The sequence below is a fragment of the Halomonas sp. E14 genome (assembly GCF_052568415.1).
In genome coordinates, this window is sequence record NZ_CP199423.1 from 2,019,429 (window position 1) to 2,076,069 (window position 56,641).

General features: G+C 64.9%; 51 protein-coding genes and 4 tRNA genes (2 of these 55 only partly in view). 28 read left to right on the forward strand and 27 right to left on the reverse strand.

All coding sequences use genetic code 11. The features are described 5' to 3' along the window. The 5 genes from ACT7B3_RS09475 to osmF form a co-directional block, all read right to left on the reverse strand. Positions 1–185 carry the 5' end (the start) of a thiamine pyrophosphate-dependent dehydrogenase E1 component subunit alpha gene (locus ACT7B3_RS09475; protein ID WP_445157752.1) on the reverse strand. It extends 1,042 nt beyond the left edge of the window, so 185 of the gene's 1,227 nt are visible here — the first part of the coding sequence; the start codon lies at positions 183–185; its stop codon lies off the left edge, out of view. A 236-nt stretch (positions 186–421) separates the two neighbouring features. Beyond that, positions 422–1,186, reverse strand: coding sequence for an ABC transporter permease (locus ACT7B3_RS09480; protein WP_444677651.1), 765 nt, complete (start codon positions 1,184–1,186; stop codon positions 422–424). Continuing rightward, positions 1,183–2,124 carry an ABC transporter ATP-binding protein gene (locus ACT7B3_RS09485; RefSeq protein WP_445157753.1) on the reverse strand — a complete coding sequence of 314 codons (942 nt, stop codon included), beginning with the start codon at positions 2,122–2,124 and terminating at the stop codon, positions 1,183–1,185. The genes ACT7B3_RS09480 and ACT7B3_RS09485 overlap by 4 nt, the downstream gene beginning before the upstream one ends. Beyond that, positions 2,121–3,287: an ABC transporter permease gene (locus ACT7B3_RS09490; protein ID WP_445157754.1), complete on the reverse strand. Its 1,167-nt coding sequence runs from the start codon at positions 3,285–3,287 to the stop codon at positions 2,121–2,123. The genes ACT7B3_RS09485 and ACT7B3_RS09490 overlap by 4 nt, the downstream gene beginning before the upstream one ends. A gap of 3 nt (positions 3,288–3,290) precedes the next feature. Continuing rightward, a complete protein-coding gene (gene osmF, locus ACT7B3_RS09495; protein ID WP_445157755.1) occupies positions 3,291–4,202 on the reverse strand; it encodes a glycine betaine ABC transporter substrate-binding protein OsmF in 912 nt (303 codons plus the stop codon). A gap of 84 nt (positions 4,203–4,286) precedes the next feature. On the opposite strand from osmF, the gene ACT7B3_RS09500 reads away from it, so the two are divergent. Next, on the forward strand, positions 4,287–5,273 hold the full coding sequence (locus ACT7B3_RS09500; protein WP_445157756.1) for a DUF1853 family protein: 987 nt from the start codon (positions 4,287–4,289) through the stop codon (positions 5,271–5,273). An 88-nt stretch (positions 5,274–5,361) separates the two neighbouring features. Here ACT7B3_RS09500 and cysS read toward each other — a convergent pair whose 3' ends face one another. Both cysS and ACT7B3_RS09510 read right to left on the reverse strand, forming a co-directional pair. Next, on the reverse strand, positions 5,362–6,753 hold the full coding sequence (gene cysS / locus ACT7B3_RS09505) for a cysteine--tRNA ligase (RefSeq protein WP_445157757.1): 1,392 nt from the start codon (positions 6,751–6,753) through the stop codon (positions 5,362–5,364). Position 6,754: 1 nt separating this feature from the next. Beyond that, positions 6,755–8,464 (reverse strand): glutamine--tRNA ligase/YqeY domain fusion protein, encoded by a 1,710-nt coding sequence (locus ACT7B3_RS09510; RefSeq protein ID WP_445157758.1) that lies wholly within the window; start codon positions 8,462–8,464, stop codon positions 6,755–6,757. Positions 8,465–8,638: 174 nt separating this feature from the next. Between ACT7B3_RS09510 and ACT7B3_RS09515 the strand changes: the two genes are divergently transcribed. Beyond that, the gene (locus ACT7B3_RS09515) at positions 8,639–9,145 is read left to right on the forward strand and encodes a peptidylprolyl isomerase (RefSeq protein WP_445157759.1); all 507 of its coding nucleotides are present in this window, start codon (positions 8,639–8,641) and stop codon (positions 9,143–9,145) included. 72 nt (positions 9,146–9,217) lie between these two features. Beyond that, positions 9,218–9,979 carry a UDP-2,3-diacylglucosamine diphosphatase gene (locus ACT7B3_RS09520; protein WP_445157760.1) on the forward strand — a complete coding sequence of 254 codons (762 nt, stop codon included), beginning with the start codon at positions 9,218–9,220 and terminating at the stop codon, positions 9,977–9,979. Positions 9,980–10,041: 62 nt separating this feature from the next. Here ACT7B3_RS09520 and ACT7B3_RS09525 read toward each other — a convergent pair whose 3' ends face one another. The 11 genes from ACT7B3_RS09525 to ACT7B3_RS09575 form a co-directional block, all read right to left on the reverse strand. Continuing rightward, positions 10,042–11,085 (reverse strand): CobW family GTP-binding protein, encoded by a 1,044-nt coding sequence (locus ACT7B3_RS09525; RefSeq protein ID WP_445157761.1) that lies wholly within the window; start codon positions 11,083–11,085, stop codon positions 10,042–10,044. Between the two features lie 192 nt (positions 11,086–11,277). Beyond that, positions 11,278–13,092, reverse strand: a complete 1,815-nt coding sequence (locus ACT7B3_RS09530) for a SurA N-terminal domain-containing protein (protein WP_445157762.1) — start codon at positions 13,090–13,092, stop codon at positions 11,278–11,280. 200 nt (positions 13,093–13,292) lie between these two features. Continuing rightward, on the reverse strand, positions 13,293–13,565 hold the full coding sequence (locus ACT7B3_RS09535; RefSeq protein ID WP_444677643.1) for an HU family DNA-binding protein: 273 nt from the start codon (positions 13,563–13,565) through the stop codon (positions 13,293–13,295). Between the two features lie 176 nt (positions 13,566–13,741). After that, positions 13,742–16,147, reverse strand: coding sequence for an endopeptidase La (lon, locus tag ACT7B3_RS09540; protein WP_445157763.1), 2,406 nt, complete (start codon positions 16,145–16,147; stop codon positions 13,742–13,744). A 142-nt stretch (positions 16,148–16,289) separates the two neighbouring features. Further along, positions 16,290–17,567, reverse strand: a complete 1,278-nt coding sequence (gene clpX / locus ACT7B3_RS09545) for an ATP-dependent Clp protease ATP-binding subunit ClpX (protein ID WP_444677642.1) — start codon at positions 17,565–17,567, stop codon at positions 16,290–16,292. Positions 17,568–17,643: 76 nt separating this feature from the next. Continuing rightward, positions 17,644–18,264, reverse strand: a complete 621-nt coding sequence (gene clpP, locus ACT7B3_RS09550) for an ATP-dependent Clp endopeptidase proteolytic subunit ClpP (RefSeq protein WP_444677641.1) — start codon at positions 18,262–18,264, stop codon at positions 17,644–17,646. 87 nt (positions 18,265–18,351) lie between these two features. Next, positions 18,352–19,719, reverse strand: a complete 1,368-nt coding sequence (gene tig, locus ACT7B3_RS09555; protein ID WP_444677640.1) for a trigger factor — start codon at positions 19,717–19,719, stop codon at positions 18,352–18,354. A gap of 291 nt (positions 19,720–20,010) precedes the next feature. Further along, positions 20,011–20,085: transfer RNA gene (locus ACT7B3_RS09560), tRNA-His, on the reverse strand. Between the two features lie 23 nt (positions 20,086–20,108). Continuing rightward, positions 20,109–20,183, reverse strand: a tRNA-His gene (locus ACT7B3_RS09565). Positions 20,184–20,299: 116 nt separating this feature from the next. Next, positions 20,300–20,376, reverse strand: a tRNA-Arg gene (locus tag ACT7B3_RS09570). A gap of 67 nt (positions 20,377–20,443) precedes the next feature. Continuing rightward, positions 20,444–20,520, reverse strand: a tRNA-Pro gene (locus ACT7B3_RS09575). Positions 20,521–20,721: 201 nt separating this feature from the next. On the opposite strand from ACT7B3_RS09575, the gene folD reads away from it, so the two are divergent. Together folD and mtnN are read left to right on the forward strand one after the other, a co-directional pair. Beyond that, positions 20,722–21,600 carry a bifunctional methylenetetrahydrofolate dehydrogenase/methenyltetrahydrofolate cyclohydrolase FolD gene (gene folD / locus ACT7B3_RS09580; RefSeq protein ID WP_444677639.1) on the forward strand — a complete coding sequence of 293 codons (879 nt, stop codon included), beginning with the start codon at positions 20,722–20,724 and terminating at the stop codon, positions 21,598–21,600. A gap of 133 nt (positions 21,601–21,733) precedes the next feature. Next, entirely contained in the window at positions 21,734–22,480 is a 747-nt protein-coding gene (gene mtnN / locus ACT7B3_RS09585; protein WP_445157764.1) for a 5'-methylthioadenosine/S-adenosylhomocysteine nucleosidase, read from the forward strand. A gap of 58 nt (positions 22,481–22,538) precedes the next feature. On the opposite strand, the gene pyrC is transcribed toward mtnN, so the two are convergent. Next, a complete protein-coding gene (gene pyrC, locus ACT7B3_RS09590) occupies positions 22,539–23,576 on the reverse strand; it encodes a dihydroorotase (protein WP_445157765.1) in 1,038 nt (345 codons plus the stop codon). A gap of 137 nt (positions 23,577–23,713) precedes the next feature. Here pyrC and ACT7B3_RS09595 point away from each other — a divergent pair, with 137 nt between their 5' ends. Then, positions 23,714–24,127, forward strand: a complete 414-nt coding sequence (locus ACT7B3_RS09595) for a hypothetical protein (RefSeq protein ID WP_444677637.1) — start codon at positions 23,714–23,716, stop codon at positions 24,125–24,127. A gap of 28 nt (positions 24,128–24,155) precedes the next feature. On the opposite strand, the gene ACT7B3_RS09600 is transcribed toward ACT7B3_RS09595, so the two are convergent. Next, on the reverse strand, positions 24,156–25,400 hold the full coding sequence (locus ACT7B3_RS09600) for an NAD(P)/FAD-dependent oxidoreductase (RefSeq protein WP_445157766.1): 1,245 nt from the start codon (positions 25,398–25,400) through the stop codon (positions 24,156–24,158). Between the two features lie 115 nt (positions 25,401–25,515). Beyond that, a complete protein-coding gene (locus ACT7B3_RS09605) occupies positions 25,516–25,995 on the reverse strand; it encodes a tellurite resistance TerB family protein (RefSeq protein ID WP_445157767.1) in 480 nt (159 codons plus the stop codon). 246 nt (positions 25,996–26,241) lie between these two features. Here ACT7B3_RS09605 and ACT7B3_RS09610 point away from each other — a divergent pair, with 246 nt between their 5' ends. The 6 genes from ACT7B3_RS09610 (at position 26,242) to ACT7B3_RS09635 (ending at position 31,398) form a co-directional block, all read left to right on the forward strand. Beyond that, positions 26,242–27,633 (forward strand): FAD-binding oxidoreductase, encoded by a 1,392-nt coding sequence (locus ACT7B3_RS09610; protein ID WP_444677634.1) that lies wholly within the window; start codon positions 26,242–26,244, stop codon positions 27,631–27,633. Positions 27,634–27,738: 105 nt separating this feature from the next. Then, the gene (locus tag ACT7B3_RS09615) at positions 27,739–28,227 is read left to right on the forward strand and encodes a GNAT family N-acetyltransferase (RefSeq protein ID WP_444677633.1); all 489 of its coding nucleotides are present in this window, start codon (positions 27,739–27,741) and stop codon (positions 28,225–28,227) included. 104 nt (positions 28,228–28,331) lie between these two features. Continuing rightward, complete coding sequence (locus ACT7B3_RS09620) at positions 28,332–29,327, forward strand: TRAP transporter substrate-binding protein (protein ID WP_445157768.1); 996 nt, start codon at positions 28,332–28,334, stop codon at positions 29,325–29,327. Next, entirely contained in the window at positions 29,328–29,870 is a 543-nt protein-coding gene (locus tag ACT7B3_RS09625; RefSeq protein ID WP_445157769.1) for a TRAP transporter small permease, read from the forward strand. Continuing rightward, a complete protein-coding gene (locus ACT7B3_RS09630) occupies positions 29,867–31,129 on the forward strand; it encodes a TRAP transporter large permease (RefSeq protein ID WP_445157770.1) in 1,263 nt (420 codons plus the stop codon). Before ACT7B3_RS09625 ends, ACT7B3_RS09630 begins: the two co-directional genes overlap by 4 nt. A gap of 71 nt (positions 31,130–31,200) precedes the next feature. After that, positions 31,201–31,398: a hypothetical protein gene (locus ACT7B3_RS09635; RefSeq protein ID WP_445157771.1), complete on the forward strand. Its 198-nt coding sequence runs from the start codon at positions 31,201–31,203 to the stop codon at positions 31,396–31,398. 13 nt (positions 31,399–31,411) lie between these two features. Here ACT7B3_RS09635 and ACT7B3_RS09640 read toward each other — a convergent pair whose 3' ends face one another. Together ACT7B3_RS09640 and ACT7B3_RS09645 are read right to left on the reverse strand one after the other, a co-directional pair. Continuing rightward, positions 31,412–31,999 (reverse strand): DUF938 domain-containing protein, encoded by a 588-nt coding sequence (locus tag ACT7B3_RS09640; protein WP_445157772.1) that lies wholly within the window; start codon positions 31,997–31,999, stop codon positions 31,412–31,414. Between the two features lie 79 nt (positions 32,000–32,078). Continuing rightward, on the reverse strand, positions 32,079–32,231 hold the full coding sequence (locus tag ACT7B3_RS09645) for a hypothetical protein (protein WP_444677625.1): 153 nt from the start codon (positions 32,229–32,231) through the stop codon (positions 32,079–32,081). A 146-nt stretch (positions 32,232–32,377) separates the two neighbouring features. On the opposite strand from ACT7B3_RS09645, the gene ACT7B3_RS09650 reads away from it, so the two are divergent. Further along, complete coding sequence (locus tag ACT7B3_RS09650; protein WP_445157773.1) at positions 32,378–32,629, forward strand: hypothetical protein; 252 nt, start codon at positions 32,378–32,380, stop codon at positions 32,627–32,629. 62 nt (positions 32,630–32,691) lie between these two features. Here ACT7B3_RS09650 and rluF read toward each other — a convergent pair whose 3' ends face one another. After that, positions 32,692–33,747 carry a 23S rRNA pseudouridine(2604) synthase RluF gene (gene rluF, locus ACT7B3_RS09655; RefSeq protein WP_445157774.1) on the reverse strand — a complete coding sequence of 352 codons (1,056 nt, stop codon included), beginning with the start codon at positions 33,745–33,747 and terminating at the stop codon, positions 32,692–32,694. A 215-nt stretch (positions 33,748–33,962) separates the two neighbouring features. On the opposite strand from rluF, the gene hutC reads away from it, so the two are divergent. The 6 genes from hutC (at position 33,963) to ACT7B3_RS09685 (ending at position 42,105) form a co-directional block, all read left to right on the forward strand. After that, a complete protein-coding gene (gene hutC / locus ACT7B3_RS09660) occupies positions 33,963–34,679 on the forward strand; it encodes a histidine utilization repressor (protein ID WP_445157775.1) in 717 nt (238 codons plus the stop codon). A gap of 208 nt (positions 34,680–34,887) precedes the next feature. Then, complete coding sequence (gene hutI, locus ACT7B3_RS09665; RefSeq protein ID WP_445157776.1) at positions 34,888–36,108, forward strand: imidazolonepropionase; 1,221 nt, start codon at positions 34,888–34,890, stop codon at positions 36,106–36,108. Positions 36,109–36,239: 131 nt separating this feature from the next. Next, the gene (gene hutG / locus ACT7B3_RS09670; RefSeq protein ID WP_445157777.1) at positions 36,240–37,199 is read left to right on the forward strand and encodes a formimidoylglutamase; all 960 of its coding nucleotides are present in this window, start codon (positions 36,240–36,242) and stop codon (positions 37,197–37,199) included. 41 nt (positions 37,200–37,240) lie between these two features. Continuing rightward, the gene (gene hutU / locus ACT7B3_RS09675) at positions 37,241–38,932 is read left to right on the forward strand and encodes a urocanate hydratase (RefSeq protein WP_445157778.1); all 1,692 of its coding nucleotides are present in this window, start codon (positions 37,241–37,243) and stop codon (positions 38,930–38,932) included. 171 nt (positions 38,933–39,103) lie between these two features. Continuing rightward, complete coding sequence (gene hutH, locus ACT7B3_RS09680) at positions 39,104–40,651, forward strand: histidine ammonia-lyase (RefSeq protein WP_445157779.1); 1,548 nt, start codon at positions 39,104–39,106, stop codon at positions 40,649–40,651. 107 nt (positions 40,652–40,758) lie between these two features. Further along, on the forward strand, positions 40,759–42,105 hold the full coding sequence (locus tag ACT7B3_RS09685) for a Na+/H+ antiporter family protein (protein ID WP_445157780.1): 1,347 nt from the start codon (positions 40,759–40,761) through the stop codon (positions 42,103–42,105). A 9-nt stretch (positions 42,106–42,114) separates the two neighbouring features. Here the strand turns inward: ACT7B3_RS09685 and ACT7B3_RS09690 are convergent, their stop codons facing one another. Together ACT7B3_RS09690 and ACT7B3_RS09695 are read right to left on the reverse strand one after the other, a co-directional pair. Next, entirely contained in the window at positions 42,115–42,570 is a 456-nt protein-coding gene (locus ACT7B3_RS09690; protein ID WP_445157781.1) for a YchJ family protein, read from the reverse strand. Continuing rightward, positions 42,542–43,858 carry a diguanylate cyclase gene (locus ACT7B3_RS09695; RefSeq protein ID WP_445157782.1) on the reverse strand — a complete coding sequence of 439 codons (1,317 nt, stop codon included), beginning with the start codon at positions 43,856–43,858 and terminating at the stop codon, positions 42,542–42,544. The genes ACT7B3_RS09690 and ACT7B3_RS09695 overlap by 29 nt, the downstream gene beginning before the upstream one ends. Before the next feature lie 210 nt (positions 43,859–44,068). Here ACT7B3_RS09695 and ACT7B3_RS09700 point away from each other — a divergent pair, with 210 nt between their 5' ends. The 7 genes from ACT7B3_RS09700 to ACT7B3_RS09730 are packed head-to-tail and all read left to right on the forward strand — an operon-like array spanning position 44,069 to position 52,067. Then, entirely contained in the window at positions 44,069–46,843 is a 2,775-nt protein-coding gene (locus ACT7B3_RS09700) for an HAD-IC family P-type ATPase (RefSeq protein ID WP_445157783.1), read from the forward strand. After that, entirely contained in the window at positions 46,827–47,324 is a 498-nt protein-coding gene (locus ACT7B3_RS09705) for a Na+/H+ antiporter subunit E (RefSeq protein WP_445157784.1), read from the forward strand. The genes ACT7B3_RS09700 and ACT7B3_RS09705 overlap by 17 nt, the downstream gene beginning before the upstream one ends. Then, entirely contained in the window at positions 47,321–47,614 is a 294-nt protein-coding gene (locus ACT7B3_RS09710) for a monovalent cation/H+ antiporter complex subunit F (RefSeq protein ID WP_445157785.1), read from the forward strand. Before ACT7B3_RS09705 ends, ACT7B3_RS09710 begins: the two co-directional genes overlap by 4 nt. Then, a complete protein-coding gene (mnhG, locus tag ACT7B3_RS09715; protein ID WP_445157786.1) occupies positions 47,607–47,987 on the forward strand; it encodes a monovalent cation/H(+) antiporter subunit G in 381 nt (126 codons plus the stop codon). The genes ACT7B3_RS09710 and mnhG overlap by 8 nt, the downstream gene beginning before the upstream one ends. Continuing rightward, positions 47,984–48,910, forward strand: coding sequence for an MnhB domain-containing protein (locus tag ACT7B3_RS09720; protein ID WP_445157787.1), 927 nt, complete (start codon positions 47,984–47,986; stop codon positions 48,908–48,910). Before mnhG ends, ACT7B3_RS09720 begins: the two co-directional genes overlap by 4 nt. Next, positions 48,907–49,188, forward strand: a complete 282-nt coding sequence (locus ACT7B3_RS09725) for an NADH-quinone oxidoreductase subunit K (RefSeq protein ID WP_444677607.1) — start codon at positions 48,907–48,909, stop codon at positions 49,186–49,188. The genes ACT7B3_RS09720 and ACT7B3_RS09725 overlap by 4 nt, the downstream gene beginning before the upstream one ends. Further along, positions 49,185–52,067, forward strand: a complete 2,883-nt coding sequence (locus ACT7B3_RS09730) for a proton-conducting transporter transmembrane domain-containing protein (protein ID WP_445157788.1) — start codon at positions 49,185–49,187, stop codon at positions 52,065–52,067. The genes ACT7B3_RS09725 and ACT7B3_RS09730 overlap by 4 nt, the downstream gene beginning before the upstream one ends. 30 nt (positions 52,068–52,097) lie before the next feature. Here ACT7B3_RS09730 and hrpB read toward each other — a convergent pair whose 3' ends face one another. Continuing rightward, positions 52,098–54,644 carry an ATP-dependent helicase HrpB gene (gene hrpB / locus ACT7B3_RS09735; RefSeq protein WP_445157789.1) on the reverse strand — a complete coding sequence of 849 codons (2,547 nt, stop codon included), beginning with the start codon at positions 54,642–54,644 and terminating at the stop codon, positions 52,098–52,100. A 70-nt stretch (positions 54,645–54,714) separates the two neighbouring features. On the opposite strand from hrpB, the gene ACT7B3_RS09740 reads away from it, so the two are divergent. After that, positions 54,715–55,749: an ArsJ-associated glyceraldehyde-3-phosphate dehydrogenase gene (locus ACT7B3_RS09740; protein ID WP_445157790.1), complete on the forward strand. Its 1,035-nt coding sequence runs from the start codon at positions 54,715–54,717 to the stop codon at positions 55,747–55,749. Beyond that, positions 55,746–56,641, forward strand: the 5' portion of a protein-coding gene (gene arsJ / locus ACT7B3_RS09745; protein ID WP_445157791.1) for an organoarsenical effux MFS transporter ArsJ. It continues 313 nt past the right edge of the window; 896 of the gene's 1,209 nt are visible here — the first part of the coding sequence; its start codon is at positions 55,746–55,748; its stop codon lies beyond the right edge, outside the window. The genes ACT7B3_RS09740 and arsJ overlap by 4 nt, the downstream gene beginning before the upstream one ends.

The window sequence follows — 56,641 nt, forward strand, 5'->3', positions numbered from 1 at the left end:
CGCTCGTCGAGCACCCGGGTGGCCAGCATGGCACGGTAGATCCGGAGCGCCGTTTCCTCATCGAGGTCGGGCGCATCGGCCTCCTCGTGCAGGGTTCCATCCTGCCTGAGCAGCCGGAACGTGGGGATATGCAGTTCATCGCCAACCATGAAGCGTGGCGTGTGGATGTCGTGTGTTGTTGTCATCATCCTGGTCCTTGGGTGGTGGCAGGAGGAAAACCGCCCCTTTTGAGGGCAGTGTCGACGCAAATGGCGTGGGCTGCCAGAGGTCGTTCCCAGCAGTCCGCCAACGCTGGAAAGGTTGACGTTAACGTAAGATGCGACCAAACGCATCCCCTTTGCCATTGGAAATTCTGCCTATTCGGCAGAAAGGCGGGAAATCTTGTGGCTTTTGTAAACAAACTCCCTGTGCCGGGCGGCGCTCAACGCCGCGGCGTGACGAGTCGCTCGAACACGCTATCGACGGTGAGAGCGAGCAGGCCGATGAGCAGGGCACCCTGAACGATATAGGCCGTATTGTTGTTGACAATGCCGGCAATGATCGGATCGCCCAAGTTGCTGGCACCCACCGTGGCGCCAAGCGCGGCGGTGGCGATATTAATGGTGACCGAGGTGCGAATGCCGGCCAGGATCACCGGAGCGGCCAACGGCAGCTCTACCTGCAGCAGCCGCTGCCGCCGGGTCATGCCCATGCCGCGCGCCGCTTCATGCACCGACTGGCTCACCCCGCCAATACCGACCAGGGTATTTCGCACGATGGGCAGCAGCCCATACAGCACCAGCGCGACAATGATGGGAACGGTACCGAAGCCCAGCGCCGGCACGGCCAGGGCCAGTACCGCCACGGGAGGAAACGTCTGGCCGATGGAAGCGAGCTGCGACACCAGCGGCAGGAAGTCGCGACCCGCCGGGCGCGTAACGGCTACCGCAGCACCTACTCCCAGCAGGATCGACAGCAGCGACGAGAAAGCCACCACCAGGACATGCTGCCCCAGCAACGCAGCGAAGCTGGCGCGAGGATAGATTACGGCCCGACTGTGGGGCTCGATGAAACGAAACAGCGCTTCGAACTGTGCCATGCCGAAGGTGAGCACCAGCAGTGCCAGCAGCCACCCCAGCGGCACCGCCCAGCGCTGCAGGCCCTGGCTCAGTACGACGCGCGGCGTCTCGGTGACCTTGGCGCTCATCCCGGCTTGGCTCCGAGCAGCCGACGCAGCGACAGCTCGCCGATTGGCAGGTCGTCACGGTCGACCACGGTCAGCCGGTCGACGCGGTGCCACAGCATGACCGACAGCGCCTGGCTGAGCGGCGCCTCCAGGTCGATGCGCTCGCTGGCGAGCAGCCGTGGCCCCAGCGGCAGCATGCGATCCTTGACCCTCAGCAGCGCCGCTTCCTTCAGGCCGCGATCCTGGCCCCCCAGCAGCGACTCCACGAAAGGGCTGGTCGGTTCACGCAGCAGCTCGATGGGAGCCCCCTGCTGCACGATCCGCCCGGCATCCATCACCACCAGTTGGTCGGCCAGCGCCAGGGCTTCATCCATATCATGGGTGACAAAGACGATGGTCTTGCGCAGCCGCGCCTGGAGCGTCAGCATTTCATGCTGCAGGGTGCGGCGAGTGATCGGGTCCAGCGCCCCGAAGGGCTCATCCATCAGCAGAATGTCGGGATCCGCCGCCAACGCCCTGGCCACGCCGACGCGCTGGGCCTGACCGCCCGACAGCTGGTGCGGGTACTTGCCGGCAAAGGTTTCCACCGGCAGCCCAAGCAGCTGCATTAATTCCTCGACGCGCTCCCTGACCCGCTGGCGCTGCCACTTGAGCAGCCGCGGCACGACGCCGATATTGCGTGCCACTGTCCAGTGAGGGAAAAGCCCCGTGCTCTGGATCACGTAGCCGATGCGGCGGCGTAGCAGCGCCTCCTCAAACTCGCCTACCGGCTGGCCATCCAAGCGAATCTCACCTTCATCATGCGCAATCAGCCGGTTGATCATGCGCAGGGTGGTGGATTTGCCGCAGCCCGACGTGCCCACCAGCACGCACAGCTGCCCTGGTTTGATGCTCAACGTGACAGCATTGACCGCCGTGGTGTCGCCGAAGCGCTTGGTGACCCCTGAAAGTTCGATCATCCAGCCCCTCCTGGGCGCAGGTAGTCGGTCAAGGCGCCCAGCAGGGCGTCCGCCAGCAGGGCCAGCACGACGATCGGCAACGCCCCGAGGAGCACCATGTCCATGGCCGCCTGCCCCAGTCCCTGAAAGATGAAAGTACCGAGCCCCCCCGCGCCGATCAGCGCCGCCACCGCCGTCAGGCCGATGGCCTGCACCGTGGTGATGCGCACGCCCTCCAGCACCACCGGCAGCGCCAGCGGCAGGCGCACCTGCCAGAACACCTGGCGCTGGCTCATGCCCATGCCGCAGGCGGACTCGATGACGGCAGGCTCTACGCCTTCCAGGGCCACAAAGAGGTTGCGCACCATGGGCAGCAGGCTGTAACCGAGCAAGGCGAGAAAGGCCGGCGCCCAGCCGATACCGCCCACCCCAAGCGCACCCAGCCAGTCGACCCGGGCGCCAAGCCAGGCCAGCGGCGCCAGCAACAGGCCGAACAGCGCCAGGCTGGGAATGGTCTGCACGACGTTGAGCACTGCAAATACCGCCTTGCGGGCGCCGGCATGGCGGCGCATGAGCATGACCAGCAGCGCAGCCAGCAGCAGGCTTGCGCCGACCGCCGCACCCACCAACCGGAGATGCATGCTTAGCGCCGCCATGAACTGCTCGCTGCGCGCCTGGTACTCGCGATTCAGCGCCAGCGGCTCAAGCCATAGGGACAGCGCCAGCCACCAGGCCAGCACCACGGGAAGCAGCAGCAGCCAGCCTTGTGGCCGCGACAGCCCGAGGCGGGTGCGCAGCTCGATCATGGCCAGCAACAGCAGAAAATTCAGCAGCCAGAACGAAGTGCCGATACCGATACGCGCCTGGGGCAGGTCAGGGCTCACCAGCGTGGAGGCCGCCGCCGACAGCCAGAACGGCAGCAGCAGCAGCACAGCCATCACGGCGGCCAGCGCCAGCCAAAGGCTCCGGCGGTCGGGCCGCCAGGCCAGAACCACCACGGCCAGCAGCGGCAAGGCCAGCAGCAGCGCCGGCCAGCCGCCCATGACAGTCAGCGCCGCCTGGGGGATACCGGGCACGATCCGGTTGGCGGCCACCGTGACCGCATCGAGCGAGAGCCACGCCAGCAACGCCATCAGCGCAAGGCTCACCAGCACCCAGTTGGGTGCCTGTCTGCCTTCAATCACGCCTCACTCCCGCAGCTCGGCCAGGTACTCCTCGGCCACCTGGCGCGGGTCGCGCCCTTCCACCGCTACCTGGCCATTCAGCGCCTGCAGGGTCTCCAGGTCCAGGGATTCGAACAGTGGTCTGAGCAGCTCGGCAATCTCGGGATGAGCCTCGAGCACCTCCTGGCGCACCACGGGCGCCGGCTGGTAGACCGGCTGCACGCCACGCGTATCCTCCAGCACCACCAGGTCCAGCGCATGGAGGCCGCCGTCGGTGCCGTAGGTCATCGCCGCGTTGACGCCGCTGGTCTGCTGGGCGGCGGCGCGCATGGTGGCGGCCGTATTGCCCCCCGAAAGCACCAGCAGCTGATCCCCGCTCAGCTCGAAGCCATAGGCCTGCTGGAAGGCAGGCAGCGCCTGTGGCGAATCGACGAACTCGGCGCTGGCGGCAAACTTGAACTCACCGCCTTCGGCGAGATAGCGGGCGAGGTCATCAAGGCTCTCGAGCCCATGCTCACGCGCCAGGTCGCCGCGCACGCTCATGGCCCAGGTATTATTGGCCTGTGCTGGCGTCAGCCAGGCCAAGTCATTCTCGGCATCCCGTTCACGAACCGTCTCGTAGGCGCGCGCGGCGTCGTGCCAGACGTCGCTGTCGGTCATGTCGAAGAAGAAGGCGCCATTGCCGGTGTACTCCGGATAGAGATCGATCTCGCCGCTCAGCAGCGCCTGGCGAACGATATTGGTGGCACCCAGCTGCAGCCTGTCTTCGGTTTGGATTCCGCCCTGCTGCAGCCGCTGGATGATCAGCTGGCCCAAGACCGCCCCTTCGGTATCGATCTTCGAGGCCACCGTCACGCTATCGTTGGCCTGCGTGCCACTGACCAGCAGCATGGAGCCCGCCGCAAAGGCAGCCAGGCCGGACAAGACGCGTCTCATGTCATCACCCTCCCTTGTGAATGTCACTAGAGTATAAGGCGTGTACAGTTTGACTGTCAGACCCGATCTCAACGCGGAGTCCCCATGTCCGACGACGCTGCCCGCCTGCTCAGCCTTTGCCATCATCCGCTGGTACGCGACCTGGCGTGGATCGTGCTGACACCCGACCTCATCACCACCGCCTGGCCGGGGCGCCCCGACAGGGAAACCCTGGGCCTGGCGGCGCCCGCTCGGCTGCGCGACTTCCTCGCATCACAAGAAGCCAACCCGCAGGCGCTGGAGCGTCGCGTCGGCGATACCGCTTCCGGTCGCATGGGACATTATCACGAGCGCCTCTGGCAGCACCTGCTCGATACCGCACCGGGCACTCGCCTCTTGGCCAGCAACCTGCGTGTCCACCAGGGCAAGCGCACCCTGGGCGAGCTCGACCTGCTCTACCGCCGCCGCGACGATCCTGGCCTGGTGCACCTCGAAGTGGCCATCAAGTTCTATCTGGGCCTGCCGGAAGGCCCCGGCACGGCATCGGACCCATCACGCTGGATCGGCCCCGGCGGCGCCGATAGCCTGGCCACCAAGCGCGAACACCTGGTCCGCCACCAGCTGCGCCTGACCGGCCAACCCGAGGCTCGCACGACCATCCAGCAGCTCATTCATCCCCGCGACCTCGGCCCGCCTGAACCAGCCCCCATTCGCACCCAGATGGCCATGCCGGGCGTGCTGTTCTACCCCTGGCTTGGTGACTTGCCTTCGCCTCGTGAGGCGAGCCCCGACCATCTGCGCGGCCAGTGGCTGCACTGGCCGGCCTGGCGCACCCTGCGCGATGGGCTACCCGCCCAGACGCGCGCGGCCTGGCTGGCCAAGCCTCACTGGCTGGCCTTGCCGCGCAATGAGGCTTTTCTTCCCCTGCGTGACATCGAGGCACGCCTGGCAGAGCACTTCTCACGTTCCGCCTCACCGGTCCAGATCGCCCTGCTCGGCCACGCCAGCCATGGCGCAGGCCACCGCAGGCTGTTCGTGGTGGATGCCAGCTGGCCATTGCAGGTGCCGCTGCCTCCTCGTCCGCTGGCCTGACTCGAGACCGCTGGCTTGCGCCAAAACCACTGCGCCCGGCCGAAGCCGGGCGCAACAGGCGGTCACTGACCGTCCCTGCCCCTTCCCTTCACTGGCGCGAGGCTTCGTAGATCCAGCTCGTGCCTTCACGGGAATCCTTGAGCACGATGCCAAGGGCGACCAATTCATCGCGAATGGCATCGGCGGTAGCGAAGTCGCGCGCCTGCTTGGCCTCGGCCCGCCGTGCGATTCTGGCTTCGATCTCGGCCTCCGGCAGCGGCAGGGCCACCTGGTTGCCCTGAAGGAAAGCCGCCGGCTCCTGCTGCAACAGCCCCAGCACACCGCCCAGTCGACGCAGCTCAGCGGCAAGGGCAGGCGCCTGGTCAGGCGCTTCCTTCCTTGACCGGTTCAGCTCGCGGGTCAGGTCGAACAGCACCGAAAGTGCCTCGGGCGTATTGAAATCATCGTCCATCACGCTGACGAAGCGCTCAGCGAAGCGGCTGTCTACCTCTCCGCCATCGATAACTACGCCCTCTAGCGCAGTATAGAGACGCTCCAACGACTTGCGCGCCTCGGCGAGGGATTCGGGGGCATAGTTGATCGGGCTGCGATAGTGGCTGGCCACCAGCAGGAAGCGCACCACCTCGGGGTCGTGACGCTCGAGGACTTCACGAATGGTGAAGAAATTGCCCAGCGACTTGGACATCTTCTCCTGATTCACCCGCACCGCACCGGCATGCATCCAGGTATTGACGAACGGCTTGCTGTTCGCGGCCTCGCTCTGGGCGATCTCGTTCTCGTGATGGGGGAAGGTCAGGTCCGGGCCGCCCCCATGGATATCGAAGGTCTCGCCCAGGCAACACTTGGACATGGCCGAGCATTCGATGTGCCAGCCGGGACGCCCGTCGCCCCAGGGCGAGGGCCAGCTCGCCTCCCCCGGCTTGGCCGCCTTCCACAGCACGAAGTCGAGCGGGTCTTCCTTGTGCTCATCGACCTCGACGCGAGCACCGGCACGCATGTCGTCGAGGTTCCGGTTGTTGAGCTTGCCGTAGCCCTCGAACTTGCGCACCCGATAGTAGACGTCGCCGTTGGCGGCGGCATAGGCATAGCCCTTGTCGATCAAGGTCTCGACCATGGCGATGATCTCGCCGACATGCCCGGTCGCCCGGGGCTCGTGGCTAGGGCGCTCGACGAACAGACGCGCCTCGTCCTCGTGCATGGCGGCGATCATGCGCTGGGTCAGCGAGGCAATGCTCTCGCCGTTCTCGTCGGCACGCCGCAGGATCTTGTCGTCGATGTCGGTGATGTTGCGCACGTAGGTGACGTCGTAGCCGCGCCAGCGCAGGTAGCGGGTCACCACGTCGAAGGCCACCATCACCCGGGCGTGGCCCAGGTGGCAGTAGTCATAGACGGTCATGCCGCAGACGTACATGCGCACCTTTCCCGGCTCGATCGGTGCGAAGGGCTCCTTACGGCGCGTCAGCGTGTTGTAGATCTGCATGTCAGCCCTTCTTCTGGCCATCGTTTTTCTGGCCATCGCTCTTCTGAATCTTGGCCCAGCTGTCCTTCAGTCCAACGGTGCGATTGAACACCAGCTTGCCGTCGCGGCAGGCATGTCGGTCGGCGCAGAAATAGCCCATACGCTCGAACTGGAAGCGCGACTCCGGCGCGACTCCGGCCAGGCTCGGCTCGCCCATCGCCTGGCAGACCTCAAGCGACTCGGGGTTGAGGTGCTCGAGGAAATCAGCGTCCTTGTCCTTGTCAGGCTGCTCGACCAGAAATAGGTTGTCGTAGAGGCGAACCTCCACCGGCACCGCATGGGTCGCGCTGACCCAGTGGATCACGCCCTTGACCTTGCGCCCCTCAGGGTTCTTGCCCAAGGTGTCGAAATCCACCGAGCAGCGCAGCTCGGCGATCTCCCCGGCCTCATCCTTGACCACCTCATCGCAGCGAATCACGTAGCTGTTGCGCAGCCGCACCTCCTGGCCCGGCGCCAGGCGGAAGAACTTCTTGGGCGGCGCCTCCATGAAGTCGTCGCTGTCGATGTAGATCTCCCGAGTGAAGGGGATGCGGCGAATGCCCATGTCTTCGCGAGCCGGATGGCCAGGCACCTCATAGACCTCCTCGTGGTCTTCCGGCACGTTGGTCAGCACCACCTTGAGCGGCTTCAGCACGCACATGGCACGCGGCGCGTTGTCCTCCAGATCCGCCCGAATGGCATGGTAGAGCATGGCGATATCGACCAGGCCACCGTCGGCACGAGTCACACCGATCATTTCGCAGAACTTGCGGATCGACGCAGGGGTATAGCCGCGCCGGCGCATGCCGGACAGGGTCGGCATGCGGGGGTCATCCCAGCCGTCAACGATGCACTCATCGACCAGCAGCTTGAGCTTGCGCTTGGAGGTGAGGGTGTAATTCATGTTCAGGCGCGCAAATTCGATCTGGCGCGGGCGCGCCGGCACCGGGAGGTTGGCGAGGAACCACTCGTAGAGCGGGCGATGGTCCTCGAACTCCAGGGTGCAGATGGAATGGGTCACGCCTTCGATAGCGTCCGACTGGCCGTGGGCAAAGTCATAAGAGGGATAGATCTTCCAGGCATCGCCGGTCTGGTGATGGCGCGCATGGCGGATACGGTAAAGGATCGGATCACGCAGGTTGATGTTGGGCGAAGCCATGTCGATCTTGGCCCTCAGCACCTTCTCACCTTCGTTGAATTCACCGGCGCGCATACGCTCGAGCAGATCGAGGTTCTCGTCCACGCTGCGCTCGCGCCAGGGGCTCGGGCGCCCTGGCTCGGTCAGGGTGCCACGGTATTCCCGGATCTCGTCCGGCGACAGGTCATCGACGTACGCATTGCCCTCGCGAATGAGGTGCTGGGCCCAGGCATAGAGCTGCTCGAAGTAATCCGAGGCGTAGCGCACCGTGCCGGCCCACTCGAAGCCGAGCCAGCTGACATCTTCCTTGATCGCATCGATATAGGCCTGCTCTTCCTTGGCCGGGTTGGTGTCGTCGAAGCGCAGGTGACAATCTCCACCGAACTGCTCGGCCAGACCGAAATTCAGACAGATCGACTTGGCGTGACCCACGTGCAGGAAGCCGTTGGGCTCCGGCGGAAAACGGGTCACGATCCTGTCGGCACGGCCGGCCTCGATCTCCTCGCGAATCTGGTTACGAATGAAATTTGGCGCGCTGGCGGTTTCGGTGGTCATAAGGATGCGGCAAACCTCTGGTTGGATTGCATACTGCAAGATGGCAAGGGCCGGGGGCGCCACTGGCTAAGGGGGGCGCCAACCCGACGCGCTTCGCGCATCGATGCAAAACGGCTATTATAGCGTCACGCCCATGCACGGCGCCAAGGCGTGCTCTCGTACAGGAAAAGATGGATGATTATTCTGCAGACCAACTTCGGCGACATCAAAGTCGCGCTGAATCACGACAAGGCTCCTAAGACTGCGGCCAATTTCGAGCAGTATGTTCGTGACGGTCATTATGATGGCACGCTGTTCCACCGCGTCATCGATGGCTTCATGATCCAGGGCGGCGGTTTCGACCAGGAATTCAACCAGAAGCCGACGCGTGAGCCGGTAGAGAACGAGGCTGACAACGGCCTGAAGAACCTGGCCGGCACCCTCGCCATGGCCCGGACGCAGGACCCTCACTCCGCCACAGCTCAGTTCTTCATCAACGTGGCGGACAACGACTTCCTCAACCACAGTGGCAAGAGCATCCAGGGCTGGGGCTACTGCGTGTTCGGCGAAGTGGTAGAAGGCCAGGAAGTGGTCGAGAAGATCAAGGGCGTTGCTACCACCCGCCGCGGCATGCATGCCGATGTACCGGCCGAGGACGTGGTCATCCAGCGCGCCTATGTCGAAGAAGAAGCTGCGGAATAACCGGCATTCCCCGACCGAGGCCGCCGGGCTCCGCCCGGCGGCTGAACTTACAAGCGCCATGGAGACTCGTCAATGAGCAGGACGCTGCTGATTTCCGACCTGCACCTGCACCCCGGCGCCCCCGCAGTGACCGAAGGCTTCCTGCGCTGGCTGGACGAACGCGCACAGGGTGCCGACGCGCTCTATATCCTGGGCGACTTCTTCGAAGCCTGGATCGGCGACGACCTGCTCGACCACGCGGACCAGGACCCTACCGGCAATGCCGAACTGGCCCTAACCGTTGCCCGTGCCCTTCGTTCGCTTGCCGATGGCGGCACGGCCATTTATCTCATGCATGGCAACCGCGACTTTCTGCTAGGCTCACGCTTTGCCAGCGCCATAGGCGCCAAGCTGCTGTCAGACCCCGCGGTGCTGAATCTCGGCGGAGCCCCGGTGCTGCTGATGCATGGCGACAGCCTTTGCACCCGCGACAAGGCCTACTTGGCATTTCGCGAGCAGGCACGTCATCCTGACTGGCAGGCGCAAGTTCTTTCCATGCCGCTGGCCGACCGGCAAATGCTTGCGGCCGCAATGCGCCAGCAGTCGGGCGAGGCCACTTCGAACAAGGCCGAATCCATTATGGACGTTACGCCGGAAGAGGTGCTGAGCGTGATGCGCGACTACGGTGTGAGGACCCTGATCCACGGCCACACGCATCGCCCGGCCCAGCACGATTTCGAACTCGACGGCGAGCCCGCACAGCGCATCGTGCTTGGCGATTGGCAAGCCGACCAGGGGTGGGAAGTGCTGGTGGAAGGCAATGGCAGACCGGAGCTGCGCTGCTTTTCGCTCTAACGGCGCCACCATAACAAGCCTACTGTTCCGTGCCCGACATCTCGCCCCGGTGCCTGTCGGGCTCAAGGCTGCTCTATCACACACTGCTGCAGAGCTTCAGCAAGCCAATGCGCATCCGGAATGGTGCCGTCTTCGCCGATTACCTCCAGACGAGAGTCCTGGCGCCAGGCACTGGGCTCGAGGCAGGCGGCGCCTCCTCCGCGGTTATAGCGCACCCAGCTGCTATCCGTATGCAGCACACCCTTGATGCGAAGCCCCGCGGGCAATGAGCCGAGTAGCAGCGTCAGTCGGTCGAGATCGAACACCTCGTAAGGCGACCAGCGCCAGCCAAGCGTGGTGTAGCCCAGCGCAGCTCCCTGCTCGAAGGTCGGTGAGCCTGGCTGCGGCATGACTGGCGCCCAATCTTCCAACATGACCACTTTCGACGCCTGCGCGCGCAGCTGGCGATGAGCCGTATTCTCATGGCCTACTCTCGCTTGCCACGCCGGTTCGGCATGCGGCTGGAGCAACAAGGCAATGGGAAAGGCGCCATGGGTCACCTCTATCACCCAACGACGCAGCGGCCAGTGATCTCGCGCCAGGGCATGGGCGGCATCGAGCTGCTCCGCCGTGGCTAGGTCCGCCTTGGCGATCACCACGCCGTCTGCCATCTCCAACTGGTCACGAAAGGTAGGATGCTCGTTCACACGCGCCTCGCCCAGGCGTGTCGGATCTAATACGGTGATCACGTGGTGCAGCTCCAGCACCTCACGAAATGCTTCACCACGAAGGAGTTCAAGCACACCCGCAGGATGACCCAGGCCCGAAGGCTCGATGATCAAGCGGTCGGGGCGATGCCGGTGCAACAGGTTGACGAGCGTAGCTTGAAGCACAAAGGCCAGTTGGCAGCAAAGGCAGCCTCCGGGCAGACCCTTGACAACGACATCATCGCGCTCATCGAAAAGCGCTTGATCGATCCCCACCTGGCCGAATTCATTGACCAGAATGGCCCAGCGCTCGGCTGCCGGCTTTTGTGCGAGCATGCCTTGAATCACCGTGCTCTTGCCGGCACCCAGAAATCCCGTAATGAGGTGCACAGGAATGGCAGTGAGCGGTGCCTTATTCATACGTCCAACCCTTTCCAAATAATGTTACACAATACCATTAAAGGCAGAGCCGCGCTGTGCTTCAGTAGCGAGCGCAAAGACGAGGCATGACTAGTGAGGTGTACTAAGAGAACCCAAGTGAAGGTAACGGTATAAATTCTCATCAAAGAAAAGGAGGCGCCGCCTGACGCCCCCTACCATCCCACTCATCCCTTAGCGGTGAATATCAGCCGTTTCACGCAGATGCTGCTGCAGGGCCTGCACCGCCGACTGAGCGCGCAACTGCTCGGCCATGCGAGCCACAAATTCCTCGACCTGCGGGTCGGATTCACCTTCCTGAACCTGGTCCAGTGCAATCAGCACTACGCGGCCGTTCTCGCTCACGTGCCCGAAAACCGGCTGGCCCGCCTGCGGCTGCGGCAGGCGGAAGGCCGCCTGAAGCACCGGCCGCGGGACATCACTCTGCTGGCGCGTGGCACCACTGACCTGCTGCCAGGTCAAATCCAGTGATTCACCAGCGCGCAGCTGCTCGACACGTTCACGTGCCACTTCCAGCAGGGCTTCGTGCTGCTTGCGCCGCGTCACTTCGGCCAGCACGCGGTCGCGCACCTCGTCGAGCGGCTGCACCATGGCTTCACGATGCTCGGCCACACGCAGGACCATGCGACGATCTTCATCCAGCTCGATTACCTCGCTGTTGAAACCCTCGCGAAGGACGTCTTCACTAAACGCTTCACTCATCACGCCTGGCTCGGACAGCACACCCTGGCCGCCCTCACGCGACACCCAGTCACTTTCGCGCAAGGACAAGCCAAGGCTGTCTGCCACACTCTGCAGGTCGTCGGCGGCAAAGCTCTCGTCGATCAAGGCTTGAACGCGCTGATGGAAGGCCGATGTAACTTCGCCAAGGGCGAGATCGCGCTGTAGCTCATCGCGCATCTCCTCGAGCGGTGGCTGATCGAGATCGGTAACCTGGATCAGGTGCAGACCGCCACTGCTCTCGACGATGCCGGATACCTGACCAGGCCTCAGTGAAAAGGCAGCTTCGTCGAAGGCATCCCCGAAGAAGCCACGACTGATCACACCAAGATCCCCGCCCTGCTCGGCAGTGGATGGATCTTCGGAGTACTCCAGCGCCAGGTCGGCAAAGGCGTCGCCCTGCGCCAGGCGCTGGCGAACTTCTTCCAGACGAGCGGCTGCCTGTTCACGATCACGCTCGGCACCAAACCCCACCATGATGTGCGATACACGCCGGTCGGCATCCTGGCCACGCGCCTCCCAGGCCTGGCGGATCGCCTCGTCGCTCACGTCGACCTGCGCCGCCATTTCCTGGCGATCGATGATCACATACACAAGGCGGACCTGCTCGGGGCGCCGGTAGCGTTCGGCATTGGCGTCGTAATAGCGCTGCAGGTCCTCTTCGCTCACGTCCACCGCCAAGGGCAGGTCGTCGGCATGGAGCACATGGTAGCGGAAGCTGCGGGACTGCCCCTGCAGGTTGGCCAGGGTTTCACGCTCACCGGGCAGGGTAAACTCACTGAAGGCCAGCCCCTGCTGCAGCTGCTGTCGCTTGAGATCGACACGCAGCGCTGCCCGGAATGAAGCAGGCGAATAGCCTGCACTGGCAAGGCGGTTTCGGAACAGGTCCGCGTCGAAACGGCCATTCTGGTTGTGGAACTCAGGCAGGGTCACGATCACCTGGTCGAGCTGCTCATCGGAAAGATGCAGGCCACCATCGCTGGCAAAAGAGGCGAGCAGGCGCTCACCAATCATCTCGTCCAGTATCTGTCCGCGCAGCGCACGCTCCTGTTCAGGCGGCACCTGCCCGGAACGGATGGCACGCTGCACTTCCATCTCGAGTTCCTGACGGGTGATGGACTGCCCATTCACCTTGGCGACCTCATCCCCACCGCCACCAAACAGCCCAACCAAGGACTCGACGCCAAACAGGGCCATGGTCACCACGACGGCGCCCACGATGATCTTTGCACCCCAGCTTCTGGAGCGGTCACGTATACTTTGCAGCATGCAGGCCTCTGCTGATGATGGTTGGGTGGCAGACGCGCGACATTATAATGGGGCAGGCACCTTCAGGGCCATGGCCAGCGGGACGCGACGCGACTTACCGACACATCAAAAAAAGAAACGCATCGCCAAAGCGATGCGCCCTGTATAACCGTTGTCGAATCCGGCTCCATGCCAGGCAGCCTTCGTGCAACGTCATTCGCTCAGTTGACAGAGTCCTTGAGCGCCTTGCCGGCCTTGAAGGTGGGCACCTTGGCGGCGCTGATCTGGATCGGCTCGCCGGTCTGCGGGTTACGCCCGGTGCGTGCAGCACGCTCCTTGACGGAGAAGGTACCAAACCCCACCAGAGAGACGGTGTCACCTTTCTTGAGGCTTTCGGTGACGGTGTCCACCATGGCATCAAGTGCACGTGACGCAGCCGCCTTCGGAATATCAGCAGTCGCGGCAATGGCTTCGATCAGCTCGGATTTGTTCACACTTCACCCCTTGACTATTTCAGGAAATGGCTCTAATCGGCATACCTTTTGCCCGGCAACACGATCACAGCATGGCTGCAATTTATAGCAATGCTGCAAAAGATGTGTCAAGCAACTTGCGGCGCCAAACCGCGCCATGCCAGGGTTTTCACCCTGGCATGATGCGAAAAATACCTTTAATGCGTGCTGATCATCGAGGTAGTAGCTGCGGTTTCATCGGCTCGAGACTCATCTCCACCTGTCACCGGCCTTTTGGCCAATGCCGCTTCGAGCACCTCGTCAATCCATCGCACAGGACGAATATCCAGAGCACCCTTGATATTGTCCGGCACCTCCTTGAGATCCCGGCGATTCTCCTCTGGAATTAGCACGACCTTTATACCACCGCGCCGTGCGGCCAGCAATTTCTCCTTCAAGCCTCCTATCGGCATGACCTCGCCACGTAGATTGACCTCACCGGTCATGGCCAGGTCGCAGCGCACAGGGCGTCCGGTATAGGCCGATACCATCGCCGTCACCATAGCGATGCCTGCACTGGGTCCATCCTTCGGCGTCGCGCCCTCGGGAACATGGATATGCAGATCCTCTTTCTCGAACCGCTCCGGGTCGATCCCCAGCGACTCGGCGCGCGCCCTTACCACGGTATGGGCAGCGCTCACGGACTCTTTCATGACATCGCCCAGCGAGCCCGTCTTGTTGATGCGCCCTTTGCCAGGAGTGACCACCGACTCGATGTTGAGCAACTCCCCACCCACCGAGGTCCAGGCCAATCCTGTGACACGCCCAACCTGATCTTCCTTGTCGGCCAGGCCATAGCTGTAGCGACGCACACCAGCATAGGCCTCGATGTCGTCAGCCGCCAGTTGAGCAGGCGCCTGAGCACCCTTGCCTTCCTGCTCCAACCGCTCGCGCAGCACCTTGCGGCACACCTTGGCGATCTGGCGTTCCAGCTCACGCACACCCGCTTCCCGGGTGTAGTAGCGAATCAGCTCCAGCAGCGCCTCTTCTTCGAAATCGAGCTCACCAGCTTCAAAGCCGTTCGCAGCCAGCTGCTTGGGCACCAGGTAGCGACGCGCAATCGCGAGCTTCTCGTCCTCGGTGTACCCGGGTAGACGGATGATCTCCATGCGGTCAAGCAACGGCCCCGGGATGTTCATCGAATTGGCCGTGCAGATGAACATGACCTCCGACAGGTCGTAATCCAGCTCGAGGTAGTGGTCGTTGAACTTGTCGTTCTGCTCGGGATCCAGCACCTCCAGCAATGCCGACGCTGGGTCACCGCGATGGTCCATGCCCAGCTTGTCGATTTCATCGAGCAAGAACAGCGGGTTCTTGACCCCCGCCTTGCTCATGCGCTGAATCAGCTTGCCCGGCAGTGAGCCGATATAGGTGCGGCGATGGCCACGGACCTCTGACTCATCACGCACCCCACCCAAGGCCAGGCGCACATATTTGCGATTCGTGGCGCGCGCTATCGACTGACCGAGCGAGGTCTTGCCGACGCCAGGAGGCCCGACCAGGCAGAGTACCGGCCCCTTGAGCTTCTTGACGCGCTTCTGGACCGCCAAGTACTCAAGGATCCGCTCCTTGACCTCATCGAGACCGTAATGGTCCTCGTCCAATACCTTATGCGCATGAATCAGGTCATGCTTGACGCGGGTACGTTTTTTCCAGGGCACCGAGACCAGCCAGTCGAGGTAGGAGCGCACCACCGTGGCTTCCGCTGAGTTCGGCGACATCATCTTGAGCTTACCCAGCTCCTGGGTGGCCTTGTCGCGGGCTTCCTTTGGCATACCCGAGGCTTCGATGGCCTTTTCGTACTTCTCCGCCTCGTTGGGCATATTCTCCAGCTCACCCATTTCCTTCTGGATGGCCTTCATCTGCTCGTTCAGGTAATACTCGCGCTGGGACTTCTCCATCTGATCCTTGACCCGCGAGCGAATGCGCTTCTCGACCTGCAGCAAGTCGATTTCCGATTCGATCAGGGCCATCAGATGCTCGACCCGATCGCGAACCCGGTCCATTTCCAGCAGCTGCTGCTTGTCGTGGATCTTTAGTGACAGATGGGCGCAGACGGTATCGACGAGACGGCTCGGATCCTCGATGCCGGATAGCGAATTGAGAACCTCGTTGGGCACCTTCTTGGAGAGCTTAACGTACTGCTCGAACTGATTGAGCAGGACGCGTACCAGCGCCTCCTGCTCCCGCTCGCTCAACGGCTCGCTATCTCGCAGAACCGAGATTGCCAGGCTGTAGCCGTCGTCCGTATGGCGAACTTCACGCAGGTCGGCTCGGGATACCCCTTCGATCAATACCTTGACCGTACCATCAGGCAGCTTGAGCAGCTGCATGATCTCCGCCACGGTGCCGATCGTAAAGAGGTCGTCTGCATCGGGATCGTCATGCCCGGCCTCGCGCTGGGCGACCAGCAGTACACGCTTGTCTGCCGCCATAGCGGCATCGAGCGCCTGAATCGACTTCTCCCGGCCGACGAACAGCGGTATGACCATCTGCGGATACACGACCACGTCGCGCAGCGGCAGGAGGGGCAGACTCAAGGTCTGTTCAGCGTTCTGCAACATCGCAGACGTACCTCAACGAATCGAAATGGTTACGGAAGGGAATGGGGGCGAAGGCGCCTGAATGCAAGGATGACACTGCCAGACATGGCAAGGGGCCGCCAGGCGGCCCCTCAGCATTGGCTTTCCATGGCATTGCCTGGGCTCAGCCGTCAGTCCCGTCGACGCGCTGCTCCTGCTGCGAGTAGATCAGCAGCGGTTCGCTTTCGCCGGCAATCACCGACGCATCGATCACGACCTTGGTCACCCCTTCCATGGAAGGAATTTCGTACATGGTATCAAGCAAGACGGATTCCAGGATGGAGCGAAGGCCACGAGCACCCGTCTTGCGCGTCATTGCCTTGGCGGCCACCGCACGCAGCGCGTCCTCACGGAATTCAAGCTCGACGCCCTCCATCTCGAACAGCTTGGCATACTGCTTGACCAGCGAATTCTTGGGCTCCGTCAGGATCTGGATCAGCGCGTCCTCGTTGAGCTCGGTCAGGGTCGCAATGACCGGCAGCCGCCCCACGAATTCCGGGATCAAGCCGAACTTGACCAGGTCTTCAGGTTCGACCTCGGCCAACAGGTCGCCCACGCCCTTGGTCTCATCCTTGCTCTTCACCACAGCGCTGAAGCCGATGCCCCCTTTCTCTGCGCGATCGCGAATGACCTTGTCGAGCCCGGCAAAGGCACCACCCACGATGAACAGGATGTTGCTGGTATCGACCTGCACGAACTCCTGCTGCGGGTGCTTGCGCCCACCTTGGGGAGGCACGGAGGCCGTGGTTCCCTCGATCAGCTTGAGCAGCGCCTGCTGCACGCCTTCACCAGAGACATCTCGTGTGATCGACGGATTGTCCGACTTGCGTGAGATCTTGTCGATCTCGTCGATGTAGACGATGCCGCGCTGGGCCTTCTCGACATCGTAATCGCACTTCTGCAGCAGCTTCTGGATGATGTTCTCAACATCCTCACCCACATAGCCCGCTTCGGTCAGCGTAGTGGCATCGGCGATGGTGAAAGGTACGTTGAGCAGGCGCGCCATGGTTTCTGCCAGCAGCGTCTTGCCACTGCCGGTCGGCCCGATCAGCAGGATGTTCGACTTGCCCAACTCGACGTCGTCGCCCTTCACCCCTGCCCGAAGACGCTTGTAGTGGTTGTAGACCGCCACCGACAGCACCGTCTTGGCTCGGTCTTGGCCAATCACATAGTCATCCAGGGTGCGACGGATCTCACGCGGAACCGGCAGGCGCTCCTCATCGCTCTCGGCGTCGGCATCGAGAACTTCCTCACGAATGATGTCGTTGCAAAGATCGACACATTCGTCGCAGATATAGACGGACGGGCCTGCTATCAGCTTCCTGACTTCGTTCTGGTTCTTGCCACAGAACGAGCAATAAAGCAGCTTGCCGCCTTCGCCCTTGCCTTTGCCGTCGGCCATTCGCGTACCTCTGTCGCTTTGGCGGCCAGGGACCGCCAATGAATCACTTTAAGTAGGGGCGTACTGGATCACGCTATCAGGATACAGGACGCTTATCCAGTACGGCGTCGATCAGACCGTACTCGACCGCCTGGCTGCCGTTCATGAAATTGTCGCGATCGGTATCGCGGGCAATGGTCTCGATATCCTGCCCGGTGTGGTGCGCCAGAATACGATTGAGCTTGTCACGGATACCCAGAATCTCGCGGGTGTGGATCTCGATGTCCGAGGCTTGCCCCTGGTAGCCGCCCAGCGGCTGATGGATCATCATGCGTGAATTGGGCAGGCAGTAGCGCTTGCCCGCTGCGCCACCCGCCAGCAGCAGCGCACCCATGCTGGCAGCCTGACCGATACAAACGGTGGACACGTCGGGCTTGATGAACTGCATGGTGTCGTAGATCGACATCCCCGCCGTGACGGAGCCGCCCGGTGAATTGATGTAAAGGTGGATGTCCTTGTCCGGATTCTCGGACTCGAGGAACAGCAGCTGAGCCACCAGCAGGTTGGCCATGTGGTCTTCCACCGGCCCCACCATGAAGATCACCCGCTCCTTCAGCAGACGGGAGTAGATATCATAGGCCCGCTCTCCGCGCGCGCTCTGCTCCACTACCATCGGCACCAGGCCGCCGGCGTTTTGTGTCTCGAACTCGTTGCTCATCAATGTGATGTCCTTGCATCCGATGAATGGAAGCGGGTGACGCTCCGCCGCGCCCGCAGCTCCTCGCGAGCACGGCGGCAAGGCGTGTCAGCTCTTGGCTTCCTGAGCTTCTTCCGCCTCGGCGTTTTCATCCTGCTCGTCCTGGTCCGCCTGTTGCTGAGCCGCCGCCAGCACCTGCTGGTAGGTCATCTCAACATCCTTGACGCTTGCCTGTGCCAGCAGCTGGTCCACCGCCTTTTCTTCGAGGATAGCCGATTTCACCTGCGTCTTGAGCTGGTTGTTGCTCATGTAGTACTCGACGACCTGCTCGGGCTCCTGGTACTGCTCGGCAAGCTCCTCGACCTTGGCGCGAACATCATCGTCGCTGGCATCGAGGTTGTTGGCCTTGATCACCTCGGCCAGCAGCAGGCCAACCTGAACGCGGCTCTTGGCTTGCTCGGAGAACAGCTCATTGGGCAGCTGGGAAACGTCAAAATCCTCGCCGAGACCGAACTGCTGGGCCGCCTGACGCTTGAGGGCGTCGGTTTCCTGCTGCACCAGAGACTGCGGGACCGGTACGTCATTGGCTTTCTTCAGCGCTTCGAGCACCTGCTGCTTGAGACGGTTGTCTACCGCCTGCTTGGCCTCGCGCGCCATGTTCTTCTTCACTTCGGCACGGAATTTATCGACATCACCGCCTTCCACTCCGAAGCGCTGGATAAATGCCTCATCGAGCTCAGGCAAGGCGCGGCCCTTGACTTCATGCACCTTGACCTGGAAGGTGGCTTCCTGGCCGGCAAGGTGCTGGGCCTGGTAGTCCTCGGGGAAGGTCACCTTGAGCTCGCGCTCCTCACCCGCCTTGGCGCCAACCAGCTGATCCTCGAAGCCGGGAATAAAGTTGCCAGAGCCCAACACCAGGTCGTGCCCTTCAGCACTACCGCCTTCGAAAGGCTCATCGCCAAGGAAACCCTTGAAGTCGATCTTGACTTGATCGCCATCTTCCGCGGCACGCTCGACCACTTCCCAGCTGGCGTTCTGCTTGCGCAGCGTCTCGATCATCTCATCGAGATCGGCGTCAGAGATATCCACCACGGGACGCTCGACTTCGGTACCCTCGATCGAAGCGAGCTCGATCTCCGGATAGACCTCAAGCGAAGCGACGAACTCGAGATCCTTGCCCGACTCATTGACGGTCGGCTCGATGCTGGGGAAGCCGGCAGGATTCAGGTTTTCCTCGCTGATGGCACGCACATAGCGCTCACGCATCAGTTCGCCCACGACTTCATTGCGCACGTCCTGGCCGTAACGCTGGCGCACCACCGTCATGGGCACCCGACCCTTGCGAAAGCCATTCAGGCGAACGTTTTTCGCGGTGTCCTTGAGGCGGGCCTCGACGGCTTCGTCGACCTCTGCAGCCGGCACCTGAAACGTGACGCGGCGTGCAATCTGGGAGGTCGTTTCGACGGAAACTTGCATGAATTGTCCTCTGGGGGCGTTCGGTTGAAAGCGTGTAAGGTCAAAGGAGAGATTTTAAGAATCCCACCCTGCGCTGGCAAGCATTCCCCTGTAGATGGGGGCATTGCGCCGCTTTGCAAGGCGCCTTAGCAATGAGAAAACGGAAATTTAAGGGAAAATGACAGGAAGAAACGAAGCACAGCAAAGCGCACGAACTCGCCATGCCCGCAAACGGAAAGAACCCACCCGGCAGGCCGAGTAGAGTCGTTACGGAATAACGATGGAGAAAAAATATAACCATGAAGGGTGCAATGGGGTGGATGATGGGGATCGAACCCACGACCACCGGAGCCACAATCCGGGGCTCTACCACTGAGCTACATCCACCATTGCAAGTGCCTGCGTCGATGTGGGGTGGATGATGGGGATCGAACCCACGACCACCGGAGCCACAATCCGGGGCTCTACCACTGAGCTACATCCACCATATCGACAACAGCTTCTACCACTACGCCTTTAACAACCACAGCGCTTCTACAACCACAGCCACCAAGAACTGCCCAACGCTTTGGAACACCTGCAGGCATCTCAGCACGCAAGCTGGCACGCCCAGCAGGACTCGAACCTGCAACCTACGGCTTAGAAGGCCGTTGCTCTATCCGGTTGAGCTATGGGCGCATTCTACTTTTTACGCCGCCCAACCGCAACCCGTTTCGCTTTTTTCACCAAGCCAAACAAAAGGTTGTGGTCGGGGTGGAGGGATTCGAACCCCCGACATCCTGCTCCCAAAGCAGGCGCGCTACCAGACTGCGCTACACCCCGCCGACCTTGCGCGGCCTCGATGCGCCTCACTGGCCTCATCGAGCGCTGCGTATTCTACGCAAGATTCAGCGAGGGTCAATAGCTGCCTGACTCCACGAGGCTTTTGCGCTTTGCCTTGCGACCCCAACATGCGAAAATTGGAGGCTCGATGTCGCCAACCGGCCATCCGGCCACTCAGCATTCATCCACGGGGGAGAGACGATGACCGCCCAACTCATCGACGGCAAGGGCATTGCCGCTCAGGTCCGACAGCAGGTCGCACGCCAGATCGAGGCGCGCCGGGCCGAGGGCAAGCGCATACCTGGCCTGGCCGTCGTCATTGTGGGCGAGGACCCCGCCTCCCATGTCTACGTCAGCAACAAGCATCGCGCCTGCGAGCAGGCAGGCATCCTCTCCTTCCGCCATGAGCTACCCAGCGACACCTCCCAGCAGGCGCTTGAGTCCCTGATCGACACACTTAACGCTGACTCGCGCATCGACGGCATCCTGCTGCAACTGCCGCTTCCTGCCCACCTAGATGCTCGTCCTCTTCTCGAACGCATCGTGCCACACAAGGACGTAGACGGATTCCACCCCTACAACCTGGGGCGCCTGGCTCAGCGCCTGCCGGTGCTGCGCCCCTGCACGCCCAAGGGCATTATGACCCTACTGCAGGCTAGTGATCTCAAGGTTCGCGGCCTGGATGCCACAGTGGTAGGCGCCTCGAACATCGTTGGGCGCCCCATGGCACTCGAACTGATGCTGGCTGGCTGCACGACTACCGTCTGCCACCGCTTCACACGCAACCTCGAGGAGCACGTGCGCCGCGCCGAACTATTGGTGGTTGCGGTCGGCAAGCCTGGCCTGGTGAAGGGAGAGTGGGTGCGCGAGGGCGCGATCGTCATCGACGTCGGCATCAATCGCGAAGAGGATGGCCGCCTGGTGGGCGACGTGGAGTTCTCGCCAGCGGCCGAACGTGCCGCCTGGATCACCCCGGTACCGGGAGGCGTGGGCCCGATGACGGTAGCGTCGCTGCTAGAAAATACGCTCTTCGCCGCGGAGCGCCATGATGCCATGCAGCAGGGCAACACGCCCATTTGACCCCCACCCTGACACAGCCGGCCGGACCCGCTAGAATTCGTGCCTCTTGTTGAAGGCTCGCCCAGCCAACCGCCCAGCCTCATTGATGAAAGCCCAGCGCGGCGTCGGCAGCCCATTGGAGAAATCTAGACAGATGAAACGCATTGGCATCATTGGCGCCATGGCCCAGGAGGTGGAGCATCTCGCTTCTCTGCTGGAAGAACGCCGCACCCGTACCCATGTCGGCTGCACCTTCCACCATGGGCGGCTACACGGCGTGGATGTCATTATCCTGCAGTCCGGAATCGGCAAGGTTAACGCTGCCATCGGCACCACGCTGCTACTGGACGTCTATCAGCCCGAAGCCATCATCAATACCGGCTCTGCCGGCGGCTTCGGTGAAGATCTTGCCATTGGCGACGTGGTGATCTCCAGCGAGGTTCGCCATCACGACGTCGATGCCGTTGCCTTCGGCTATGAGCATGGCCAGGTGCCCAACATGCCTGCGGCCTACCTGCCCGACCCGCGACTCGTCACCGTAGCGCGTGAAAGCGTCGAGGCACTTGGTGAAGTCAAGGTGGTCGAAGGCCTGATCGCGACCGGGGATGTGTTCATGGCTTGCCCGGAACTCGTTGCCAAGACACGCAGCCGCTTCCCGACCATGTTGGCAGCGGAGATGGAAGCCGCGGCGATCGCCCAGACATGCCATCTCTATGGCTGTCCATTCGTGATTATCCGCGCCCTTTCCGATATCCCAGGGGGTGGCGACAACCATCTGACCTTCGAGCAATTCCTGGAAACGGCGGCCGCTCACTCGGCGCGCATGGTCGAAACCATGGTTACCCGCCTGGGACAGCCGGAATGGCATAGCGCTCCCCAGCCCGAAGTCATCGCCGACTAAACTCCGCCTGATGCAACGGCCGCCGTCAGGCGGCCGTTGGCACACCTACCCGCCAGGATCAACCGCGCAGGCGCCAGCCCAGCGTCTCGCCTGCCTGCAGCGGCACGATCACCTGTCCATCCGCATAAGGCAACGACTCCGGCATCTGCCACGCCTCGCGCACCAGGGTGATGCGATCCCGATTGCGCGGCAGACCGTAGAAGTCCGGGCCGTAATGGCTCGCAAAGCCCTCCAGCTTGTCCAGCGCCCCTGCCTGTTCGAACGCCGTGGCATAAAACTCGATGGCTGCCGGAGCCGTGTAGGCGCCGGCGCAGCCGCAGGCAGACTCCTTGTCTCCCTTGGCATGCGGTGCACTGTCGGTGCCGAGGAAGAACTTGCCGCTGCCCGAGGTAGCCGCTGCCAGCAACGCCTCGCGATGCCGCTCGCGCTTGAGAATCGGCAGGCAATAGTAGTGAGGCCGAATCCCGCCCGCGAGCATGTGGTTACGGTTGAATAGCAGGTGATGCGCGGTAATGGTGGCCGCCACGTTGGCCGGCGCCTCGGCAACGAAGGTGGCCGCTTCAGTGGTGGTGATATGCTCGAACACCACCTTGAGGTCTGGATGCCGCTCGAGCAGAGGTTTCATGATGCGCTCGATAAAGACCGCTTCCCGGTCGAAGATATCGATATGGGCATCGGTGACCTCGCCATGTACCAACAGCGGCATACCCAGGCGAGCCATGGCGGCGATGGCTCCATCGCATTGGGCAAGGTCGGTAACGCCAGAGTCTGAGTTGGTCGTGGCCCCAGCCGGGTAGAGTTTGACGGCATGCACATACCCACTGGCAACCGCTCGCTCAATCTCGTCGGCCGGCGTGCGATCGGTCAGGTAGAGCGTCATCAGCGGCTCGAACGCAGACCCCACCGGGCGCGCGGCCAGGATTCGCTCGCGGTAGGCCAGCGCCTGCTCGGTCGAGGTAACAGGTGGACGCAGGTTCGGCATGATGATAGCGCGCCCCATCTGCCGTGCGGTGGCAGGTACCACCGCCTGCAAGGCTTCTCCGTCGCGCAGGTGAAGATGCCAGTCATCGGGGCGGGTCAGGGTGATTTCGTTCACGGCGTATCCTGTCGTTCAGCATGAAGGGGACGAAGGCGCAGTATACCGGATGCCCGCACCTTGACCCGCGCCAACGGCAGCATTGCCGGAAGATTTCCCGTATCATCGGGTCCGTTTCAACCGTACGAGAGAAACCTATGCCCAGGGTCCGCCACTATGCAGATATCGTCGCCGTTCTGGCCGGCCTGCTCTGGATCCTGCTGTTCTGGTCGATCAGCGTCTCGGCGCGCCTGGACAGCATCGAGCCCACCCTGGCGGCACTGCTCGCCCTGGGCACCATGGTCATGGTGAGCTTTGCCCACCGCCCCTTTCGTGTCCTGTTGAGCCGCTTTCACGTACGCAAACGCCGCACGGAAATGTGGATGCACATCCTCGCCCTGCCTATTACCCTGGCACTGCTCATCGGGATTGTGATCGAGACGCTGCTGACCCCGCTGAACGGCGAGCAGAAGATGCTGCTGTTCAATGTGCTGGCCACCGCAGGATGGATCGTCTATGTGATGACACTGGTGATCAAGTTCATTCACCACCAGCTGCGCCGGCGGAGCTGATCCACCGGCGCATGCGCACGCTCAGCAATCAGAAACGGTCCGCACGGAAGGGCTGCATATCGACCGCGGTGGGTTCGCCTTCCAACATTTCGGCCACCAGGCGACCGGTCACGGGCCCCAGCGTAAACCCCTGATGCGCATGACCGAAGGCCAGCCAGAGCCCTGGGTGACGCGGGGCCGGCCCGATAACCGGTTTCATGTCGGGCAGGCAGGGGCGCGCGCCCTTCCAGGGTGTCTCTTCGAGGCGCTCGCCAAGGGCAGGATAAAGCGCTCTGGCGACACGCTCGGCCGCCGCCAACTGGCCATAGGCGGGCGGTGCATCCAGCGCCGCCAGCTCGGCGCCGGTGGTTAGGCGAATACCCGCCCGCATGGGAGCCAGGATATAGCCCACCTCGGCATCGAGCAGCCAATGTTGAAGGTGGCGTTCCGGTGCGGCGCCATAGTGCATATGGTAGCCGCGCTTGACGAAGGTAGGCAGACGATACCCGAGCGACTCGAGCCAGCCCCCCGACCATGGGCCCAGCGCCACTACCACATCCTGCGCCTCATGAGCCCCGCTTTCGCACAGAACTCGCCAGCCCTGGCCGTTGCGCTCGACACCTTTCACCTCGGACTGCACGAAGCGCCCCCCCTCGGCCTCGAACTGCCTGGCATAGGCGGCCACGAGAGCGCCTGGGTCGGACACGCTCCAGGCATTGGTCCAGTGGATGGCGCCGATCGCGGCCTGGCCGAGCTGAGGCTCACGCTGATGCAGCTCGGCCGCATTCAAGGCCTCATAGGTAACGCCGAAACGCTCGGCGGCTTCTTGTGCCTCGCGCAGGCGCTCATCCAGCTCGCCACGGGTACGATAGATTTCAAGCCAGCCATCGTCGCGCACCAGATCGCCGGCACCGGCCGCCTCGATCATGGGGGCATGCTCCTGGGTGGAGAGGGCGATGAGCGAGGCGTACTCAGGGATGATGCGAGCATGCTCTCGCGGTGCGGAATGGCGCCAATAATCGAACAGCGGGCCTGCGTAGCGCAGCATTCCGGAAAGTTGGTAGCGAATATCGACACGTCGATTGGGCAGCGACGAGAGCAGCTTGCCGAGTTTACGAGGAAAGGGATAGGGCCGTACCGCTTCGCGCTGGATGAGACCCCCATTGCCATAGGAAGTCTCCTGGCCAGGCGGGCGGCGATCCATCAACTGCACCGCATGGCCGCGGCGGGCCAGATGCCAGGCAATGGAAACGCCGACCATGCCGGCTCCCAGGACGATGGTTTCGCGGGACATGCCACTCCTCCAGTTGCACCGCGCTTCGGCCCCGTGCCGAAAGCAGGCGCCTAGTCTATCAGCGCTCTCCGCTCGGCGCTGATAGTTTCCCCTACCGGAAGGAGGCCGCTGCTAGTTACTGCGACGCCTGGCCCGGCGACCCGCCCAACTGCTCCTGCACCTGCAGCTTGGTGCGAATGAAGTCGGAGTGGCTGACATGCAGCAGATCGGCCAGGCGTCGGATCCGGTGCTCTTCAAGCGAGTTATGGCCGCTATCGGCATTGGCGAGCTGCCACATCATCCTGACCAGCTCACAGCGCTGGTTATAGGCGTAGTGCTGCTTGATGAGGCTGACGAACTGGTAATGATCGACGGAAGTCTCCACCTCCTCCCTGGCCATCTCCATCAGCGCATCCACATCCTCCTCGCCGAGAGAAAAGTAGCGCTGCAGCAGCTTTCGCAGAGCAGCGATCTGAATGTCATCGGTATGATAATCGGCGCGCATCACTTCGCACAGCAAGGCGGCCGTGGCCAGCTCGAGCGTCGGCGCCGGGTCAGACGACGCCTCCGGTTCTGCCAGGACCTGCTGGAAGAAGCGCTGGATACTATCAAGCATAGCAAGCTCCCTACGGTTTCTTGGCTTGAGACCCACGACGCTCCGCAGCGTTCCGGGCCATAGCGTTGCGCCAATCGCTTTGGCCAAAAGAGATGACTGCGCAGGGCAACAAGGCATCGCGAAGCATGACGTACTGCAAGAGGTCTGCAATCACTCGTGGAAATCGTATACTTGCTAATGACCTGATACTGCCTTAGCCGCCTCCAGATGGCGTGCCGGCATGATACCGCCTGAGAAGGACACCCCATGCAAGTATCCCTAGAGGCGCTGGCCACCATCGTTGGTCGCGGCAATGTGATCAGCGGCGCAGATGTCGCCCAGCGGCGAGTGGACTGGATGACTGGCGCACCCTGCCGGGCCGGCGCGATCGTAAGACCTGCCGATACCCAGGAGCTGGCCTCCATCATGCGGCTTTGCCATGCTCACGCCCAGCCAGTGGTTACCCACGGTGGGCTTACCGGCCTGGTGCATGGCGGCGAGGTAGGACCCGATGAACTGGCCATCTCGCTGGAGCGCATGACAGCCATCGAAGCCATAGATCCTGTGGGCGCCACCATGACGGTACAGGCCGGAATCCCCCTGCAACGTGTGCAGGAAGCGGCCGAGGCCGAGGGGTTTGTGTTTCCGTTGGATCTCGGCGCGCGCGGCTCCTGCACCATCGGCGGCAATATCGCTACCAACGCGGGCGGTGTCAGAGTGATTCGTTACGGCATGATGCGCCAGCAAGTGCTGGGGCTCGAGGTGGTGCTGGCCGATGGCAGCGTGGTGAGTTCGATGAACCACATGCTCAAGAACAATGCCGGCTACGATCTCAAGCAGCTCTTCATCGGCAGTGAGGGCACCTTGGGCATCGTCAGTCGTGCCGTGCTGCGCCTGCAGCCCCGAATGGCCAGCGAGCGTACTGCGCTGGTAGCCTGCCCCGATTTTGAAGGTGTCACCGGGCTTCTTCGTCACATGGGGCGGGAACTCGGCGGCAGCCTGGGCACCTTCGAGGTGATGTGGCGCAATCACTACGCGCTGCTGACCGAAGAGAGCGGCCGCAACACCCCACCACTGCCTGCCAACTGGCCCTACTACGCCATCATCGAGTCGCTTGGCGGCGACGATGAAGAGAACGCCGCCCGCTTTGGCGCCGCGCTGGAGTCGGCGCTGGAGGCGGGCCTGATCGAGGATGCGGTGCTCGCCCAGTCCGACACCCAGCGCCAGGGCATCTGGGCGATCCGCGAGGACATCGAAGGGTTGATCCAGCAACTCCAGCCGATGTTCACCTTCGACGTCAGCCTGCCCATCTCCGATATGCAGCGCTACGTGGCCGCACTGGAAGAGGGGCTAGCCGCCCAGTGGCCCCATGGCCGGCTGGTAGTATTCGGCCACTTGGGTGACGGCAACCTGCATGTTTCGGTCAGTATCGGCAGCGGCGAGCCCGCAGCCCGTCGTGCGGTAGAACAGTTGGTCTATGCACCACTGGGCGAGTTAGGCGGTTCGGTATCCGCCGAGCACGGTATCGGCCTGGAAAAGCGCGATTACTTGCAGCTGTCGCGCAGCGCCGAGGAGCTCGCCCTGATGCGTACGCTCAAGCACGCCCTCGATCCGCTCGGCTTGCTCAACCGAGACAAGGTTTTCGCATTGCAGAACTGAACAGGCCAGGCGCCAAGACCTCGCACCAGCACAGCCGCACGACTGCCCCCGGCAAGAGGCTTGACATAGAATCAGGGGCCGATGCCAGGTATCCAGGAGAACTCGATGATCCGCATCCGCCCCTATCAGCCAGGCGACTGGCCCGCCATGTGGGATTTCATCGCCCCGGTGCTGCACGCCGGCGACACCTACGCCGTGCCGCACCAGATCGGTGAAACCGATGCCTTCCGCATGTGGGTGGAGCTGCCCCGGGCCGTGCGAGTGGCCGTAGACTCGGCCGGCAACCTGATTGGCACCTACTATCTCAAGCCCAACCAGCCCGGGCCTGGCGACCACGTCTGCAACTGCGGCTACCTGGTGGCCGAAAAGGCGCGCGGCCAGGGCATCGCCGGCAAGCTGTGCGAAGACTCCCTGCGCCTGGCCCGCGAGCTGGGATTCACCGCCATGCAGTTCAACATGGTGGTCTCCACCAACACGGTAGCGATCCGGCAGTGGCAGAAGTACGGCTTCGAGATCGTCGGCACCCTTCCCTGCGCCTTCCGCCACCCACAGCAGGGGTTGGTCGATGGGCATGTCATGTACCGCCTGCTTTAGCCTTGGTCGAGTCCTGTTCACACCTTCTGAGCAAGGCGATTGACCCTGCCGGGTCGGCTGGGGCATGCTCCACAACGGTTTGACCCAAAAAGGAAATTAGAAAAATGAAATCCTTCTCACGTTGCACGCTGGCACTTGGCGTCTCTTTCGCCTTCATCGCTACCGCCCAGGCGTCGGACTTCGCTGACATGGACCCGGTCACCCTGCGCCTGGCCCATGTGGTAAACGAACAGGACGGCTTCCATATCGCCGCGGTGAAGTTCCAGGAACTGGTCGCCGAGCGCACCGAAGGCGCGGTTTCGGTCGATATCTATCCCAATGCCTCGCTGGGTGACGAGCGCACCCTGCTCGAAGGCATGCAGATCGGCACCGTGGACATGGGCGTGATCACCAACGGGCCGGTCGCCAACTTTGTCGAAGAGATGGCGGTGTTCGAACTGCCGTTCCTGTTCCCCTCGCCGGAATCCGCCTATGCCGTGCTCGACAGCGACATCGGCCAGGAGCTACTCGACAAGCTCGCAGATGTCAATCTCAAGGGCTTGGCCTATGCCGAGCGCGGGTTTCGCAACCTGACTAACAGCGAGCGGCCCGTGCGTACGCCGGATGACCTCGACGGGCTGCGTATTCGCGTGATGGAAAACCCGGTCTATACCGACACCTTCCGTACCCTGGGCGCCAATGCCATCCCGATGGCCTGGACCGAAGCGTTGACCGCCATGCAGCAGGGCACCATCGACGGCCAGGAAAACCCGGTGAACGTCATCCATTCGTTCAAGCTCCACGAGACCCAGAGCCACATGACCCTGTCGCGGCACACCTATGCCCCGGCCCTCTTTGTCATGGGCATGCCGGCCTGGAACCGCCTTCCTGAAGCCGCTCAGGACGTACTGACACAGGCTGCGCAGGAAGCCGCGGAGCACGAGCGCCGGGTCAATGCCGAGATGGAAGCCAGCCAGCTCGAGGCGCTGCGTGCCGCCGGCATGGAGATCGTCGACGACCCGGACCTGGAGGCCTTCCAGGCGGCGGTGGCTCCGGTGTACGAGAAGTACGGCGCCCGCTTTGGCGACTACCTGACTCGTATCCAGGAGGCGCTGCAATAAGTGAGCGCTCTGCTGCACGCCCTCACCGGGCTCCTGCAGCGCATCGAACGCGCTCTCGACGCCGTCATCCAGCCCATCGTGTTTATGGGCATGGCGGCGTTGATCGGCGTGATCACGCTGCAGATCGTCTCGCGAGTCTTCTTCACCGCGGTGGGCTGGACCGAGGAAGTGGCGCGGTTCCTGCTGATCTGGGTCACTTTCCTAGGAGCGACTCTAGCCTTCCAGCGTGGGCGCCATATCGCAGTGACCTTCATCGTCGACGCCCTGCCCGCCCGCCTGGCGCAGCTGGCGCGTATTGCCGCGGTGCTGGTGGCGCTGGGCTTCATGATCGCGTTGATCGTCATCGGCTATCGCTACATGCAGGTGCAGAGCTTTCAGCGCTCCGCCTCGCTGCGGCTGTCGATGACCTATGTCTACGCCGTGATCCACATTTCGGCCGCCATCATGGCCTGGTACGCGCTGGTCGACGCGATCGAGCTCGTGGTGAAGGGCCCGCAGGCTGCCGACACCGGCAGCAGCACGGCCGAGGAGCCACCGCCATGACCGGCCTGCTGTTCCTGCTGTTCTTCGCCTTCATGCTGCTAGGTGTGCCGGTCGCCCTGGCCATTGGCGCAAGCACACTGCTGGCACTCAACGCCCAAGGCGTGCCGTTGATGGTCGTTACCCAGCAGATGTTTCAAGGGATCAACTCCTTTGCACTGGTCGCCGTTCCAATGTTCATTCTTGCTGGCGACCTGATGGCCCAGGGCAAGGTAAGTGAAAAGCTGGTCGACTTCGCCGATGCCCTGTTCGGCTTTTTGAAAGGCGGGCTTTCCATTGTCTCGGTCGGGGCCGGCATGTTTTTTGCGGCCATCTCGGGTTCGGGTGCCGCCACCACCGCTGCGGTGGGGTCCAGCCTGGTGCCAGAACTCAAGCGAAAGGGCTACGATCCAGCGTCGGCAGCCAGCCTGATCGCTGCCAGTGGCACTATCGGCGTGGTCATTCCTCCTTCCGTACCGATGATTATTTACGCGGTGGTTGCCCAGCAATCGGTATCGAAGCTGTTCCTGAACGGCATCCTGCCTGGGGTTCTGATGGGCATTGGGCTTGGCACCATCGCCATTATCCAGGCCTACCGGCGCAATTACCCGCGGGGAACGACACTATCCCTGGCCACGATATGGCGTACCTTCAAGAGCGCCTGCTGGGGCTTGATGACGCCGGTTATCATCCTCGGCGGCATTTTTTCCGGGATCTTCACGCCGAGCGAGGCCGCCGTGGTGGCCGTCAACTATGCTCTTCTGGTATCGCTGTTCGTCTATCGCGACCTCACCTTCAGCGAGGTCTATCGCATACTGATCCGCTCGGCGATCACGACATCGGTCATCATGCTTGTCATCGCCACCTCTGCCGTGTTGAGCTGGACCCTCTCGAGCTGGCAGGTACCGGGTGCCATCGCCCAGGCAGTGCTTTCGCTGTCTACCAACCCTTACGTGATCATGCTGCTTATCGTCGCGGTGATCCTGCTCACCGGCGTGTTCATCGAAACCGCCAGTGCCTTGATCATCCTGACCCCTGTCCTGCTGCCACTGGTGTTGCAGCTGGGCATCGATCCGATTCATTTCGGCATCATTATTGTGATGGGACTAGCGATCGGCATGATCACCCCGCCGGTGGCGATCAATCTCTATGTGGCATCCTCGGTAACCCAACTGCCACTGGAGCGCATCACGCGCGCCATAGTTCCGTACTTGCTGGGGCTGATCGGCGTGCTGCTGCTGGTAGTTTACGTGCCGATTCTGCTCGGCCTGTCAGGGCATTAAGTCGCACTTGACGCCCAGCCAGCCTGGCCTCAGGCTGGCCAAACCATCGCTGCCTCACTAAGGAATCCTTCGTGCACCACTCGATTCGAGCCGCCTTCATGCTCGCCGGCCTGTCACTCCTCCTGACCGCCTGTACCACCTATACCTACGAAGACGGCAGCCGCAAGACCCTATGGGGTATTCCAGCGGAAGAGGAAACTCGCCGCTACGAAGACGACCACCAGGCAGATGGCGTACGCTACCGCGTACCCGGACAGATCGAAGAATAACGCGGCCGTTGCCTCAGCGGTGGTAGCGCAGCACCACGCTGAGGTTGTTCGCCGGCATCTCGATGGCCTGCTCCAGCATGAAGCCGTACGGGTGGGCCTCGGCAACGACTCGCTCGAGATCGCGCACGCCCCAGCGTGGATCGCGCGCCTTGAGATCGGCATCGAAGGCCGCATTGCTCTCGGCGGTATGCCGGCCATCGCGGCGATAAGGGCCATACAGGTACAACACACCCCCCTCACGCAGCCGCTCAGCGGAACGCGCCATAAGTGCCTCAGTAACTTCCCAGGGCGAAATATGCACCAGGTTGATAGCGACCACGGCATCGAAGGGCCCGCATGGCCAGATTCCACTGACATCCAGCGGCAAGGGCTCACGGAGATTGCCAAGCCCAGCATGGGCACACCAGGCTGAGATGGACGCCCGCGCCTCCGGGTTCGGGTCGCTTGGCTGCCATGTCCAGCCAGGCCGAGCCTGCGCGCAGTGCACGCCATGTTCACCGCTACCGCTGGCCACTTCCAGCACCACCGCGTGGTCAGGTAACACCTGAGACAGCACATCAAGAATCGGCTGGCGATTGCGTGCGGCGGCGGGACTATTCATTCGGCGATTCATGAAAGCTGAGGGTCCTGCAATACGTGGGGGGAAAAGCAATGCCCCAGCAAGGTGCCGGGGCAAAGCGTCAACGGCGGCGCTGGGAGTCCTGCCCTTGCGAAGAGCGATTCTGGCGGCCGCGGAAGCCATCCAGCATCTGCTTGCCCTTGCGCTTGAGTCTCGCGCGGTTTTCCGGCTTGCGCAGCCACCAGGCGGCTGCCATTCCTAAAAGCTTCCTCATCCTGACCTCCTTTGTCCGGCATTGCCCTTTCTGTATGGCTTGCGGTTTGCGAAGAATCAAGCGTAAGCGGTCCATGGCGCCCAGCGGTCGCAAAGACAGCCATTCTTTGCCAAGGTAAGACAGCCACTATCATCAAGGAGGACGCCATGACGCGCACGGCACGTGTCGAACCCATCACGGAAGAGCAGCCTGAGGCCATCCTCGTATCAGGCTGGCGGGTTGTGGATGTCACGGATCCAAGTTCGCCGCAGGAGATTTCACGTCACGAGACCGAGCCGGAGGCCATTCGCGCGGCCCGCGAGTATGAACACGAGACGACGCAAGAGCCCGACTCTTCTCCTGACGACACCCAGGACTACGACGCTTCCGACCCCAAGGGCGGCAAGAACCTGTCCTGATAGCACACCCGGCGCACGCCGGGTGTGCGTTTCGGCTCAACGCAAGAAGGACCGCCGTCGGATTATCTCCCCGACTTCGTCCGGCTGGGTTTCGTGCCTTTGCCTCTCTGGCCGCCGGCTGGCTTGGGCTTCCCCTGCCCAGGCTTTCGGTTACTCGATTTGCCAGCGTTCTGGGCCACCCTCCCCTTACCAGCGGCACGCTCCTTCGGCGCCTTCGCCGCGCCTGTCTTGGCCTTGGCCTTGGCCTTGGCCTTGGCCTTGGCAGAAGCGTTGGCAGGTGTCCTACCCTTGTCGTCGCGCCCGCCTTTGGCCGCGGATTGCCCTGCCCCCTTGACCGTCCGGCGCTTGCCAAGTGTCCGCTCGGGCGACGTCCTTGCGTCACCCGGTGATGCTTCGGACTTCGAAGCCTCGGTCAAGGCAATGATCGTTTCGAGCTCCTTGCGGGTCAGGTCGCGCCAGTCTCCAAGCGCCAGACCCTTGAGCGAGACGTTCATGATGCGGATTCGCTCGAGCCGGGTGACTTCATAGCCAAATTTTTCGCACATGCGGCGGATCTGGCGGTTCAACCCCTGCACCAGGGTGATATTGAAGACGAACGTCGACTCCTTGATGACCTTGCAGCGCTTCGTCACCTCGCCCAGGATGCGCACGCCACTGCCCATGCCGGCGATGAATTCGTCGGTGATCGGCTTATCGACGGTGACCCGATACTCCTTTTCATGATGGTTGCTGGCCCGCAGGATCTTGTTGACCATATCGCCATCGTTGGTCAGGAAAATCAGCCCCTGGGAATCCTTGTCCAACCTGCCGATAGGAAAGATGCGCACCCCATGCTGGATGAAATCAACGATATTGTCCTTCTCATTCGGGTCGGTGGTGCTGACAATGCCCACCGGCTTGTTCAAGGCGATGAAGACGCGATCCTCGGCCTCCTGGGGCTCGATAAGCTGACCGTTGACCTTGACTACGTCACCCGGGAAAACCTGGTCTCCCGTCTTGGCACGCTTGCCGTTGAGCCACACATTGCCCTGCTCGACATAGCGATCCGCCTCGCGCCTGGAACAAAGTCCGCTCTCGCTGATGTACTTGTTGATACGTGTAGATGAACCGATGGCCATGACGCGCTCTTACCGGAGTGATACGGAAACTGTCCCGCATTCAAGCATGCCACGCCATGTCCGTGAAAGCCTTGTCGCAGCGGTCCATGTCGAGTGATATCAAGGCTGGCCGCTTGACACGTCATGGGCAAGCCCTCCTGCCGCGGGGCTGTAACAAGGAGGCGCTGGGAGTAGACTATGTATAGACATGAACGTCACAGGACACCCGCTTGCCCATGAACAGCACGCCTCCACTCTACCTGCAGATCCAGCAACACCTGCTAGAAAGGATTCACAGCGGCGAGTGGCCGGCACATCACCAGATTCCCCCGGAGGAGCGCCTGGCGCGCGATTTTGGCGTCAGCCGCATGACCGCCAACAAGGCGATCCGCGACCTGGTGCAACAGGGCTACCTGACCCGTCAGCCGGGGCTCGGCACCTTCGTCACTGACCGCAAAGCCGAATCGTCGCTGGTCGACGTGCACAATATTGCCGAGGAGGTTCGCAGCCGCGGGCATCACCACGACAGTGACGTACTTCTGGCACAAGCCATCGCCGCCGACGATGAAGTAGCGCTGCGACTTGGCGTGCGTCTGGGCACGCGGGTGTTCCACACACGCATCGTGCATCGTGAGAACGGCGTGCCGATTCAGCTCGAGGACCGTTTTGTAAACCCACGCTGGGTGCCGGATTACCTTGACACCGACTTCAGCCGACGTACGCCCAACGAAGTGCTGGTAGCGGCCTGCCCAATCACCGACGTGGAGCACGTGGTCGAGGCGGTGCAGGTTGACGCCCCAACCGCCGAACGGCTCGAAATGGAAGCCGCGCAACCCTGCCTGAGCATGATACGGCGCACCTGGTCCGGCGAGCACCTGATCAGCTACGCCCGGCTGATCCATCCTGGTCATCGCTATAAGCTGCGCTCGTCGCTATCACGCCGCACCGGCTGAACCGGCTCGAAAGCCGCCAGCCATCCCAAAAAGTCGCCAGCCATCCCAAAATGTATAGACATAACGTCTTCACACCTCCCTACTCCAGCCCAGCGCTATAGCGAGAATTCATTAGCAGCCGTCCTAAATGAACCTCTCTTCTGCTTGACGTGGCGGACCTCATTGCACTTAATGTATATACATTAAAGCAACGACCGTAGGACTCGCCATGCCCGCAGCCACACGACCGCGCCTTCTCTGGCGCGAGGTCACGCTCTTCGACGGTCACGACACCCTGCCCGAACCGATGGCGGTGATCGTGGCGGGCGACACCATCGAGCGTGTCGTGCCCATGCGTGAGCTCGACCCGAACGAGACCGCCGACTGCCAGCCCCTCGGCCAGGGCGGCGTAATGACCCCCGGTCTGGTCGACTGTCACACCCATCTGGTATTCGGCGGCTCACGGGCCGACGAATTCGAACGCCGTCTCGAGGGCGCCAGCTACGAGGAGATCGCCCGCCGCGGCGGCGGCATCCTCAGTACCGTGCGTGCCACCCGGGAAGCCAGCGAAGCGCAGCTGTTCAGCCTGGCCAGGCCGCGCCTGGAAGCGCTGATGCGCGAAGGCGTGACCACGGTGGAGATCAAGTCCGGCTACGGCTTGAGCGTGGCCGACGAGCTGAAGATGCTGCGCGTGGCGCGCCGCCTCGGCGAGACGCTGCCGGTGCGGGTGGTGACCACCCTGCTGGGGGCCCACGCCCTGCCACCGGAGTACAAGGGCGACAGCGACGGCTACATCGAGCTGGTGTGCCGCGAGATGATCCCCGCCGCCGCCGCCGAAGGACTGGCCGATGCGGTGGACGTGTTCTGCGAGAAGATCGCCTTCTCGGTGGCCCAGTGCGAGCGCGTCTTCGAGGCCGCCGAAGCCCACGGCCTGCCGATCAAGGCCCATGCCGAGCAACTCTCGAACCTGGGCGGCAGCGCCATGGCGGCCCGGCATGGCGCACTTTCCGCCGATCACATCGAATATCTCGACGAGCAAGGCGTCAACGCCCTGCGCGAGGCCGGCAGCGTCGCGGTGCTGCTGCCCGGCGCCTTCCACACCCTGCGCGAGACACAGCTGCCACCCATCGCCGCGCTGCGCGAGGCCGGCGTGCCCATGGCCATCGCCACCGATGCCAACCCCGGCAGCTCGCCGCTGTTCATACCGACACTGATGCTGAACTTCGCCTGCACCCTGTTCCGCCTGACGCCGCGCGAGGCCCTGGCCGGCATGACCGCCCACGGCGCCCGGGCGCTGGGCCTGCACACCCGGCAATTGGGGCGCATCGTCCCGGGCGCACCGGCGGACCTGTGCCTGTGGGACGTCGGCTCGCCCGCCGAGCTGGCCTACGCCGTACAGCCCGGCCGCCTGCGCCAGCGGATGTTCAGCGGAGAGATAACCCATGGCTAATCGAGGGGCGCCGGGTGCAGCCAAAAGCGAAGCGTCTTTTTCAGGGATGAAAAAGTCGAGCGCCCAGGGATGGGTTCACAGCGTCTTCGCGTTGGCTGCTCCCGGGGTAGCCCCGGCCTAAGGAGGAAGATATGAACTCCATTTATTTTGACGCCATCGATATGTCTCCCTGGGCCGGGCGCGAAGATCCGGAACCCGACAGCCTGCGCTGGCATCAGGTCATCACCCCGGTGAGACCGGACAGCGCCCCCGGCGCCGCCTTGGTCGGCTTTGCCTCGGATGCCGGCGTGGCCCGCAACCAGGGCCGCGTGGGTGCCGCCGAAGGCCCGCGGGCCATTCGCCGCGCACTGGCACCGCTGGCCTGGCATCGCAGCGCCCCGGTGTTCGATGCCGGCGACGTCAGTTGCCACGGCAACGACGACCTGGAAGCGGCACAGCAGCGCCTGGCAGAGCGCATCGCCAGCCTGCTCGCTCGCGGCCACCTGCCGCTGGTGCTGGGTGGCGGCCACGAAGTCGCCTTCGGCAGCTGGTCGGGCCTGGCGCGTCACTTCGAGGCTCAAGGCGAGGCCCACCCGCGGATCGGCATCATCAACCTCGATGCCCACTTCGATCTGCGCGACCCGACCCACGTGCGCTCCTCCGGCACGCCCTTCGCCCAGATCGCCGCCGAGTGCCACGCCCGCGACTGGCCGTTCCGCTACGCCTGCCTGGGCGTGAGCCGGGCCAGCAACACCCGCGCCCTGTTCACCCGGGCCAGCGAGCTGAACGTGCTGGTGCGCGAGGACCACGAGATCGATGCCCTGCGCCTCGACGCCATCGTGCGCGACCTGCAGCGCTTCATGGCGCGCTGCGACCACCTCTACCTCAGCATCGATCTCGACGTACTGCCGGCGGCCGAGGCACCGGGAGTGAGCGCCCCCGCCGCCCGCGGCGTGCCCCTGGCGCTGATCGAACCGTTGCTCGAGGCCGTCCGCAACAGCGGCAAGCTGCGCCTGGCCGACGTCGCCGAGCTCAACCCGAGCTTCGACATCGACGGCCACACCGCCAAGGCCGCGGCACGCCTGATCCACCGGCTGACGCTGGATACCTGAACCGACCCACAACGATTTGCAACACCAGAGAGAACACGACGATGAACAGCCATACCACGCCTGCCGATCCCCGCCACGACGCCAGCCGGCAAATTGCCTCCCCCACCGGCAGCGAGCTCAGCTGCAAGAGCTGGCTCACCGAAGCGCCCATGCGCATGCTGATGAACAACCTCCACCCCGACGTGGCCGAGCGCCCCGAGGAACTGGTGGTCTACGGCGGCATCGGCCGCGCCGCCCGCGACTGGCAGTGCTACGACACCATCGTCGCGACCCTCAAGCGCCTGGAGGACAACCAGACCCTGCTGATCCAGTCGGGCAAGCCGGTGGGCGTGTTCGAGACCCACAAGGACGCCCCGCGGGTGCTGCTGGCCAACTCCAATCTGGTGCCGGCCTGGGCCAACTGGGAGCACTTCAACGAGCTCGACCGCAAGGGCCTGATGATGTACGGCCAGATGACCGCCGGCTCGTGGATCTACATCGGCTCACAGGGCATCGTCCAGGGCACCTATGAAACCTTCGTCGAGGCCGGGCGCCAGCACTACGGCGGCGACCTCACCGGCCGCTGGATCCTCACCGCCGGGCTCGGCGGCATGGGTGGCGCCCAGCCGCTGGCGGCAAGCCTGGCCGGCGCCAGCTCGCTGAACATCGAATGCCAGCAGTCGCGCATCGACTTCCGCCTGCGCACCCGCTACCTGGACGAGCAGGCCGACGACCTCGACGACGCCCTGGCGCGCCTCGAGCGCTACACCGCCGAGGGCAAGGCGGTCTCCATCGGCCTGTGCGCCAATGCCGCCGACGTGCTGCCGGAACTGGTCAAGCGCGGCGTACGGCCGGACATGGTCACCGACCAGACCAGCGCCCACGACCCGCTGCACGGCTACCTGCCTTCCGGCTGGCGCTGGGACGAGTACGTGGCCCGCGGCAAGCGCGAGCCCGAAGCGGTGGTCAAGGCCGCCAAGCAGTCCATGGCGGTGCACGTGCAGGCCATGCTCGACTTCCAGCAGATGGGCGTGCCCACCTTCGACTACGGCAACAACATCCGCCAGATGGCCAAGGAAGAGGGCGTGGCCAACGCCTTCGACTTCCCCGGCTTCGTCCCGGCCTACATCCGTCCGCTGTTCTGCCAGGGCATCGGCCCGTTCCGCTGGGCCGCGCTCTCCGGCGACCCGGAAGACATCTACAAGACCGACCAGAAGGTCAAGGAACTGATCCCCGACGACCCGCACCTGCACCGCTGGCTCGACATGGCCCGCGAGCGCATCAGCTTCCAGGGGCTGCCGGCGCGCATCTGCTGGGTCGGCCTCAAGGATCGCGCCCGCCTCGGCCAGGCCTTCAACGAGATGGTCAAGAACGGCGAGCTCAAGGCCCCCCTGGTCATCGGCCGCGACCACCTCGACTCCGGCTCGGTGGCCAGCCCCAACCGTGAGACCGAGGCCATGATGGACGGCTCCGACGCCGTTTCCGACTGGCCGCTGCTCAACGCCCTGCTCAATACCGCCGGCGGCGCCACCTGGGTCTCGCTGCATCACGGCGGCGGCGTGGGCATGGGCTTCTCCCAGCACGCCGGGGTGGTGATCGTCGCCGACGGCACGGACGACGCCCACGCCCGCCTGGGCCGGGTGCTGCGCAACGACCCGGGCACCGGGGTGATGCGCCACGCCGATGCCGGGTACGATATCGCCAAGCAGTGCGCCCGGGAAAATGGGTTGGATCTGCCGATGCTCGATAAATAAGAGCGCCTCAACGTTCGGCGCGATGAGCGCCGGGAACAAGCCGAAGCGAGGTTTTTTTGCCATGGATGGCAAAAATAGCGCCCAGGGATGGGTTCACAGCGCCCTCGCGCAGGCTTGTTGCCGGCACAGCTCATCGCTTCAGCTGCCAACGCATTTTCTGGAGAGAGATTCATGACCCATCTCGACATTCGACCCGGCAAGATGACCCTGGCGCAGGCGCGCCAGGTGTTCGAGGCGCCGCTGCGCGTGACGCTGCCCGACAGCGCCGACGCCGCCATCCAGCGCGGCGTCGACTGCGTCAATCGTGTCGTCGCCGAGGACCGCACCGTCTACGGCATCAACACCGGCTTCGGCCTGCTGGCCCAGACCCGCATCGACCACGACAACCTGGAAGAGCTGCAGCGCTCGCTGGTGCTGTCCCACGCCACCGGCGTGGGCGAGCCCATGGAAGACGCCCTGGTGCGCCTGATCATGGTGCTCAAGGTCAACAGCCTGGCACGCGGCTTCTCCGGCATCCGCCGCGAAGTGCTCGACGCCCTGCTCGCCCTGGTCAACGCCGAGGTCTACCCGCACATCCCGCTCAAGGGCTCCGTCGGCGCCTCCGGCGACCTGGCGCCGCTCGCCCACATGAGCGTGGTGCTGCTCGGCGAAGGCAAGGCACGCCATCGCGGCGAATGGATTCCTGCCCGTCAGGCCCTCGAGATCGCCGGGCTCCAGCCGCTGCGGCTCGCGCCCAAGGAGGGCCTGGCGCTGCTCAACGGCACCCAGGTCTCCACCACCTACGCCCTGAAAGGCCTGTTCGAGGCCGAAGACCTGTTCGCCGCCGCCACGGTGTGCGGCGCACTGACGGTGGAAGCCACGCTCAGCTCACGCTCGCCGTTCGATGCCCGCATCCACGACGCCCGTGGCCAGCGCGGCCAGATCGATGCCGCCGCCGCCTACCGTCACCTGCTCGGTGAGCGCAGCGAGATCAGCGACTCCCACGCCCACTGCGACAAGGTGCAGGACCCCTACTCGCTGCGCTGCCAGCCCCAGGTGATGGGCGCCGTACTGACCCAGATTCGCCAGGCCGCCGAGGTGCTGGCCGTGGAGGTCAACGCGGTCTCCGACAACCCGCTGGTGTTCAGCGACGAAGGCGACATCCTCTCCGGCGGCAACTTCCACGCCGAGCCCGTGGCCATGGCCGCCGACAACCTGGCCCTGGCCCTGGCCGAGATCGGCTCGCTCACCGAGCGCCGCGTCTCGCTGATGATGGACACCCACATGTCGCAGCTGCCGCCGTTCCTGGTGGAGAACGGCGGGGTCAACTCCGGCTTCATGATCGCCCAGGTCACGGCCGCGGCGCTGGCCAGCGAGAACAAGGCCCTGGCCCATCCGCACAGCGTCGACAGCCTGCCCACCTCGGCCAACCAGGAAGATCACGTCTCCATGGCGCCGGCCGCCGGCAAGCGGCTGTGGGAGATGGCCGACAACGTGCGCGGCATCCTGGCCATCGAGTGGCTGGCGGCCTGCCAAGGGCTCGATTTCCGCGTCGACGGCAGCGGCCATCGCCTGACCAGCACGCCACGCCTGGAGCAGGCCAGGCAGGCGCTGCGCGGCCAGGCCGACTACTACGACCGCGACCGCTTCTTCGCCCCCGACATCGAGAGCGCCACCCGCCTGCTCACTTCGCGGGTGCTCAATGCGTTGGTGCCGGTGGCGCTGCTGCCCAGCCACTGACCCGGCCGCCCCATTGAGGTAAGATACGCTGCCCCGGCGCTTCGGTCCGGGGCTTTATGCTGCAAAACCTGCATCATCACACCCGTTTATTCATCCAAGAGCCACACATGAATGCCATCGTTCTGGCCATCCTGGTCATGGTCGCCTTGAGCCTTGCCCGCGTCTCCGTCGTCTTCGCCCTGATCGCCGCCAGCCTGGTGGGAGGCCTGGTGGCGGGCATGCCGCTGGGTGCGATCATGGATGCCTTCAACCAGGGCCTAGGCAAGGGCGCCACCATTGCCCTTTCCTACGCCGTGCTGGGTGCCTTCGCTGTAGCGCTGTCACGCTCCGGCGTCACCGAACTGATTGCCAGCCGAGCCATCCGCGGGCTGCACCTGGACGACCAGCCGTCGAGCCGCCGCTGGGTCGCCTTCACCCTGCTCGGCGCCCTGCTCGCCACCGCGGTCAGTTCGCAGAACCTGATTCCGGTGCATATCGCCTTCATACCGGTGCTGGTGCCGCCGCTGCTCAAGCTGATGAACCACCTGCGCCTGGATCGTCGCGTGGCGGCCTGCGTCATCACCTTTGGCATCACCGCGCCCTATATGCTGCTGCCGGTCGGCTTCGGCGCGATCTTTCTCAACGACATCCTGCTGGCCAATCTCAACGAGAGCGGCGCCGAGCTGGGCCTGGAGGTCACCCGCGGCATGGTGCCCATGGCCATGCTGATGCCCATCGGTGGCATGGCGCTGGGGCTCGCCGTCGCCGTGCTGTTCAGCTACCGCCGGCCGCGCCGCTACGAGGACCGCGACCTGGCTCACGGCGACGAGACACCCGCCGAGGCGGCCAAGCACCTGGCGCCATGGCAGATGGCGGTGCTCGGCGCCGCACTGGTGGGCACCGTGGCGATTCAGTTGCTCTCGGGGTCGATGGTGCTGGGCGGGCTGTTCGGCTTCGCCCTGCTCTCGGTCAGCGGCGTGTTCCGCTGGCACGAACAGGACGACATCTTCACCGAAGGCATGCGCATGATGGCGCTGGTGGGCTTCATCATGATCAGCGCGGCGGGCTTCGCCGGGGTGATGCAGGCCACCGGCGAGGTGCCCGCGCTGGTGGCGGGCTCGGCGGAGCTGATCGGCGACAACAAGGGGCTGGCGGCGCTGATCATGCTGCTGGTCGGCCTGTTCATCACCATGGGCATCGGCTCGTCGTTCTCCACCGTGCCGATCATCGCCTCGCTCTACGTGCCGCTGGCACTCAGCTTCGGCTTCTCGCCCATGGCCACCATCGCCCTGGTGGGTACCGCCGCGGCGCTGGGCGATGCCGGCTCGCCGGCCTCCGACTCGACCCTGGGCCCCACCGCCGGGCTCAACGCCGACGGCCAGCACGACCATATCTGGGATACCGTGGTGCCGACCTTCCTGCACTACAACGTGCCGCTGATCGCCTTCGGCTGGGCGGCCGCCATGCTGCTGTAGCGTCGAGCCTCACGTCGTCCCGCAGCAGCTCTTGAACTTGCGCCCGCTGCCGCAGGGACAAGGGTCGTTGCGGCCGGGCTTGAGGCGCGCCAGGGTCGGCTCGCCGTCGACATAGCACCAGCGCCCCGCCTCGTGCACGAAGCGTGAGTTCTCCTCCAGCACACCCCAGCGCCTGCCTTCGCGGAAGGTGGCGCGAAAATGCACATGACCACGCTCGCCCGCCGCGCGGTGATCGAGCACCTCGAGCCGTATCCAGTGGGTGGCCTCGTCCCAGTTCAGGTCCGTTGGGCGAGTGCTGGCGTGCCAGGTCGCCAGCAGGTAATCGTCGAGCCCCAGGGCGAAGGCACTGTAGCGGGAGCGCATCAGCGCTTCGGGGGTCGGCGCCGCCTCACCCGCATGAAAGCGGCCGCAGCAGCCGGCATAGGGGCGGGTCGGATCACAGGGGCAGCGTGCCGGGTCGCTCATGCTTGCTCTCGCTCAGTTCGATCGAGGTCGCATCATAGCGCATCACTCCGTTGCGCCCTGCTCGCTTGGCACGATACATGGCCACATCGGAGGCCTCGAGCAGCACTTCGGGCGTCGTGGCGTGCTCTGGATAGCTTGCGATACCGATGCTGGCTGAAATGCAGGCCTTGATCTCACCAATCAGGAAGGGCTGCGCCAGGTCATGGCACAGGGCTTCGCCCAAGCGAAGGGCATCCTCAGCGCCCGTTCCTTCCAGCAGCACCAGAAACTCGTCGCCACCCAGGCGCCCCAACACGTCGGACTCACGCAGCCGGGCGCGCATTCGCAGCGCCACCGCCGTCAGCAACTGGTCTCCCAGGGCGTGGCCATGGGTGTCATTGATGGGCTTGAAGCCATCCAGGTCGATGAAAAGCAGCGAAAGCAGCCCATGGCGGCGTTGAGCCAGGACCAGCGCCTGGTGCAGGTGGGCCATCAACAGGGCCCGATTGGGCAGGCCGGTGAGTGGATCGTGCTGGGCCTGGTGCTCCAGGCGTACCTGAAGCTGCTTCTGCTCGGTAATGTCGTTCACATAGCCGGTGGTAAGCACGCTGCCATCCTCAAGCCGCTGCGGCAGGTCGTAAGCCTCGACCCACAGCATGTGGCCTTCCCGGTGGATCATGCGGAACTCACTGTGCCACGGCCGGAGCAGCTCCACGCACGCCAGGCTCTCCTCCATAACGCGCGAATAGTCGTCGGGATGGATACGGTTGAACAGCATGCGGCTGTCTCGCCTGGCGTCTGCCGCTTCCACGCCGAACATTTCGTGGACACGCCGTCCAACGAACGTGAAGTGCCACTCCCCCTCGCTGGTGTAATGGAGCTGATAGATGAACCCCGGCAGCCAGTCCGCCACCTGCTCCAGGCGATGAGCAAGGTGACGATCCCAGGTGATATCGCGGGCCACGCCGAGTATTCGTACCACGGTGCCGTTGGCATCGAAGATCGGCGTCAGGCTCAGCTGCCAGGCGAGCTGGCCGGCGGGAAAGTCCAGCGTGGCATCGAAGACCCGAGGGGTCTTAGCACGAACGCAGGCGCGCAGCTGCTTCGCCAGCCACCTGGCCTGGGCCGGTGGCAGCAATTCCTGCCACTGGCGGCCTACATAGCACTGAGGAGTGAGGCCAGTCTTACGGGCGGCAGCAGCATTCACCAGCCGAAACTGAAACACCTTTCCCCCAGTGACATCCATGACGAAACACACGTCCGTGCAGTTCATGAAAAATTCATGAAGCAGACCGTCACTTTCGTTCATGACGACGTTCCCCCTACACTGGAACCACTAGCATAGGCCGAGCACGCCCCATGCCTATTGTCCTATGGCCCAGTGACCCTTAATTGACAGCAGGATGCGTCAACGTGTCGCAGTCATGGGTTAGCGAACAAAGCTTGCCCTGCATCACTGCAGCGCAGCATGCTGCTGTGATACAACGAGTTTATCCCATTTGCAATCGGAGAAAAGGAAATGCCCGATCGCCAAGACGCTCCCCGTACCGCCTGGCACGCCATGTCCCTCGACGAGGCAATGGCCAAGGTCGAAAGCAGCCGCGACGGATTGAGTGATGACGACGCCTCCTCACGACGCGAACAGCATGGTCCGAATCGGCTGAAGCAAGAAAAGGGGCGGCCTTGGTGGCGGCGATTGCTCGAACAGTTCAACAACGTGCTGATGATCATCCTGCTGGTGGCAGCGGTGGCGAGCCTTTTCCTCGGCCACACCCTGGATGCCCTGGCCATCGTCGCGGTGGTGATCATCATCGCCTTGATCGGCTTCTTCCAGGAGGGCAAGGCAGAGCAGGCCCTGGAGAGCATTCGCAACATGCTCTCGCCGCAGGCCAGCGTGCTGCGCGACGGCAAGCGCCAGACCATTTCGGCGGAGGACCTGGTGCCGGGCGACATCGTGATGCTGGAAAGCGGCGACCGTGTTCCCGCCGACCTGCGCCTGCTGGAAGCCAAGCGGCTACGCACCGAGGAAGCGGCGCTGACCGGCGAGTCCACGCCGGTCGACAAGCAGACCGATCCCGTGGATGAGGATGCCGACCTGGGCGATCGCAGCGCCATGGTCTATGCCAGCACCATTGTGGTGCAGGGCACCGCCCAGGGGGTAGTGGTGGAAACCGGCACGCGCACGGAGATCGGGCGAATCTCCGAGATGCTGCGCGGTGTCGAACAGCTCAAGACCCCCCTGCTCAGGCAGCTAGACAGCGCGGGCCGCGTGCTGGCGATCTTCATTCTTGCCGCGGCGGCCATCACCGCTGCGATCGGCGTGGTGGTGCACGACGAACCCGTCAGCGCCATGTTCATGGCCGCGGTGGGCCTGGCCGTGGCCGCCATCCCCGAAGGCCTGCCGGCCATCGTCACCATCACCCTGGCGCTGGGCGTCCAGGTCATGGCCAAGCGCAACGCCATCATCCGGCGCCTGCCTGCGGTCGAGACCCTGGGCTCGATCTCGACCATCTTTTCCGACAAGACCGGCACCCTCACCCGCAACGAGATGACCACCCAAGCGATCTGGCTTGCTGAAGGCGAGTACCGGCTCTCGGGCATCGGCTTCGCCCCGGAAGGCAAGCTGCATGAGGCGCCGCAGGATCCGGAAAGCGCCGAGCATGGCGACGAGATCCGCCTGGACGACCATCCTGCGCTGGCCCACTTCCTCAAGGTCGGCACCCTGTGCAACGACGCCGAGCTCGCCCAGGAGGAGGAGCGCTGGGTCATCCACGGCGACCCCACCGAGGGTGCCCTGGTGGTGGCCGCCGCCAAGGGCGGCTTGGACACCCACCAGCTGCGTGACGAACACCCCCGCCAGGACGCAATCCCCTTCGAATCCGAGCGCAAGTACATGGCCACCCTCAACGAGCTGGACGGCAAGCGCCTGCTAGTGAAGGGCGCCCCGGATCGGCTGCTGGAGATGTGCCACAAGGTACGCACTGCGGATGGCGACCAGGAGCTCGACCCAGCCGAGTGGGAGGAGCGCATCCATGCGCTCTCGTCTCGCGGCCTGCGCGTGCTGGCGCTGGCGGAGAAGGACGCCGATGCCCTCTCGGGGGAACTCGACGATGCCGACGCGGAAGAAGGGCTGGTGCTGCTCGGCCTGGTCGGCCTGCTCGACCCGCCGCGCGAAGCCGCCATTGAAGCCGTCAAGCAGTGTCTCGAGGCGGGGATTCGCCCGGTGATGGTGACCGGCGACCATGCCGTGACCGCGCGCGCCATCGCCGAACAGCTCGGCTTCGCCCATACCGACAAGGCGCTGACCGGGCGCGAGGTCGAAGCGATGTCCGATGAGGAGCTCGAGTCGTGCATTCTCGAGATCGACGTCTTCGCCCGCGCCGCCCCAGAGCACAAGCTGCGCCTGGTCAAGGCGATGCAGGCCCAGGGCGGCATCTGCGCCATGACCGGCGACGGCGTCAACGACGGGCCGGCGCTCAAGCGGGCCGACGTCGGCGTGGCCATGGGCATCCAGGGCACCGAGGCGGCCAAGGAAGCCGCCGAGATGGTGCTGGCCGACGACAACTTCGCCACTATCGTCGGGGCCATCGAAGAGGGCCGCAAGGTCTACGACAACATCCGCAAGACCGTCACCTTCATCCTGCCCACCAACGGCGGCCAGGGCCTGGCCATCATGCTCGCCGTGCTGGGCGGCACGCTGCTGCCGGTCACGCCGCTGCAGGCCCTGTGGGTCAACATGGTAGTGGCGGTCACGCTGGGCCTGGCGCTCGCCTTCGAAAAGAGCGAGGACGACATCATGCGGCGCGAACCGCGCGACCCGTCCGCCGCGCTGCTCGACCTGTTCCTGCTCTGGCGCGTGGTATTCGTCTCGATCCTGCTGCTGATCGGCGTGTTCGGCATGTTCAGCTGGATTCTGCAGGTCCAGGGCGGCAGCGAGGAGCTGGCACGCTCCGGCGCCGTCAACATGCTGGTCATGGGCAGCGCGGCCTACCTGATCAACAGCCGCTTCCTGGTCAACAGCGCCCTCTCGCTGCGCGGCATCTTCGGCAGTCGCCCCGTGTGGCTCGCCATCGGCCTGGTGGTGATGCTGCAGCTCGGCTGGACCTACCTGCCGTTCATGCAGGCGGTGTTCGGCAGTGCCGCCCTGGGGGCCCTGCACTGGCTGGTGATCCTGGCCGCCAGCGTGGCGCTGTTCCTGATCGTGGAGCTGGAGAAGTGGGTGCTGCGCAAGCGGAGCGCTCACGGCACACCCAAGTCCGGTCAGCGCGACCAGGCCAGTGCCGCCACCCAGTAGCATCGCTCGCTGGGCCCGGCGCCTGGCGCTACCGGCGCTGCTGTGGTGGGCCATCAGCGGCGGGGATCCTGACGGCTGGCGCTGGGGGCTGCCCGCCGTGGTGGTGGCGGCGCTGGTGATGCCGGCTCCTACCTGGCCGCTCAGGCCGTTGGCCTGGTTGCGCTTCCTGCCAGCTGCCCTCTGGCTCGGCCTGCAGGGCGGCATTGAGGTTGCTTGCCTGGCCTGCCGCCGCCCCCTCGAGCTAGATACCCGCGTGATCGAGCACCGCTGGCAGCAGCTGCCGGACGGCCCCGGGCGGCTGTTCATGGCCAGCCTGATCAACCTGATTCCCGGCACGCTCAGCGTACGTATCGAGCACGATCGTCTGCACGTGCATGTGCTGCATTACCGCCACCACATTCCCACCGCACTGCAGCGGCTGGAGCGCCGTGTCGCCCCGCTGTTCGCTCCCCCTCGCACGTCGGAAAAGGAGGCTCGATGACCGCACTCTATCTCGCTGCCGCCTGCCTGCTGCTGGCCAATGCCGGCGTGGGTGCCTGGCGCATCCACCGAGGCCCCACCAGCGCCGACCGTATGGTGGCCGCCGAACTGATCGCCACGTCCACCATCGCCGTGCTGCTGCTTCTGGGCAGCCAAGGTGCCACGCCGCTCACCGACGTGGCGCTGCTGTTCGCGCTGCTGGCCGCCATCGGCATGGCCAACTTCGTCACCCGCACCTGGACGCTGCTGCGCGAGGAAGGCGAGACCCGCGAGGAGGCACGCCATGACTGACGCACTTTGGGTGGTGGGACAGCTGTTGATCGGTGCCGGGGTGCTGTTCTTCCTCGCCGGCAGCCTCGGGCTGATCCGCTTTCCCGACGTCTACGCGCGGCTGCACGCCCTGACCAAGGCCGACAACCTGGGCCTGGGGCTGATCTGCCTGGGCCTGGCCCTGCAGGCACAGGGCCTAGCCGAGGCGGTCAAGCTGCTGCTGATCTGGGGGCTGATGCTGGCGGCCTCGGGCATCGGGGCCACCCTGATCGCCTCGACGGCCATGGCCTGCGGCATCACTCCACGCACCTCGGCTCACGCCAGCTCGGACGCCGGATCCGGGCAGGGCGGCGACGGGCTGCCTGCCGCGCAGGAGGAAGGAGTGCGCAAGTGACAACATTGGCCTGGGGCTTCGACGCGCTGCTGGCAGCCGGCATGCTGTGGCTGGGCTGGCAGGCACTGTTCCTGTCCCGCCGCTTCGCGGCAGTGGTGCACTTCATGGCGTTTCAGCTGCTGATGGCACTTGCCTGGGTGCGCCTTTCGGCGCCGGACATCGCCCTGGCCGAGGCCGCCGTCGGTGCCGGGGTTACCGGCGCACTGCTGCTGACCGCGCTAGGCCGGCTGCCGGCCGGCACCAGCCTGGGAGCTCACCCGCACCGCTGGCAGCGCCCCCTGCGCTGGATGGCGCTTGGCGCCGCCTGCCTCAGCGCTGGCTGGCTGGCCTGGGTGGCCCACTCTCTGCCTCGCCCCGGCCTGGCGCTGGAGGTCACCGGCGCACTCGATGCGACAGGCGTCAGCCACCCTGTCACTGCGGTGCTGCTGAACCTGCGCGCCCTCGATACGCTGCTGGAAGTAGCCGTCATGCTGGGCGCCGTCATGCTGATCTGGTCGCTGGGGCCGGCACTTCGCCCCTATGCCCCGGCCATTGCCCTGCCCGGCCTGCCCGCCCTGTCGCGCCTGCTGCATCCACTCTTTCTGCTAGTGCCCGTCTACCTGCTGTGGCGTGGCTCACACGCGCCTGGCGGCGCCTTCCCTGCCGGCGCCGTGATGGGCGCCGGCGGCGTGCTGCTGCTGTTGGCCAATGGCGTCACCTGGATCCATCGGCCGGCTAAGCAGCCGCTGCTACGCCTGCTGCTGTGCGCCGGCCTGGCACTGTTTCTCGCCGTGGGGCTCGGCGGCCTGCTGTTGACCGGCACCTTCCTGGCCTTGCCGATTCAACTGGCGACCGCGCTTATCGTAGCCGTCGAAATCGCCACCGCACTCTCCATCGCACTGATGCTGATGGCTTTCTATCTCTACGGGGAGCCCGGGCAATGAGCGCCTTCTACACCTTCATCGCGACCCTGCTGTGCGGCATGGCGGTGGTCGGGCTGTTCCAGACCCACGACCTGCTGCGCCGTATCCTGGCACTCAATGTGCTGGCCAGCGCCGTGTTCCTGCTGCTGGTGGGCCTGGCCAAGACCCCCGCGGGCATCGACCCGGTTCCCCATGTGATGGTGCTAACCGGCATCGTCGTGGCGGTAAGCACCACCGCCGCCGCTCTGGCACTGGTGGTCAGGGCCGAGGTACGCAGACGGCAAGAGGCCAAGCGGTGACGCCAGTCCAGTCGGTGGCGCTGGCGCTGATCGTCGTCGCGCCCCTGTGCCTGGCGCTGACGGCGGTGCTCGGCTGGCTCGGCGCGCGGCAACAGGTGGGCCTGGGCCTGGCGCTGATCCTGGGCAGCCTGGCCACGCTCTCCAGCGCGCCCCTTCAGGGGCAAGCGCTGCAGCTGGCGCTCGGCAACTGGCCGCCGCCCCTGGGCATTGCCTGGCAGCTGGATCTGCCCACCCTGATGATGCTGGGCATGACGGCGTGCGTGGCCGCCGCGGCCAGCCTGGCGCTGCTGGCGGATCGCGCCAGCGCCGACGACCGCTACCTGTGGCCGCTGTGGTGGCTGCTGTGGGCCGGCCTGAATGCGCTGCTGCTGTCGCAGGACCTGTTCAATCTCTACGTCACCCTGGAATTGGTCACCCTGGCGGGGGTCGGTCTGGTGGCGCGTTCGCCGGGCGACCCCTATGGCGCGGCGGCACTGCGCTACCTGCTGGCATCGCTGCTGGCGTCGCTGCTGTTCCTGCTGGGCGTGGCCCTGCTCTATGGACAGACGGGCCGCCTCGATATCGCCCTGCTGAGCCAGGCCGTGCAGGACGACTCCACCCTCCGGCTGGCCGCCACCCTGATGACGCTGGGCCTGCTGATCAAGTCGGCCATGGTTCCGCTGCACACCTGGCTTCCTGCCGCGCATGCCCGGGCCCAGGCGCCGGTCAGCGCCATGCTGTCGGCGGTGGTCGTCGCGGTCACGCTGTTCTTGACCTGGCGACTCTGGCTGGGGCCGTTCGCGATATTGCACAGCCTGCAGACCCACTGGCTGGGGCTGACCGGCGCCGTCGCCCTGGCCTGGGGCGGTATTCAGGCCGCCCTGCAGACCCGTCTGAAATTGCTGATCGCCTGGTCGACGCTGTCGCAGAGCGGCTATGCCCTGCTGATGCTGAGCCTGCCAGGTCCCACCCGCTCGACCCCGACGCTGGCGCCGCAGGGCCTGGCCTTCGACGGCGCGCTGCAGGTGCTGCTGGCCCACGGCCTGGCCAAGGGCGCGCTGTTCCTGGCCGCCGGTGCCATCATCGCGGCGCATGGGCACGACCGGATGAGCCGCCTGGCCGGCAGCGCCCAGCACCTGCCGATGGCCTGGCTGGCCATGGCCCTGGCCGGGGCCAGCCTGCTGGGCATCCCGCCGACGGGTGGCTTCGTCGGCAAGTGGTGGCTACTGCAGGCATCGCTGGAAAGCGGCAGCGTCGCCATCTCGGCGGCGGTGCTGCTCGGCACGTTCTTTACCGCCGCCTGCCTGTGGCGGCTGTTCGATATCGGGCTATGCCCCCTGCCCAGGCGCCCGGCAACGCAGGCCACCCCAGCCGGTGCCAATCGCACCTCCCGCCACCTGGCCGTGCTGGCGCTGGGGCTGGCCGCCCTGGCCTGGGTCTGGGGGCTAGTGCTGCTGGGCCGAGGGCAGGCGGGCCTTCACGGCCTGCGCCTCGACTCGATCGGGCTTGCCTTCCTCGCCCCTGCCCTGGTCGTCTGGCCGCTCGTGATCCTGGCCACCCGCTACTGGCGCGCCACCTTCCCGGCGGCGAATCGCCTGCTGGGTCTCCTGCTGCTGGGTGCGGCGGTGCATGTCATGGCGCTCCTCGCCGACGACCTGCTCACCTTCTATACCGGCGCCGCGCTGCTAAGCCTGCTGGGCTGGGCCATGGTGCAACACGACGGTCACCGGGCGGCACGCCTGGCCGGCGCTGGCTACCTGGGAATGATGCTGCTGGCTGAAGTGGCCATGCTGCTGGGCCTGGCCTTGATCGCCAACGAGAGCCGCGACCTGCGGTTCAGCCAGCTCGGCAGTGAGGCACTTTCGCCGCTCGCACTGACGAGCCTTGGCCTGGGGCTGGCCATCAAGGCCGGTGTTCTCGGTGTACACGCCTGGCTGCCCGTGGCACACCCCGTCGCGCCGCCCATGGCCAGTGCCATCCTGTCGGGGCTGATGATCAAGCTCGGCCTGCTCGGGGCGCTGCGCCTGCTGCCCCTGGGGGAAGCGACACCCGGCTGGGGCGCGCCGCTGGTGGTGCTGGGCTTCGCCGCGGCGTTCTATGGTGCGCTGCGCGGCGTGTTCCACACCCATACCAAGGCGATTCTCGCCTGGTCGAGCGTCAGCCAGATGGGGTTGCTCACCGCCCTGCTGGGGCTGGTGCTGCAGGCCAGGGCAACCCAGGCCGCCATGGCGGCACTTCTGCTGCTGGCCGCCACTCACGCGCTGGCCAAGGCCGCGCTGTTTCTCGGGGCAGGCATGGCCAACCGCCTGCAGGGGCGCGACCGTCGGCGGGCGCTGTGGGGCCTGGTGCTTCCTGCGGCCGCCCTTGCCGGCGTGCCGCCAGGCGGCGGCGCGCTGGTGAAGGCGGCGATGGAGTCGGCGTTCCACGCCAGTGGCTGGCCCGCCTGGCCGCTGTTCGGTGCCGGCCTGGCGACCACGCTGCTGATGCTGCGGCTGTTCTGGCGCCTGCATCGTACGTCCCCCGAGCAGCAGACCCTGGCGGTGCCGGCCTGGCTGTGGATCGCCTGGTGGCTGCTCGGCGCGCTTCCCGTGCTGCTGGCTTGGGCTTGGCACTGGCAAATGCCGCTCACCGAAACTCCCGGCTATGCCCTGGCTTCGGCGGCCATCGCGCCGCTGCTGGCGCTGGGGGTGCTGCTGCTGGCGCGAATGGGCCAGCGCTTCCGACCGAGCCTGAAGCTCCGGCGCCTGCAACTGCGCCTGGGCGCCAAGGGCGAACGCACGCTGATCCGGCTGGCCTGGCGGCTAAAGCGGGGCGAGGCGTGGCTGATGCCCTGGCCGGCGTTTGGCATTGCACTCGGTGTCATGGCGCTCGGCATGGCCGCCGGCGCCCTGCTGGGATAATGACGACGGCGGCAGGCCTGGAACCGAGCCTCAGCGTCGCTTGGTCCGCGCAGTGGCCTCGGCGGTGGTGGGGTCCTCGGGCCAGGGGTGCTTGGGGTAGCGGCCGCGCATCTCCTTGCGCACCTCGGGGTAGCCGTTGGCCCAGAAGCTGGCGAGATCCGCGGTGACCTGCAGCGGGCGCCGGGCCGGCGAAAGCAGGTGCAGCAACACGGCGACACGCCCCTCGGCGACACGCGGCGACTCCCGCCAGCCGAAGGTCTCCTGCAGCTTCACCGCGAGCACCGGTGGCCGCCCCTCCAGGCACGGTGTGTAGTCGAGGCGTATCTGCGAGCCGCTGGGCACTTCGAGACGCTCCGGCGCCAGCGCATCGAGCCGGCTACGCAGCGACCAGTCGAGGCTGTCGAGTAGAAAGCGGCCCAGCGGCAGCCGCGCCACCGCGTCGAGGCTTCTGACGCCGTCGAGGTGCGGCCCCAGCCAGGCTTCGAGATCATCGAGCAGCGCCGGCAACGACCAGTCGGGCCAATCCTGCTCATCTTCACAGTCTTGATCCCCCCGAGAGCCCAACGCCTGGCGCAGCAGCGCTACCCTGCCGCGCAGCTGCTCGGCGCTGTCGTCGAAGGGCAGCTCGCCGCGACGGCGCAGGGCATCGAGCAGTGCCTGACGCACCGCCTCCGGCGGCAGCGACGAAAGCGCCTTGCGCTCGAGCACCACCGCCCCCAGGCCGCGTACCTGCTCGCCGATCAGGCGCCCCTGCTCCTCCGACCACTCCAGGCTCGCCCGCCACTCTCGCGTTTCGGGAAACAGCGCCTCGAGCCGCGCTCGCTCGATGGCCACGCCGCGGAAGATTCGCGCGCCGCTGGCCTGGCCGTCCAGCTCGGCGGCCACCAGCAGCTCGGCATGGGCCAGCGGATGCCGCTCGGGCAGGGTCGCCAGGCCCCCGGATACCAGGCGGAAGCGACCCGGCCCAGCGTCGTGCTGGAGTCGCTGCGCGACGCGGTCCGGATAGGCCAGCGCCAGCAGCTCCCCCAGCGGCGCCAGGCTCGAGACCTCCAAGCCCACGCCGCCAATCCGCGCCAGGCGCTGGGCCTCGCGCTGCCATTGACGGTGAGCGGTGGGCTGCGCCAAGCGGGCCTGCAGCGTGCGCTCCAGGTCCTGTTCGCCGTCGAGATCGCGCCCCTCCAACGTCGCCACCAGGGCACAGGCCAGCGGCGCGGCGTCGAGCTCGCCGGCACGCGCCAGCATCGCCGCCAGGCGCGGATGGGTGGGCCAGCGTACGCAGCTTCGACCCAGCTCGGTGAGCAGGAGGCCCTCGTCCATCAGACCGAGCCGCTGCAGCAGGCGGCGCCCCGCCGCCAGCGCCCCGGCGGGCGGCGGCGTGATCCAGGCCAGCGCGCTCGGTTCGACGATTCCCCAGCGGGCCAGCTCGAAGGCCAGCGGAGCGAGATCGGCCTGCAGCATCTCGGGCTCGCCGTGGGCCGGCAGCGGCTGCTCCTCGGCCCACAGCCGCAGGCAAAGCCCCGGCCCCTGACGCCCGGCCCGGCCGCGACGCTGGTCGGCGCTGGCGCGATTGACGCGACGGGTCTCCAACCGGCTGAGCCCACTGCGCGGCTGGAACACCGGCACCCGCTCCTGACCGGCATCGATGACGATGCGTACGCCATCCACGGTGACGCTGGATTCGGCGATGGCGGTGGAGAGCACCACGCGCCGCCGACCGTCGGCCTCGGGCTTCAAGGCGCGGCGCTGCTCCTCCAGCGGCAGCCGCCCGTGCAGCTCGCGCACCGCCAGTTCGGGCCGACGGCTGGCCAGCTCCCTCGCCAGGCGGCGGATCTCGGCCACCCCGGGCAGGAACACCAGGGCATCGCCTTCGCTCAGGGCAAGGGCCTCCCCTACCGCTATAGCCTGCTGGCTTGCGGCGTCGTCGCGAGCGCTGGAGCGAGAGTTGGAGTTGGAGCGAAAGCTGAGCGGACGATAACGGGTCTCCACCGGGAAGCTTCGCCCCTGGCTTTCGAGCAGCGGCGTGGCTTCGCCGAGCACGCCGAGCAGGGCCTCGACGTCGAGGGTGGCCGACATCACCAACAGGCGCAGGTCGTCACGCACCGACTGGGCATCCAGTGCCAGGGCCAGTCCCAGGTCGGCCTCCAGGCTGCGCTCGTGAAACTCGTCGAAGACGATGCCGCTCACCCCTTCGAGCAGCGGGTCGTCCTGCAGCATTCGCGTCAGCACCCCCTGGGTGACCACCTCGAGCCGCGTGCTGGGCCCCACCCGGCTCTCGCCGCGCATGCGGTAGCCCACGGTCTCGCCGACTCTTTGGCCCAGGCTTTCCGCCATGAAGCCGGCGGCCAGGCGGGCGGCCACCCGCCGCGGCTCCAGCAGCAGCAGGCGGCCTGCGCCGCGCTCGCCCAGGCACCAGGCCTCGTTCAGCAGCGCCAGCGGCACCCGGGTGGTCTTGCCCGCCCCGGGCTCGGCGACCAGCAGCACGCGGGAATGCGCGGCCAGCGCCTGGCGGATCGCCGGCAGTTGGGCATCGATGGGCAGTTCGCCGCCGGGCGTCATCGAATTGTCATCTCGCTTCATATACGATTTGCCATATGTTTCGCCACCGACGTTCACTCACGACTTTCTCTACAGACACGAGAGCCCCGACATGACCCTACGCATCGGCATCAACGGTTTCGGTCGCATCGGTCGCCTGGCGCTGCGCGCCGGCTGGACCCACCCGGACCTCGAGTTCGTGCGCATCAACGACCCGGGCGGCGACGCCGCCACCTTCGCCCACCTGCTGCAGTTCGACTCGGTACACGGCCAATGGAGCGGCGGCGGCGATGATATCACGGCGACCGAGGACGCCATCGAGGTGGCCGGCAAGCGCATCGCCTTCAGCACCAATCGCGAGATCGCCGATACCGACTGGTCCGACTGCGACGTGGTGATCGAGTGCTCGGGAAAGATGAAGACGAGCGCCAAGCTCCAGGGCTACCTGGACCAGGGAGTGAAGCGCGTGGTGGTCAGCGCGCCGGTGAAGGAAGAAGGCGTACTCAACGTGGTGATGGGGGTCAACGACCACCTCTTCGATCCGGCCCGCCACCGCATCGTCACCGCGGCGAGCTGCACCACCAACTGCCTGGCGCCGGTGGTCAAGGTGATCCACGAGCGGCTCGGCATCCGCCACGGCTCGATGACCACCATTCACGACATCACCAACACCCAGGTGATCCTGGATAGCCCTCACAAGGACCTGCGCCGGGCCCGGGCCTGTGGCATGAGCCTGATCCCCACCACCACCGGCTCGGCCAAGGCGATCACCGCGATCTTCCCGGAGCTCACCGGCAAGCTCAACGGCCACGCCGTGCGCGTGCCGCTGGCCAACGCCTCGCTCACCGACATGGTGTTCGAGGTGGCGCGCGAGACCACGGTCGAAGAGGTCAACGCGCTGTTGAAGCAGGCCGCCGAGGGCGAACTGGCCGGCATCCTGGGCTATGAGGAGCGCCCGCTGGTCTCCATCGACTATCGCTCCGACCCGCGCAGCTCCATCGTCGACGCCCTCTCCACCATGGTGGTCGCCGGCACCCAGGTGAAGCTCTACGCCTGGTACGACAACGAGTACGGCTACGCCTGTCGCACCGCGGAGCTGGCCGCCAAGGTGGGGAACGCCACCGGGGTGGAGAGCAACAAGGAATGATCGCCCGCGTTGCCGCCCTGCCCCGCGAGGTTCGCCAGTATCTGCTGGTAACCGGCAACTACTGGGGCTTCACGCTCACCGACGGCGCCCTGCGCATGCTGGTGGTGCTCTACTTCCACCAGCTCGGCTATTCGGCGCTGGAAGTGGCGCTGCTGTTCCTGTTCTACGAGTTCTTCGGCGTGGTGACCAACCTGGTGGGCGGCTGGCTGGGCGCGCGGCTGGGGCTCAACCGCACCATGAACCTGGGGCTGGGCTTGCAGATCGTCGCCCTGGCCATGCTGCTCCTTCCCACGGCCTGGCTCGCGGTGCCCTGGGTGATGGCGGCCCAGGCGCTCTCCGGCATCGCCAAGGACCTCAACAAGATGAGCGCCAAGAGCGCGATCAAGGGGCTGGTGCCGGCGGGCGACGAGGGGCACACCTCGCTCTACCGCTGGGTGGCGCTGCTCACCGGCTCGAAGAATGCGCTCAAGGGGGTGGGCTTCTTTCTCGGCGGGCTGCTGCTCACGCTGATCGGCTTCCAGGGCGCGATACTGGCCATGGCGCTGATGCTCGTCGGCGTGCTCGGCCTCTCGCTGCTGCGCCTCGACGCCGACCTGGGCCGCGCCAAGGCCAAGCCGAAGTTCCGCGAGATTCTCTCCAAGAGCCGGGCGATCAATATTCTCTCGGCGGCGCGCATGTTCCTGTTCGGCGCCCGCGACGTGTGGTTCGTGGTAGCGCTGCCGGTATTCCTCGCCACCCAGTTCGGCTGGGACCATTGGCGGGTCGGCGGCTTCCTGGCGCTGTGGGTGATCGGCTACGGGGCGGTGCAGGCGGTGGCGCCACGCATCACCGGTCGCACGGCGGGCCGCAGCGCCGCCATCGCCTGGGCCGCCGCGCTGGCCGCCCTGCCGGC

Bases quoted from the DNA above. Each gene is read 5' to 3' on its own strand.
- ACT7B3_RS09645 (WP_444677625.1), bottom strand. From the start codon at position 32,231: ATGAGGAAGCTTTTAGGAATGGCAGCCGCCTGGTGGCTGCGCAAGCCG.
- ACT7B3_RS09595 (WP_444677637.1), top strand. From the start codon at position 23,714: ATGCCCAGGGTCCGCCACTATGCAGATATCGTCGCCGTTCTGGCCGGC.
- ACT7B3_RS09640 (WP_445157772.1), bottom strand. From the start codon at position 31,999: ATGAATAGTCCCGCCGCCGCACGCAATCGCCAGCCGATTCTTGATGTG.
- ACT7B3_RS09510 (WP_445157758.1), bottom strand. From the start codon at position 8,464: ATGACCACCGAAACCGCCAGCGCGCCAAATTTCATTCGTAACCAGATT.
- ACT7B3_RS09710 (WP_445157785.1), top strand. From the start codon at position 47,321: ATGACCGCACTCTATCTCGCTGCCGCCTGCCTGCTGCTGGCCAATGCC.
- ACT7B3_RS09515 (WP_445157759.1), top strand. From the start codon at position 8,639: ATGATTATTCTGCAGACCAACTTCGGCGACATCAAAGTCGCGCTGAAT.
- ACT7B3_RS09695 (WP_445157782.1), bottom strand. From the start codon at position 43,858: ATGAACGAAAGTGACGGTCTGCTTCATGAATTTTTCATGAACTGCACG.
- ACT7B3_RS09605 (WP_445157767.1), bottom strand. From the start codon at position 25,995: ATGCTTGATAGTATCCAGCGCTTCTTCCAGCAGGTCCTGGCAGAACCG.
- ACT7B3_RS09600 (WP_445157766.1), bottom strand. From the start codon at position 25,400: ATGTCCCGCGAAACCATCGTCCTGGGAGCCGGCATGGTCGGCGTTTCC.
- lon (WP_445157763.1), bottom strand. From the start codon at position 16,147: ATGTTGCAGAACGCTGAACAGACCTTGAGTCTGCCCCTCCTGCCGCTG.
- folD (WP_444677639.1), top strand. From the start codon at position 20,722: ATGACCGCCCAACTCATCGACGGCAAGGGCATTGCCGCTCAGGTCCGA.
- ACT7B3_RS09700 (WP_445157783.1), top strand. From the start codon at position 44,069: ATGCCCGATCGCCAAGACGCTCCCCGTACCGCCTGGCACGCCATGTCC.
- ACT7B3_RS09690 (WP_445157781.1), bottom strand. From the start codon at position 42,570: ATGAGCGACCCGGCACGCTGCCCCTGTGATCCGACCCGCCCCTATGCC.
- hutH (WP_445157779.1), top strand. From the start codon at position 39,104: ATGACCCATCTCGACATTCGACCCGGCAAGATGACCCTGGCGCAGGCG.
- tig (WP_444677640.1), bottom strand. From the start codon at position 19,719: ATGCAAGTTTCCGTCGAAACGACCTCCCAGATTGCACGCCGCGTCACG.
- rluF (WP_445157774.1), bottom strand. From the start codon at position 33,747: ATGGCCATCGGTTCATCTACACGTATCAACAAGTACATCAGCGAGAGC.
- ACT7B3_RS09520 (WP_445157760.1), top strand. From the start codon at position 9,218: ATGAGCAGGACGCTGCTGATTTCCGACCTGCACCTGCACCCCGGCGCC.
- ACT7B3_RS09480 (WP_444677651.1), bottom strand. From the start codon at position 1,186: ATGAGCGCCAAGGTCACCGAGACGCCGCGCGTCGTACTGAGCCAGGGC.
- ACT7B3_RS09620 (WP_445157768.1), top strand. From the start codon at position 28,332: ATGAAATCCTTCTCACGTTGCACGCTGGCACTTGGCGTCTCTTTCGCC.
- hutG (WP_445157777.1), top strand. From the start codon at position 36,240: ATGAACTCCATTTATTTTGACGCCATCGATATGTCTCCCTGGGCCGGG.
- mtnN (WP_445157764.1), top strand. From the start codon at position 21,734: ATGAAACGCATTGGCATCATTGGCGCCATGGCCCAGGAGGTGGAGCAT.
- ACT7B3_RS09650 (WP_445157773.1), top strand. From the start codon at position 32,378: ATGACGCGCACGGCACGTGTCGAACCCATCACGGAAGAGCAGCCTGAG.
- hutU (WP_445157778.1), top strand. From the start codon at position 37,241: ATGAACAGCCATACCACGCCTGCCGATCCCCGCCACGACGCCAGCCGG.
- ACT7B3_RS09500 (WP_445157756.1), top strand. From the start codon at position 4,287: ATGTCCGACGACGCTGCCCGCCTGCTCAGCCTTTGCCATCATCCGCTG.
- ACT7B3_RS09525 (WP_445157761.1), bottom strand. From the start codon at position 11,085: ATGAATAAGGCACCGCTCACTGCCATTCCTGTGCACCTCATTACGGGA.
- ACT7B3_RS09685 (WP_445157780.1), top strand. From the start codon at position 40,759: ATGAATGCCATCGTTCTGGCCATCCTGGTCATGGTCGCCTTGAGCCTT.
- clpX (WP_444677642.1), bottom strand. From the start codon at position 17,567: ATGGCCGACGGCAAAGGCAAGGGCGAAGGCGGCAAGCTGCTTTATTGC.
- mnhG (WP_445157786.1), top strand. From the start codon at position 47,607: ATGACTGACGCACTTTGGGTGGTGGGACAGCTGTTGATCGGTGCCGGG.
- ACT7B3_RS09615 (WP_444677633.1), top strand. From the start codon at position 27,739: ATGATCCGCATCCGCCCCTATCAGCCAGGCGACTGGCCCGCCATGTGG.
- hutC (WP_445157775.1), top strand. From the start codon at position 33,963: ATGAACAGCACGCCTCCACTCTACCTGCAGATCCAGCAACACCTGCTA.
- osmF (WP_445157755.1), bottom strand. From the start codon at position 4,202: ATGAGACGCGTCTTGTCCGGCCTGGCTGCCTTTGCGGCGGGCTCCATG.
- hrpB (WP_445157789.1), bottom strand. From the start codon at position 54,644: ATGAAGCGAGATGACAATTCGATGACGCCCGGCGGCGAACTGCCCATC.
- ACT7B3_RS09485 (WP_445157753.1), bottom strand. From the start codon at position 2,124: ATGATCGAACTTTCAGGGGTCACCAAGCGCTTCGGCGACACCACGGCG.
- cysS (WP_445157757.1), bottom strand. From the start codon at position 6,753: ATGCAGATCTACAACACGCTGACGCGCCGTAAGGAGCCCTTCGCACCG.
- ACT7B3_RS09630 (WP_445157770.1), top strand. From the start codon at position 29,867: ATGACCGGCCTGCTGTTCCTGCTGTTCTTCGCCTTCATGCTGCTAGGT.
- clpP (WP_444677641.1), bottom strand. From the start codon at position 18,264: ATGAGCAACGAGTTCGAGACACAAAACGCCGGCGGCCTGGTGCCGATG.
- ACT7B3_RS09530 (WP_445157762.1), bottom strand. From the start codon at position 13,092: ATGCTGCAAAGTATACGTGACCGCTCCAGAAGCTGGGGTGCAAAGATC.
- ACT7B3_RS09610 (WP_444677634.1), top strand. From the start codon at position 26,242: ATGCAAGTATCCCTAGAGGCGCTGGCCACCATCGTTGGTCGCGGCAAT.
- hutI (WP_445157776.1), top strand. From the start codon at position 34,888: ATGCCCGCAGCCACACGACCGCGCCTTCTCTGGCGCGAGGTCACGCTC.
- ACT7B3_RS09740 (WP_445157790.1), top strand. From the start codon at position 54,715: ATGACCCTACGCATCGGCATCAACGGTTTCGGTCGCATCGGTCGCCTG.
- ACT7B3_RS09725 (WP_444677607.1), top strand. From the start codon at position 48,907: ATGAGCGCCTTCTACACCTTCATCGCGACCCTGCTGTGCGGCATGGCG.